At 72.3% G+C, this 48,410-nt stretch carries 49 protein-coding genes and 3 pseudogenes (1 of these 52 only partly in view); 30 read left to right on the top strand and 22 right to left on the bottom strand.

What is annotated here, in order from left to right; translation table 11 throughout:
• A partial coding sequence (locus ACXJMZ_RS20955; protein WP_457031585.1) for a hypothetical protein occupies window positions 1-1,008 on the top strand: 1,008 nt, incomplete at its 5' end.
• 2 nt (window positions 1,009-1,010) lie between these two features.
• On the opposite strand, the gene ACXJMZ_RS20950 is transcribed toward ACXJMZ_RS20955, so the two are convergent.
• Window positions 1,011-1,499, bottom strand: coding sequence for a cupin domain-containing protein (locus ACXJMZ_RS20950; protein WP_457031584.1), 489 nt, complete (start codon window positions 1,497-1,499; stop codon window positions 1,011-1,013).
• A gap of 136 nt (window positions 1,500-1,635) precedes the next feature.
• Here ACXJMZ_RS20950 and ACXJMZ_RS20945 point away from each other — a divergent pair, with 136 nt between their 5' ends.
• The 7 genes from ACXJMZ_RS20945 (at window position 1,636) to ACXJMZ_RS20915 (ending at window position 8,323) form a co-directional block, all read left to right on the top strand.
• Window positions 1,636-2,037, top strand: coding sequence for a PPOX class F420-dependent oxidoreductase (locus ACXJMZ_RS20945; RefSeq protein WP_457031583.1), 402 nt, complete (start codon window positions 1,636-1,638; stop codon window positions 2,035-2,037).
• A 153-nt stretch (window positions 2,038-2,190) separates the two neighbouring features.
• The gene (locus ACXJMZ_RS20940; RefSeq protein WP_457031582.1) at window positions 2,191-3,726 is read left to right on the top strand and encodes an alkaline phosphatase; all 1,536 of its coding nucleotides are present in this window, start codon (window positions 2,191-2,193) and stop codon (window positions 3,724-3,726) included.
• 76 nt (window positions 3,727-3,802) lie between these two features.
• Window positions 3,803-4,324 (top strand): hypothetical protein, encoded by a 522-nt coding sequence (locus ACXJMZ_RS20935; RefSeq protein WP_457031581.1) that lies wholly within the window; start codon window positions 3,803-3,805, stop codon window positions 4,322-4,324.
• Between the two features lie 27 nt (window positions 4,325-4,351).
• Window positions 4,352-5,137 carry an EI24 domain-containing protein gene (locus tag ACXJMZ_RS20930; RefSeq protein WP_457031580.1) on the top strand — a complete coding sequence of 262 codons (786 nt, stop codon included), beginning with the start codon at window positions 4,352-4,354 and terminating at the stop codon, window positions 5,135-5,137.
• A 62-nt stretch (window positions 5,138-5,199) separates the two neighbouring features.
• A complete protein-coding gene (locus ACXJMZ_RS20925) occupies window positions 5,200-6,471 on the top strand; it encodes a cytochrome P450 (RefSeq protein ID WP_457031579.1) in 1,272 nt (423 codons plus the stop codon).
• A gap of 23 nt (window positions 6,472-6,494) precedes the next feature.
• Window positions 6,495-6,962: a GNAT family N-acetyltransferase gene (locus ACXJMZ_RS20920; protein WP_457031578.1), complete on the top strand. Its 468-nt coding sequence runs from the start codon at window positions 6,495-6,497 to the stop codon at window positions 6,960-6,962.
• Window positions 6,963-7,057: 95 nt separating this feature from the next.
• Window positions 7,058-8,323: an ATP-binding protein gene (locus tag ACXJMZ_RS20915; protein ID WP_457031577.1), complete on the top strand. Its 1,266-nt coding sequence runs from the start codon at window positions 7,058-7,060 to the stop codon at window positions 8,321-8,323.
• On the opposite strand, the gene ACXJMZ_RS20910 is transcribed toward ACXJMZ_RS20915, so the two are convergent.
• On the bottom strand, window positions 8,301-8,579 hold the full coding sequence (locus tag ACXJMZ_RS20910) for a Prokaryotic metallothionein (protein ID WP_457031576.1): 279 nt from the start codon (window positions 8,577-8,579) through the stop codon (window positions 8,301-8,303). The genes ACXJMZ_RS20915 and ACXJMZ_RS20910 overlap by 23 nt on opposite strands.
• Window positions 8,580-8,731: 152 nt before the next feature.
• Between ACXJMZ_RS20910 and ACXJMZ_RS20905 the strand changes: the two genes are divergently transcribed.
• A complete protein-coding gene (locus ACXJMZ_RS20905; RefSeq protein ID WP_457031575.1) occupies window positions 8,732-9,034 on the top strand; it encodes an antibiotic biosynthesis monooxygenase family protein in 303 nt (100 codons plus the stop codon).
• 11 nt (window positions 9,035-9,045) lie between these two features.
• On the opposite strand, the gene ACXJMZ_RS20900 is transcribed toward ACXJMZ_RS20905, so the two are convergent.
• A complete protein-coding gene (locus tag ACXJMZ_RS20900; protein ID WP_057239419.1) occupies window positions 9,046-9,516 on the bottom strand; it encodes an Lrp/AsnC family transcriptional regulator in 471 nt (156 codons plus the stop codon).
• 119 nt (window positions 9,517-9,635) lie between these two features.
• Here ACXJMZ_RS20900 and ACXJMZ_RS20895 point away from each other — a divergent pair, with 119 nt between their 5' ends.
• On the top strand, window positions 9,636-10,259 hold the full coding sequence (locus ACXJMZ_RS20895) for a LysE family translocator (protein ID WP_457031574.1): 624 nt from the start codon (window positions 9,636-9,638) through the stop codon (window positions 10,257-10,259).
• Window positions 10,260-10,282: 23 nt separating this feature from the next.
• On the opposite strand, the gene ACXJMZ_RS20890 is transcribed toward ACXJMZ_RS20895, so the two are convergent.
• Window positions 10,283-10,897: an HdeD family acid-resistance protein gene (locus tag ACXJMZ_RS20890; protein WP_457031573.1), complete on the bottom strand. Its 615-nt coding sequence runs from the start codon at window positions 10,895-10,897 to the stop codon at window positions 10,283-10,285.
• Window positions 10,898-11,089: 192 nt separating this feature from the next.
• Here ACXJMZ_RS20890 and ACXJMZ_RS20885 point away from each other — a divergent pair, with 192 nt between their 5' ends.
• Window positions 11,090-12,826 carry an NAD-binding protein gene (locus ACXJMZ_RS20885; RefSeq protein ID WP_457031572.1) on the top strand — a complete coding sequence of 579 codons (1,737 nt, stop codon included), beginning with the start codon at window positions 11,090-11,092 and terminating at the stop codon, window positions 12,824-12,826.
• 71 nt (window positions 12,827-12,897) lie between these two features.
• Window positions 12,898-14,178 carry an amidase gene (locus ACXJMZ_RS20880; protein WP_457031571.1) on the top strand — a complete coding sequence of 427 codons (1,281 nt, stop codon included), beginning with the start codon at window positions 12,898-12,900 and terminating at the stop codon, window positions 14,176-14,178.
• 20 nt (window positions 14,179-14,198) lie between these two features.
• Here ACXJMZ_RS20880 and ACXJMZ_RS20875 read toward each other — a convergent pair whose 3' ends face one another.
• From ACXJMZ_RS20875 to ACXJMZ_RS20865, 3 genes are all read right to left on the bottom strand, one after another.
• Window positions 14,199-14,975: an enoyl-CoA hydratase gene (locus ACXJMZ_RS20875; RefSeq protein ID WP_057239427.1), complete on the bottom strand. Its 777-nt coding sequence runs from the start codon at window positions 14,973-14,975 to the stop codon at window positions 14,199-14,201.
• 94 nt (window positions 14,976-15,069) lie between these two features.
• Complete coding sequence (locus ACXJMZ_RS20870; protein WP_457031570.1) at window positions 15,070-15,909, bottom strand: hypothetical protein; 840 nt, start codon at window positions 15,907-15,909, stop codon at window positions 15,070-15,072.
• Window positions 15,910-15,999: 90 nt separating this feature from the next.
• On the bottom strand, window positions 16,000-16,569 hold the full coding sequence (locus ACXJMZ_RS20865) for a TetR/AcrR family transcriptional regulator (RefSeq protein WP_457031569.1): 570 nt from the start codon (window positions 16,567-16,569) through the stop codon (window positions 16,000-16,002).
• A 71-nt stretch (window positions 16,570-16,640) separates the two neighbouring features.
• Here ACXJMZ_RS20865 and ACXJMZ_RS20860 point away from each other — a divergent pair, with 71 nt between their 5' ends.
• Window positions 16,641-17,132, top strand: a complete 492-nt coding sequence (locus tag ACXJMZ_RS20860) for an FBP domain-containing protein (RefSeq protein ID WP_457031568.1) — start codon at window positions 16,641-16,643, stop codon at window positions 17,130-17,132.
• Window positions 17,133-17,139: 7 nt separating this feature from the next.
• Here ACXJMZ_RS20860 and ACXJMZ_RS20855 read toward each other — a convergent pair whose 3' ends face one another.
• The gene (locus ACXJMZ_RS20855) at window positions 17,140-18,177 is read right to left on the bottom strand and encodes an enoyl-CoA hydratase/isomerase family protein (RefSeq protein WP_457031567.1); all 1,038 of its coding nucleotides are present in this window, start codon (window positions 18,175-18,177) and stop codon (window positions 17,140-17,142) included.
• 168 nt (window positions 18,178-18,345) lie between these two features.
• Here ACXJMZ_RS20855 and ACXJMZ_RS20850 point away from each other — a divergent pair, with 168 nt between their 5' ends.
• Both ACXJMZ_RS20850 and ACXJMZ_RS20845 read left to right on the top strand, forming a co-directional pair.
• Window positions 18,346-18,885 carry an O-methyltransferase gene (locus ACXJMZ_RS20850; protein ID WP_457031566.1) on the top strand — a complete coding sequence of 180 codons (540 nt, stop codon included), beginning with the start codon at window positions 18,346-18,348 and terminating at the stop codon, window positions 18,883-18,885.
• 114 nt (window positions 18,886-18,999) lie between these two features.
• Window positions 19,000-20,751 carry a P-loop NTPase fold protein gene (locus tag ACXJMZ_RS20845; protein WP_457031565.1) on the top strand — a complete coding sequence of 584 codons (1,752 nt, stop codon included), beginning with the start codon at window positions 19,000-19,002 and terminating at the stop codon, window positions 20,749-20,751.
• A 72-nt stretch (window positions 20,752-20,823) separates the two neighbouring features.
• Here the strand turns inward: ACXJMZ_RS20845 and fahA are convergent, their stop codons facing one another.
• From fahA to ACXJMZ_RS20820, 5 genes and pseudogenes are all read right to left on the bottom strand, one after another.
• The gene (gene fahA, locus ACXJMZ_RS20840) at window positions 20,824-22,038 is read right to left on the bottom strand and encodes a fumarylacetoacetase (RefSeq protein ID WP_457031564.1); all 1,215 of its coding nucleotides are present in this window, start codon (window positions 22,036-22,038) and stop codon (window positions 20,824-20,826) included.
• On the bottom strand, window positions 22,035-22,793 hold the full coding sequence (locus ACXJMZ_RS20835; protein WP_457031563.1) for a hypothetical protein: 759 nt from the start codon (window positions 22,791-22,793) through the stop codon (window positions 22,035-22,037). Before ACXJMZ_RS20835 ends, fahA begins: the two co-directional genes overlap by 4 nt.
• Complete coding sequence (locus tag ACXJMZ_RS20830) at window positions 22,790-23,983, bottom strand: homogentisate 1,2-dioxygenase (protein ID WP_057239447.1); 1,194 nt, start codon at window positions 23,981-23,983, stop codon at window positions 22,790-22,792. The genes ACXJMZ_RS20835 and ACXJMZ_RS20830 overlap by 4 nt, the downstream gene beginning before the upstream one ends.
• Before the next feature lie 24 nt (window positions 23,984-24,007).
• Window positions 24,008-25,144: a 4-hydroxyphenylpyruvate dioxygenase gene (gene hppD / locus ACXJMZ_RS20825; protein WP_369824411.1), complete on the bottom strand. Its 1,137-nt coding sequence runs from the start codon at window positions 25,142-25,144 to the stop codon at window positions 24,008-24,010.
• 247 nt (window positions 25,145-25,391) lie between these two features.
• Window positions 25,392-26,003: pseudogene (locus tag ACXJMZ_RS20820) on the bottom strand (phosphoribosyltransferase); the annotation flags it as partial.
• Between the two features lie 133 nt (window positions 26,004-26,136).
• Between ACXJMZ_RS20820 and ACXJMZ_RS20815 the strand changes: the two are divergent.
• The 9 genes from ACXJMZ_RS20815 to ACXJMZ_RS20775 all read left to right on the top strand — a co-directional run bounded on the left by ACXJMZ_RS20815 (window position 26,137) and on the right by ACXJMZ_RS20775 (window position 33,686).
• Window positions 26,137-27,309 carry a sedoheptulose 7-phosphate cyclase gene (locus ACXJMZ_RS20815; protein ID WP_457031562.1) on the top strand — a complete coding sequence of 391 codons (1,173 nt, stop codon included), beginning with the start codon at window positions 26,137-26,139 and terminating at the stop codon, window positions 27,307-27,309.
• Window positions 27,294-28,004 carry a cupin domain-containing protein gene (locus ACXJMZ_RS20810; RefSeq protein WP_457031561.1) on the top strand — a complete coding sequence of 237 codons (711 nt, stop codon included), beginning with the start codon at window positions 27,294-27,296 and terminating at the stop codon, window positions 28,002-28,004. The genes ACXJMZ_RS20815 and ACXJMZ_RS20810 overlap by 16 nt, the downstream gene beginning before the upstream one ends.
• Window positions 28,001-28,462: a hypothetical protein gene (locus ACXJMZ_RS20805; protein ID WP_457031560.1), complete on the top strand. Its 462-nt coding sequence runs from the start codon at window positions 28,001-28,003 to the stop codon at window positions 28,460-28,462. The genes ACXJMZ_RS20810 and ACXJMZ_RS20805 overlap by 4 nt, the downstream gene beginning before the upstream one ends.
• Window positions 28,459-28,779 carry a hypothetical protein gene (locus tag ACXJMZ_RS20800; protein ID WP_457031559.1) on the top strand — a complete coding sequence of 107 codons (321 nt, stop codon included), beginning with the start codon at window positions 28,459-28,461 and terminating at the stop codon, window positions 28,777-28,779. The genes ACXJMZ_RS20805 and ACXJMZ_RS20800 overlap by 4 nt, the downstream gene beginning before the upstream one ends.
• A complete protein-coding gene (locus tag ACXJMZ_RS20795; RefSeq protein WP_457031558.1) occupies window positions 28,776-29,168 on the top strand; it encodes a hypothetical protein in 393 nt (130 codons plus the stop codon). The genes ACXJMZ_RS20800 and ACXJMZ_RS20795 overlap by 4 nt, the downstream gene beginning before the upstream one ends.
• Window positions 29,169-29,191: 23 nt before the next feature.
• Window positions 29,192-29,728 carry a VOC family protein gene (locus tag ACXJMZ_RS20790; protein ID WP_457031557.1) on the top strand — a complete coding sequence of 179 codons (537 nt, stop codon included), beginning with the start codon at window positions 29,192-29,194 and terminating at the stop codon, window positions 29,726-29,728.
• 5 nt (window positions 29,729-29,733) lie between these two features.
• Window positions 29,734-30,846 (top strand): NAD(P)-dependent alcohol dehydrogenase, encoded by a 1,113-nt coding sequence (locus ACXJMZ_RS20785; RefSeq protein ID WP_457031556.1) that lies wholly within the window; start codon window positions 29,734-29,736, stop codon window positions 30,844-30,846.
• A 53-nt stretch (window positions 30,847-30,899) separates the two neighbouring features.
• Window positions 30,900-31,571, top strand: coding sequence for a response regulator (locus ACXJMZ_RS20780; RefSeq protein WP_457031555.1), 672 nt, complete (start codon window positions 30,900-30,902; stop codon window positions 31,569-31,571).
• A gap of 93 nt (window positions 31,572-31,664) precedes the next feature.
• Complete coding sequence (locus ACXJMZ_RS20775; RefSeq protein ID WP_457031554.1) at window positions 31,665-33,686, top strand: histidine kinase; 2,022 nt, start codon at window positions 31,665-31,667, stop codon at window positions 33,684-33,686.
• Between the two features lie 247 nt (window positions 33,687-33,933).
• On the opposite strand, the gene ACXJMZ_RS20770 is transcribed toward ACXJMZ_RS20775, so the two are convergent.
• Window positions 33,934-35,712, bottom strand: a complete 1,779-nt coding sequence (locus ACXJMZ_RS20770; RefSeq protein WP_457031553.1) for a multicopper oxidase family protein — start codon at window positions 35,710-35,712, stop codon at window positions 33,934-33,936.
• A gap of 276 nt (window positions 35,713-35,988) precedes the next feature.
• Between ACXJMZ_RS20770 and ACXJMZ_RS20765 the strand changes: the two are divergent.
• A pseudogene (locus tag ACXJMZ_RS20765) lies at window positions 35,989-37,248 on the top strand (M20/M25/M40 family metallo-hydrolase); the annotation flags it as partial.
• A 47-nt stretch (window positions 37,249-37,295) separates the two neighbouring features.
• On the opposite strand, the gene ACXJMZ_RS20760 reads toward ACXJMZ_RS20765, so the two are convergent.
• From ACXJMZ_RS20760 to ACXJMZ_RS20750, 3 genes are all read right to left on the bottom strand, one after another.
• On the bottom strand, window positions 37,296-38,996 hold the full coding sequence (locus ACXJMZ_RS20760; RefSeq protein WP_457031552.1) for an acyl-CoA dehydrogenase family protein: 1,701 nt from the start codon (window positions 38,994-38,996) through the stop codon (window positions 37,296-37,298).
• Between the two features lie 22 nt (window positions 38,997-39,018).
• A complete protein-coding gene (locus ACXJMZ_RS20755; protein ID WP_457031551.1) occupies window positions 39,019-39,561 on the bottom strand; it encodes a PadR family transcriptional regulator in 543 nt (180 codons plus the stop codon).
• 64 nt (window positions 39,562-39,625) lie between these two features.
• Entirely contained in the window at window positions 39,626-40,936 is a 1,311-nt protein-coding gene (locus ACXJMZ_RS20750) for an outer membrane protein assembly factor BamB family protein (RefSeq protein ID WP_457031550.1), read from the bottom strand.
• 113 nt (window positions 40,937-41,049) lie between these two features.
• Here ACXJMZ_RS20750 and ACXJMZ_RS20745 point away from each other — a divergent pair, with 113 nt between their 5' ends.
• Window positions 41,050-41,985, top strand: a complete 936-nt coding sequence (locus ACXJMZ_RS20745) for a winged helix DNA-binding domain-containing protein (RefSeq protein ID WP_457031549.1) — start codon at window positions 41,050-41,052, stop codon at window positions 41,983-41,985.
• 86 nt (window positions 41,986-42,071) lie between these two features.
• The gene (locus tag ACXJMZ_RS20740; protein ID WP_457031548.1) at window positions 42,072-42,596 is read left to right on the top strand and encodes an SPW repeat protein; all 525 of its coding nucleotides are present in this window, start codon (window positions 42,072-42,074) and stop codon (window positions 42,594-42,596) included.
• Here the strand turns inward: ACXJMZ_RS20740 and ACXJMZ_RS20735 are convergent.
• The 5 genes and pseudogenes from ACXJMZ_RS20735 to ACXJMZ_RS20715 form a co-directional block, all read right to left on the bottom strand.
• Complete coding sequence (locus ACXJMZ_RS20735) at window positions 42,500-43,885, bottom strand: class II fumarate hydratase (protein ID WP_457031547.1); 1,386 nt, start codon at window positions 43,883-43,885, stop codon at window positions 42,500-42,502. The two genes, ACXJMZ_RS20740 and ACXJMZ_RS20735, sit on opposite strands and share 97 nt — an antisense overlap.
• Window positions 43,886-43,940: 55 nt before the next feature.
• Complete coding sequence (locus ACXJMZ_RS20730) at window positions 43,941-44,123, bottom strand: hypothetical protein (RefSeq protein WP_457031546.1); 183 nt, start codon at window positions 44,121-44,123, stop codon at window positions 43,941-43,943.
• Between the two features lie 69 nt (window positions 44,124-44,192).
• Window positions 44,193-44,675: pseudogene (locus ACXJMZ_RS20725) on the bottom strand (SigE family RNA polymerase sigma factor); the annotation flags it as partial.
• A 26-nt stretch (window positions 44,676-44,701) separates the two neighbouring features.
• Entirely contained in the window at window positions 44,702-45,553 is an 852-nt protein-coding gene (locus ACXJMZ_RS20720; protein WP_457031545.1) for a hypothetical protein, read from the bottom strand.
• A gap of 75 nt (window positions 45,554-45,628) precedes the next feature.
• Window positions 45,629-46,015 carry a DUF2809 domain-containing protein gene (locus ACXJMZ_RS20715; RefSeq protein ID WP_457031544.1) on the bottom strand — a complete coding sequence of 129 codons (387 nt, stop codon included), beginning with the start codon at window positions 46,013-46,015 and terminating at the stop codon, window positions 45,629-45,631.
• Between the two features lie 178 nt (window positions 46,016-46,193).
• Between ACXJMZ_RS20715 and ACXJMZ_RS20710 the strand changes: the two genes are divergently transcribed.
• From ACXJMZ_RS20710 to ACXJMZ_RS20700, 3 genes are all read left to right on the top strand, one after another.
• The gene (locus tag ACXJMZ_RS20710; protein WP_457031543.1) at window positions 46,194-47,369 is read left to right on the top strand and encodes an acyl-CoA dehydrogenase family protein; all 1,176 of its coding nucleotides are present in this window, start codon (window positions 46,194-46,196) and stop codon (window positions 47,367-47,369) included.
• A gap of 76 nt (window positions 47,370-47,445) precedes the next feature.
• A complete protein-coding gene (locus ACXJMZ_RS20705) occupies window positions 47,446-47,793 on the top strand; it encodes a hypothetical protein (protein ID WP_457031542.1) in 348 nt (115 codons plus the stop codon).
• 89 nt (window positions 47,794-47,882) lie between these two features.
• Window positions 47,883-48,410: the beginning of a multidrug effflux MFS transporter gene (locus ACXJMZ_RS20700; protein ID WP_457031541.1), read on the top strand. It continues 735 nt past the right edge of the window; 528 of the gene's 1,263 nt are visible here — the first part of the coding sequence; the start codon lies at window positions 47,883-47,885; its stop codon lies off the right edge, out of view.

Below are 48,410 nucleotides of genomic sequence, written 5' to 3'. Positions count from 1 at the left end.
GCCGCGACGCAGGCCGACTGGACCGCTGCCGCCGGTGCCGCGGCCCAGCCCGTGCCGGTGACCGACGCCGCCGGGCTGACCGCTGTCGCCCAGGCCGTCGAGGAGCTCGGCCAGGCAGTCCGGACGCTCTCCGCCCTGCTTCCCGGCCAGTCCCTGGACACCCTGCCGCTGACCGAACTCGCCGACCTGGTCGACCGCCTGGCCGCCGACGAGGGCACCCTCTACCGCCTCCCCACGCTCCGGGCGCTGCACACCGCTCTGACGGACGGTGGGCTCGGCGAGCTGCTGGCCGAGCTGGCGGAGCGTCAGGCCGACCGGGACGCCGCACTCGCGGCGTACGACCGGCTGAACGGCACCGCCACCGAGGAGGCGGCCATCCAGGCGCTGGCGGCAGGTCCGCGCGAGCCGGAGGCGGCGACTGTTGTCGAGCCCGAGCCCGTAGTTGAGCCCGAGCCTTTCGTTGAGCCTGAGCCCGTCGTCGAGCCCGAGGCCGTCGTTGAGCCTGAGCCCGTCGTCGAGCCCGAGCCTGTCGTTGAGCCTGAGGCCGAGGTCGAGCCTGAGGTTGAGCCCGAGGCTGTCGTCGAGCCTGAGCCTGAGGCCGTTGAGGTCGAGGCCGTTGTCGAGGCGGAGCCCGAGCCCGAGGTTCTGGAGACCGAGCCTGTCGTTGAGGCGGAGCCTGAGGCTGTTGTCGAGCCTGAGGTTGAGGTTGTGGCCGAGGTGACCCCCGAGCCCGAGGTCGAGCCGGTTGTCGAGCCCGAGGTCGCGGTGGTGGCCGAAATCGCCGTCGCCGAGCCCGAGTTGGTCGAGGTGGAGCCCGAGCCCGAGGTCCAGGAGCCGGTCGCCGAGGAGCCCAAGCAGGCCCGCCGCCCGAAGAAGCCGGCCATCACCGCCGGCCGTGCCGTGACCGCGTACGAGCCCGCCGAGCTGACCGCCCTGGTCCGCTGGATCGACAGCGACGGCACCGACCGCCCCGGACCGATCGGTCCGGGGCGCCTCGGCGTTCGGTGAGGTCAGCGGCCCGCGCGCCCGGCCCAGACCGGGCTCTCGAAGTAGTGGTTGTCGAAGTGCTGCCCGGACTCCCGGATCTCCTGCACGCTCGCCTCGCCCTTGTTCACCCGGTCGAGCAGGCGGTAGTAGTCGAAGCGGTCCATCCCGGGGGTGAAGACCACCAGCACGTCGGCGGTCGAGTCGGCGGCCGGGGCGAAGGCGTGCGGGGTGCCGGGTGGCACCGCGAGGAAGTCGCCGCGGCCGAGGGTCTCGATCCGGTCGCCGATCAGGACGTCCAACTGCCCCTCCAGGCCGAAGAAGAACTCGGTGGCCCGGGTGTGGAAGTGCGGGGGAGCGCCGATCGCGCCCTTCTCGAACGTCGCCCGGTTGCTGGTGACCTTGCCGCCGGTCTGCGCGGAGTCCGCCAGCAGGGTGATCAGGCTGCCCGGTGCGTCCGCCAGAACCTCGGCATCGGCGGCGCGGACCAGGACGACATCGTGAGCGTTGGACATGGTGCGTTCCCCTCGAACTGCTGCGCTTGTCTTGACATCTCCTAACCTACCGAGCCGACGGCCCATCAGTTCGGTGCATTTGAGCATCACTTCCTTGGGCCAATTGAGCACCGGCCGGAGCCCGTACACTTCCGCCATGGACGCCTCCCCCGAGCAGCTCGAACGTATCCGCAGCCTGGCCGCCGGGAGCTACCTGCTGGTGACCACGTACAAGAAGGACGGCACCCCCGTCCCCACCCCGGTCTGGGTGGTGCGCGACGGCAACGCCCTCGGCGTCTGGACGGTCACCGACTCCTGGAAGGTCAAGCGCATCCGCAACCGCGCTGACGTCCTGGTCGGCCCCTGCGACGCGCGCGGCAAGTCCACCGGCGACTCCGTCCCCGCCACCGCCGAACTCCTCACCCCCGAACAGACCGCCGCCTACCGGACGTTGCTGCGCCGCAAGTACGGCCTGCTCGGCGTGGTCACCGTGCTCGGCAGCAAGCTCCGCCGCGGCGACCACGGCACCATCGGCATCCGCATCACCTTGAAGGACTGAGACCGACCGGCCGTCGAAGTGTTCGACCAGGGGTCTCCCCGGCATGGGGTCGCGTTCACGTGCTGCCCCTAGCTTGGCGACGCCCGGGTGAACCGGGTCCGCGCATGGCGTGAAGGCCGCGCGCGTCAAGACGCTTCGAGGAGACATCGCTCCATGCGACGCAGCCTTTGGCAGACCTCCGCAGTACTGGTCGCGGTCGGCGCCCTGGTGGGCGGCACCGCCGCCACCGCCAGCTCCGAGACGTACGAGAGCCGGGATCAGGACCGGGACCAGGCCAAGATCCACAACGTGATCTACCTGCTCGGTGACGGCATGGGGCGTACCCACGTCACCGCCGGCCGGGAGCGCTACTACGGTGCGGCCGGGAAGCTGGCCATGGAGCGGATGCCGTACACCGGTGCCGTGTCCACCTACGCCGTGGAGAAGGGCGGTCAGCAGCCCGCGCTGGTCACCGACTCGGCCAGCTCGGCGACCGCCTGGTCCTCCGGTGTGAAGACGTACAACGCCGCGCTCGGGGTCGACAGCACCGAGAAGCGCGTCGTGACCCTGATGGAGCAGGCCCACGCGGCCGGCTTCGCCACGGGCAACGTCTCGACCGCCGAGATCACCGACGCCACCCCGGCCGGGCAGTTCAGCCACGCGCTGCTGCGCGGCTGCCAGGGCCCGGTCTACTCGGACGCCGCCTGCCTGCCGAAGAACGCCGACGGCAGCTACGAGGCCAAGCCCTCCGACGGCACGCTGATCACGCCGATCGCCGAGCAGATCGCGCGCAACGGCACGGCGGACGTGATCCTCGGTGGCGGCCTGGCCCGCTTCGAGCCGGACGACCAGAAGGCGCTGCAGGCGCAGGGCTACCAGGTGCTGGGCAGTTTCGGCGACCCGGCGCTGCCCGCGCAGACCGCCGCCAGCCAGCAGGTCGCCACCAAGGCCGACCTGGACGCTGCCAAGGGCAAGAAGGTCATCGGCCTGTTCAACCGGGGCAACCTGACGGTCGAGCGGGCGAAGACCGCGCTGCCCGCCGGTGCGCCGCAGAAGCTGGAGCCGACCCTCGCGGAGCTCACCAGCAAGTCGATCTCGCTGCTGAACGGCCGTCGGGACTCGAAGGGCTTCGTGCTCCAGGTCGAGGGCGCGCAGATCGACAAGCGCTCGCACGCCAACGACGCCGACCAGACGCTCGGTGAGATCAAGGCCTTCGACGACGCGGTGGCCGCTGCGGTCGACTTCGCCAAGAAGGACGGCCACACCCTGGTCATCGTCACCGCCGACCACGAGTGCGCCGGCTTCAACATCATCGAGAAGGGCAGCTTCACCAACGCCGAGGCTGCCGCCCCGCCGGCCAACAGCGACGCGGGCAACACCGCGAACAACAGCTCCCCGGCCCGCTCGGCCGGCGCCAACGTCAAGGACCCGGCCCGCTCCGGCGGCATCGTCAACGGGGCCGGTTCGCAGGACCCGAAGAACTTCGCCCCGGCCACCTTCCGCACCCCGGACGACGCGGCCGGCGTGGTCGACGGCAGCGCCCAGGCCAGCCTGTGGCTGACCTACCTGTCCGGCAACCACACCGGTGCCGACGTGCCGATCTTCGCGTACGGCCCCGGCGGCCAGGCGTTCGCGGCCAGCCAGGACAACACCGAGCTCTACACCAAGATGTACCGCGCGCTGTTCCGCAAGGCGCCCCACCAGCACTGACCCGCTGGGTAGTTGTCGTACGTACCGGGGCCGGGAGGATCTCCTCCCGGCCCCGCACCCGCCTCAGGAGTTGGCCATGATCCCCGTCACCCGCGGCGCTGCTGCCGCTGCGCTCGCCGCCCTGGCCCTGACCCTCGCGGTCGGCTGCTCGGGACCGTCGGAGGACGCTCCGGTGCAGACACCCTCGGTCTCCGCTGTCGCCCTGCCCGCCCCGCGCGAGGCGCCCGCCCCGGCCGCCGTTCTCGGCAGCCCGGCCGCCGCCGGTGAAGTCCGGCTGGAGGACGGCCCGTTCACCGACCGGATCAAGTTCACCGGCCTGCGCCTGGACCCGAAGAGCACCGCCGTGACCGGCCACCTCGCCATCACCTCGGACGTCAGCGACCTGCTCGTGCTGGAGGTCCGGGCTGCCTTCTACGACGCGAACGGCCGGCTGCTGGGCTCCGGCAGCTTCCAGTACCAGGAGGAGGAGACCGCAGGAGTCAGCCACGGCGACCGCCGGGCCGAGGGTGAGGGCATCGACTTCACCGTACCCGCCACCGGCCTCACCGGGACCCCGGCCGGTGCGGTGCTCACGGTGCCGGTCCTGGTCAACGAGTAGCCGACCCCGGATCGTAGGCTTCCCCGCATGCGAGATTTTGTGGCGGGGATCGGCTACCTGTTCAAGGGTCAGAAGTGGGTGGCGCGGCACGGGCGCTGGTGGGGCTTCGGGATGATCCCGGCGCTGATCGCCCTGGCCGGGTACGTGGCGGCGCTGGCCGCCCTGGTGGTCTGGTCGGGGGACGTGGTCGACTGGGCCACCCCGTTCGCCGACGACTGGGCTTCACCCTGGCAGGGCCTGGTCCGGGGCGCGGTGCTGGTGGCCCTGGTCGGAGCGGCGGTGGGGCTCTCGGCGGTGACCTTCACGGCGGTGACGTTGCTGATCGGGCAGCCGTTCTACGAGTCGCTCTGCGAGCAGGTGGACGAGACCGAGGGCGGCGCCCCGGCGAAGCCGGAACTGACGCTCTGGCAGGAGCTGGTGATCTCGGCCCGGGACAGCCTGTACGTGCTGGTCCGGGTGCTGGCGTTCGGGATCGTGCTCTTCCTCTGCGGGTTCATTCCGGTGGTCGGCCAGACCGTGGTGCCGGTGGTCGCGCTCGCCGTCTCCGGCTACTTCATGGCGGCCGAGCTGACCGCCGTCGGCCTCCAGCGGCGCGGTGTCCCGCAGCGGGAGCGGCTGCGGCTGCTGCGCGGGCGGCTCGGGCTGGCGCTCGGTTTCGGGATGCCGCTGATGCTGCTGATGCTGGTGCCGTTCGTCACCGTGCTGGCGATGCCCGGTGCGGTCGCGGGCGCCACCCTGCTGGCACGCGACCTGGCGCCGGTGGAGGAGCAGCCGGAGGACGACGAAGAAGAATCGGAATTGCCGTACCAGTAAGTAAATATGAGATACCGGTGGGAATTTGACATTCCGTCCGAACCTGCACGATAACTGCCGACATGAGTGCAACGGCGGATATCGGTTCGCGGCGGACGGACCTGGGAATTCCCACCGGCATCGACCTGGCGGACCCGGAGTTCTGGCGGCTCCCGCTGCCGGAGAGAGCCGCCGCCTTCGCCCGACTGCGTACCCTCGGCGGCCCGGTGTACTTCACCGACCTGCGCACCGGCAAGGGCTTCCACGCGCTGGTCCGGCACGCCGACGTGGTCGCCGCCAGCCGGACGCCCGAGGTGTTCATCAGCGGCCCCGGCGTCACCACGCCCGAACCGGCGCGCTGGGTACGGACGTTGTTCGGCGACTCGATGGTCAACCTGGACGACCCCCGGCACGCCGACCTGCGTCGGATCGTCTCCCGGGCCTTCACCCCGCGTCTGATCGCCAAGGTCGAGGACGACATCCGGGCGGTGGCCCGGGAGTTGGTGGACGAGGTGATCGCCCGCCGCCCCACCGACTTCGTCGGCGCGGTCGCCGCCGAACTGCCCTACCGGGTGATCTGCAACATGATGGGCATCCCCGAGCCGCAGCGGAACCGGATCCTGGCCCAGATCAACCACGCCTCGGAGAACACCGGCGTCGCCCGCAGCCGGATCCGCATCCCCGGCAAGGGCCTGCGGGCGCTGGCCCGGATGCAGGGCTCGATCGCCGCCCTCGGCCGGGAGCGCCGGCGCCGCCCGACCGACGACCTGATCTCCGCGCTGGTCACCGCCGACGTGGACGGCCGCCGGCTCAACTCCCGTGAGCTGGGCGCGTTCTTCTCCCTGCTGCTGGTGGCCGGGGTGGAGACCACCCGCAACGCGCTCGCCCACGGCCTGCACCTGCTCACCGAACACCCGGACCAGCGCGAGCTGTTGCTCACCGACCTGGACACCCACCTCGGCGGCGCGGTCGAGGAGATGGTCCGGCACTCGACCCCGATCATCCAGTTCCGCCGCACCGTCGCCGCCGACCACGAGCTGAACGGCACCCACCTCGCGAAGGGCGAGAAGGTGGTGCTGTTCTTCGGCTCCGCCAACCGGGACGAGGCGGTCTTCACCGACCCGGACGCCTTCGACATCACCCGCACGCCCAATCCGCACCTCGGCTTCGGCGGCGGCGGCCCGCACTTCTGCCTCGGCGCCTACCTGGCCCGCCAGGAGATGAAGGTGCTGTTCCGTGAACTCCTCACCCGCCTCCCCGACATCCACTCGATCGGCGAGCCCGAGCTGATCCACTCCAACTTCGACAACCGGGTCAGGGCCCTGCGCTTCGGATATCAGGTTCCGTCCAGCTGATCAGTTCGATTACGGTGCCCGGCATGACGACTTCACCCCGCCTCGTACCGGTCACCGCCGACAACCTGGACGCCGTACTCGGTGTGCAGGTGCACCTCGACCAGGAGTTCGCGGTCAGCCCGGTGGTCAAGTCGCTCGCCGAGGCGTACGTGCACCCGGGGGTGGCCTGGCCGCGCGCGATCGTCGACGGCGAGCGGGTGGTCGGCTTCGTGATGGCCTTCCTCGACATCGACTGGCTCGGGGACGGCCGGGGCACCGACATCCGCTCCGGCCTGTGGCGGCTCAACATCGCCGCCGGCGAACAGGGCCACGGCTACGGGAAGTTCGCGGTGCACGCGGTGGCCGAGGAGATCCGCCGCCGGGGCGGCACCCGGCTGACCGTCACCTGGCACCCGGGCGAGCACGGCCCCGAGGGCTTCTACCTCGGGCTCGGCTTCCGCCCCACCGGCGAGCAGAGCGGCGGCGAGACGGTGGCCGCGCTGGAGCTGTAGCCGAGCGGCAAGCGGCGGCGCGTACGGTTTCGCGGTGCCGCTTGTCCGTTCCGGCGGGGACCGGCCGCCGGGGAGTGGCCCTAGCGTTCCGGGGCATGAACGAGTGGCTGATTCACGACTACCGCGAGGACGACCTGGCCGCGGTGGTGCACCTGATCGACACCACGGCCGAGCTCGGCCAGGAGTCGGTGTACTCGCTGGCCGAGTGCATCACGGCGCTGACCTCCCGTCAGCCCGCCGTGGTGGCGGTCAGCCGGGGCGTGCCGATCGGGGCGGCGCTGGCGCACCTGGCGGGGGACCGGGCCTGGGTGATGCGGATCGCGATCGCCCCGGCCTGGCGCGGCCGTGGTCTGGCCAGCGGGCTGCTGCGGGAGCTGGAGCGGCGGCTGCTGGAGCGGCGGGTGCGCCGGATCGCGTACGTGCTGCCGGAGGAGGAGCAGCTCGGCGAAGGCCTGCGCAACGCCGGGTACACCCGGCGGCCGGCCGTCGCGTACTTCGAGAAGGCCGAGCCGACCGGGCCCGGCGGCAATGCGCTGGAGGAGCTGGGCGGCCGGCTGCTGCCCGGTGACCTGTGGGGCAAGGTGGCCGGGATGGCGGCCGAGAAGGACCTGATCGAGCGTCGGGTGGTGCAGCCGCTGGCCGAGCCGGAGCGGGCGGCCCGGCACGGGGTGCGGCCGCCCCGGGCGATCGCGCTGTTCGGTCCGCCCGGCACCGGCAAGACCACCTTCGCCCGGGCGGTGGCCTCCCGGCTGGGCTGGCCGTTCGTCGAACTGCTGCCGTCCCGGCTGGCCGACGAGGGCAATCTCGCGGCGGCGCTGCGGACGGCCTTCGGGCGGATCGCCGAGCTGGAGCGGGTGCTGGTCTTCATCGACGAGGTGGAGGAGATCGCGCCGGTCCGGGGCGAGGGGGTGCAGTCGGGGCTGCACGGGGTGACCAACGAACTGCTCAAGCTGATCCCCGGCTTCCGGGAGGGCGAGGAGCGGCTGCTGGTCTGCGCGACCAACTCGATCCGCTCGCTCGACCCGGCCTTCCTGCGGCACGGCCGGTTCGACTACCTGATCCCGATCGGCACGCCCGACCCGGTGGCCCGCGAGGCGATCTGGGCCCGGTACGCCGAGGGCCGGGCCGGGGTCGAGCTGGATCTGCTGGTGGAGCAGAGCGAGCTGTTCACCCCGGCCGACATCGAGCACGCCGCCCGGAGCGCGGCCCAGGCCGCCTTCGAACGCGACCTGGCGGGCGACGGTCCGGCGGGCGCCACCACCGGGGACTACCTGACGGCGATCGACCAGTGCCGCCCGACCGTCACACCCGCGATGATCGAGGACTTCACCGCCGACATCACTTCGCACGCCCGGACGTGACGCCCGGGTGGGTGCCGACCGCGTCCCGGATCTGCTCGCCCAGGCCGCCGTCGCGGCGGGCGCAGTTGGCGCAGCAGAAGAACTTGCCGGAGACCTCGACGCCGTGGCCGACGATCCGGACCTCGCAGTACTCGCAGCGCGGCGCCAGCTTCTCCATCGCGCACTCGAAGCTGTCGAAGGTGTAGGTGTCGCCGGTGACCGTCTTGATCTCGAAGGACAGCCAGTAGTCGTTGCCGCAGGCCGCGCAGACCGCCATGGGGAAGCTCCGTCTCTCAGCGGGGGGTGCCCGGCCGGGCTCGGCCGTGCTGTCTCCAATCTCCGGGTGGCGGCCGGGCCCGGCAATCGGCGTGCGGCCGAACGGATACCGCCGAACGGATACTGGAGGGAGTGGGCTCGGAGGTGGTCGAAATGATCGTCCGGATCTGGGAGGCGCAGGTGGCGCCCCGACGGGTGGACGAGTTCTGCGCAAAGCTGTGCGACGAGGTGCTGCCCGCGCTGCAGGAGACCGACGGATTCGAGGGCGCCGAACTGCTCAGGTCGGCGACCGAGCTGGACCACCGGGTGCTGCTGCTGACCCGCTGGCGGGACGAGACGGCGGTGCGGGCGTACGCCGGGCCGATGTGGCGGATCAGGCCGGTCTGGGCGGAGGGCGAGCTCGGCTACCTGGAGCACCCGCCGACCGTCTCGCACTTCGTGCCGACCCTGCTTTAGACCGACCGGTCTCAGCGGGACCGGACGATGCCCGTCGGCAGCCCCTGATCGGCCTTCACCTGCTTCATCGTCAGGTGCGAGTTCACCTGGGCGATCCCGGGCAGCCCGGAGAGCACGTCGGTGATGAACCGCTCGTACGCCGCGATGTCCGCCACCGCGATCCGCAGCAGATAGTCCGGGTCGCCGAACAGGCGGTGCGCCTCGACCACCTCGGGCAGCTCGGCGACCTGGCGCTCGAAGGCGGCCACCGTCGCCTTGTCCTCGTGCCGCATCACGATGGTCACGAAGGGCTGGAAGCCCCGGTCCAGCGCCGCCCCGTCGAGCAGGGCGCGGTAGCCGCGGATCACCCCGTCCTGCTCCAGCTGCCGGACCCGGCGCAGGCACGGGGACGGGGTCAGGTCCACCCGGGCGGCGAGCTCGGCGTTGGTCAGGCGGCCGTCCTGCTGGAGCTCGTGCAGGATTCTGCGGTCGATTCGGTCCATGGCGCAACATTGTGCCATTCCACCGCCATGGCGAGCACGAAGTTGCCATCGGCTGCCGGGGCGTTCCGCCTACCTTCGGAGATCGACAGCCCGATCCCACCGAGGAGCCCCACCGCACCATGGCACCGCACACCCTGCTGCTCTTCCTCGGCGTGGATCTGCTGCTCGTCCTCACCCCCGGGCCCGACTGGCTCTACATCGCCGCACGCGGCCTCGGCCAGGGCCGCCGGGCCGGCCTGCTCGCGGTGGCCGGGGTCTGCGCCGGGTACGCGGTGCACACCGCGCTCTCCTCCGCCGGTCTCGCCGCCGCGCTCCGGGCGGTGCCCGCCGTACTGCCCGCGCTGCGCTGGGCCGGCGCGGCGTACCTCGCGGTGCTGGCCGTCACCATGCTGATCGGCCTGCGCCGGACGGGGGGTCAGCTGTCGCCCGCACCCGCGCAGTCCACCGGCACCGTGCTGCGGCAGAGCATGCTGACCGCGCTGCTCAACCCGAAGGGGCTGCTGCTCTACCTGTCGCTGGTGCCGCAGTTCGTCGAGCCGGACAGCGGGATGCCGATCGGCGGGCAGGTGCTCGCGCTCGGCAGCCTGAACGTGCTCTGCTGTGCGGCCGTGTACGGCGCGGTCGCCGTGACGGCGGCCCGGTTCGGCGGTTCGCTGGCGGGTACGCCGACCGCCGCCCGGCGGCTGACGGCGGTCTCGGCGGTGCTGCTCCTGCTGGTGGCCGGGGCGACCGCGACGGCCTGACGGTAAGAGCCCCGCGCCCGGGTTCAGACCCCGATCGGGAGTTCCTTGGCCCGGTGGCGGACCTGCAGGGCGGTGGCGATCTCGATGAGGCCCATCACCAGCAGGCCGCAGCCGGCCAGGATGGTCAGCGCGGTGACCGAGTGGGCCGGCCAGACCATCAGCAGGACCCCGGCCAGGGTGCTGACCGCACCGCCGAAGAACTGCCAGCCCCGGGCGGGCATCGCCGGGTCGGAGGCGGCCGCCGCGATCTGGAGGATGCCCCGGAACAGCCAGCCGATGCCGATCCAGATCGCCAGCAGCAGCACCGACTGCGCGGCGCTGCGGAAGCAGAGCAGCCCCAGCAACACGCAGATCGCGCCGCTGATGAAGGCCAGCACCCGCATCGCGGTCGAGGCGTGGGTGCCGAACGAGGCGACCAGCTGGACGATGCCGATGATCAGCAGATAGAGACCGAACAGCACGCCGACCACCCACAGGGTCTGCTCCGGCCAGACGAGGACGATCACGCCGAGGATCAGCGAGGCGATGCCCGCCCCGAGCAGCACCTGCCAGGCGGCGTGCGCGAGCCGCTGGATCGGACCCTCCATCACCTGGCCCTCCAGCGGCGGCGGGACGTTGGGGTCGTGTGGGTTGGTCATGGTGGGTCTCCTGACGGGCCGTGGTGTTGATCATTCCCACTCTCCCGGTCCGGCGGCGGCCCCGCCGGGTGGGAGCGGCCGTTCGGGGGATACGAACTGATGGCCCCTCAGTCGCCCCACCGACACCCGTTGGACACCCCGCTCGATATGATCGAGGTCGGAGGACTGCGGAGCAGCATGGTCGGGGGGCCGGTGAGTCACTACGTCGTGTGCGGCGGCAACGCGCTCGCCCATCGGTTGATCCGGGAGCTGATCGAGCAGTACGAGGTCCCGGTGGTCGCCCTGGTGCCGGATCTGACCCAGGGTCACGGGCCGCAGATCAGCCAGATACCCGGCCTGTCCGCCGTGCACGAGTACCCCACCGTCTCGGCCGAGGCGCTCCGGGCCTGCGGGGTGGAGACGGCGGGCGGCATCGCGCTGGTGGACGGCACCGACGAGGGGAACATCCACGCCGCGCTGGCCGCCGCGAACCGCAACCCCGGGATCCGGATCGTGCTGCGGATGTTCAACCACCGCCTCGGCGAGCACCTGGAGCGGCTGCTGCCGAACTGCGCGGCGCTCTCCGGCTCGGCCACCGCCGCACCCGCCTTCGCCAACGGCGCGCTGGACCGGCCCAACTCGGTCCGGGTCGGCAGCCGGTACCTCTACGTCGCGTACGACGGTGAGATCCAGGACAACCAGCTCTGCGTGGTCGCCGACCGGATCGACCCACAGGACCTGGGCCGGATGCGGCTGCTGCCGCAGACCGCGGGGCGGGCGGCCGAGTTCATCGCGCTGGCCCGCCGGTTCGGGGACGAGGGGGAGATCGGGCCGAGGTCGCTGGAGGAGCACGAGCAGCGCGGCGGGATAGCCGCCCTGCAGGCGCTCACCGAGGAGCCGCCACTGCGGATCCCCTGGTGGAGCAGGATGCGCTGGTGGCTGCTGGACACCCTGCGGTTCTTCACCAGCGCCCGGTTACGGCTGCTGCTCACCATCGCGATGGTGGCGGTGCTGCTCAGCGGCGCGGTGATCTGGTACTCCACCGGGCACCTGGGCTGGGCGCTCTACTACACCCTGCTGGACATGGCGGGCGCGGCCAGCCCGGACCAGCCAGGGCAGACCATGCCCGGCGGCGGCTGGCAGCGGATCGCCCAGGTGGTGATCACCTTCTGCGGCATCACCTTCGTGCCGGTGGCCACCGCGATCGCGGTGGAGGCGCTGGCCAGCGGGCGGCGCGGCCTGCCCCGGGCACCCGGCGCGGGCACCCGGGACCACGTGGTGGTGGTCGGGCTGAACCACCTCGGCACCCGGGTGGCGGGCATGGTGCGGGAGTCCGGGGTGCCGGTGGTCTGCATCGAGCGCGACCCGCAGGCCAGGGGCGTGGCGGCGATGCGGGCGCTGGGCGTACCGGTGCTGGTCGGTGACGGCCCGTTGGCCGGGCAGCTGCTCCGGGCCAGGGCCCAGTACGCCCGCGCGGTGGTCTCGGTGACCCGGGACGACGCGGCCAACCTGGAGGTGGCGCTGGAGGCCAGGGTGCTGCAGCCCGAGGTCCGGATGATCCTGCGGCTGTTCGACGACGACTTCGCGCACCAGGTGTACGCGACGCTCGGCAACGTCGTCTCGCGCTCGATGTCGTACCTCTCCGCACCGGGCTTCGCCTCCGCCCTGATGGGCCGTGAGGTGCTCGGGACGCTCTCGGTGTACCGCCGGGTGCTGCTGGTCGCCGAGCTGACGGCGGAGCCGGGCTCCGGCCTGGTCGGGCGCAGCGTGCACGACCTGGAGGAGCCCGGCGGCGTCCGGGTGGTGGCCGTCCGGCTGGCCAGGCTCCCCGACGAGTACCAGTGGAACTACCCCGACCGGGCCCGGCCGCTGAGCGAGGGCGACCACATCCTGGTGGCCGCCACCCGCAGCGGCCTGGCCCGGCTGAACACCGACCAGGCGGCGGGCTGACGCAGGCGGGCCCGCAGGCCCTATGCTGCTGAGCTCGCGAGGCTACTGGCCGGTAGGACAGGGGAGTTCGGATGACGGGCGAGCGGGTGCACGCGTTCGGGGACGACGCGTTGGGCGAGCACGACGCGGTGGCGCTGGCGGCGGCGGTGCGGGCGGGTGAGGTCAGTGCCCGGGAGCTGGCGAGCGCCGCCGTCGAGCGGGCCCGCCTGGTGGACGGGCGGCTGGCGCCGGTGGCGTTCGAGGCGTACGGCAGCCCCCGGGCGGGGCGGGACGGCGCAGCTGCCGCGCTGGCCGGGGTGCCCACCTTCCTGAAGGACAACGTCGACCTGCGCGGCATGCCGACCGGGCAGGGCAGCGCGGCCTTCCGGGCCCGCCCCGCCCGCCGGACGGCGGGTTTCGCGGACCAGCTGCTCGGCACCGGGCTGACCGTGCTGGGCAAGACCCGGCTGCCCGAGTTCGGCCTGAACGCCTCCACCGAGTACGCCGCCGCCGAGCCGGTGCGCAACCCCTGGCGGACCTCGCACTCGCCGGGCGCCTCTTCCGGCGGCGCCGCCGCGCTGGTGGCCGCCGGGGTGGTGCCGATCGCGCACGCCAACGACGGCGGCGGCTCGATCCGGATCCCGGCGGCCTGCTGCGGACTGGTCGGCCTGAAGCCGACCCGGGGCCGGCTGGTGGCCAACGAGCAGAGCCGCCGGCTGCCGATCGACCTGATCACCGACGGCGTGCTGACCCGGACGGTCCGGGACACCGCCGCCTTCTTCGCGGCGGCCGAACAGCAGTACCGCAACCCGGCGTTGCCGCCGCTGGGCCTGGTGGCAGGCCCCGGCGGCCGGCCGCTGCGGATCGGACTGGTACTGGACTCGCCGCTCGCGGTCACCGACCAGCAGACCCGGCGCGCGGTGGAGCAGACGGCGGCCCGGCTGGAGGGTCTCGGGCACCGGGTCGAGCCGACCGTGCTGCCGTTCGGCGAGCAGTTCGCCCATGACTTCACCCTGTACTGGGGCTACCTCGCGTTCCTGATCGCCGCCACCGGCAAGCTGGTGCTCGACCGGGGCTTCCAGGCCCGCAGGCTGGACGGCCTCACGCTGGGCCTGCGGCGCAACTACCGGCGCGAGTTCCTGCGGACCCCGGGCGTGCTGCGCCGGCTGCGGCAGGCGGAGCGGACGTACGCCGGAATGTTCGAGGCGTACGACGCGATCCTCTGCCCGGTGCTCGGCCATGTCGCGCCGCCGATCGGCCACTTGAGCCCGAACGTGCCGTTCGAGGAGCTGATCGAACGGCTGCGCCGATACGTCGCCTTCACGCCGGTGAACAACGTGACCGGTGCGCCCGCCATCTCGCGGCTGACGTGACGTCAGCCGGGCCGGACAGGCTAGCGGTTTTCGAAGGACGGCTTGCGCTTCTCGGCGAAGGCGGCCATGCCCTCCTTCTGGTCGGCGGTGGCGAAGACGGCGTGGAACAGGCGGCGTTCGAACCGGACGCCCTCGGCGAGGGTGGTCTCGAAGGCCCGGTTGACGCTCTCCTTCATCATCACGGCCGCCGGGGCGGACATCGCCGCCACCGTCTCGGCGGTGGCCATCGCCTCGGTGAGGAGGTCGGCGGCGGGGACGATCCGGGAGACCAGGCCGGCCCGCTCGGCCTCCTCGGCGCCCATCATCCGCCCGGTCAGGCAGAGGTCCATCGCCTTGGCCTTGCCGACCGCCCGGGTCAGCCGCTGCGAGCCGCCGATGCCGGGGATCACCCCGAGCTTGATCTCCGGCTGGCCGAACTTCGCGGTGTCGGCGGCGATCAGGATGTCGCAGAGCATCGCCAACTCGCAGCCGCCGCCCAGCGCGAAGCCCGCGACCGCGGCGACCACCGGCTTGCGCAGCCGGCCCAGCTCGTCCCAGGGGCCGAGCCAGTCGTCCAGGTAGACCTGGGGGAAGGCGTTGCCCTGCATCTCCTTGATGTCGGCCCCGGCCGCGAACGCCTTCTCCGAGCCGGTGATCACCAGCGCACCGATCGAAGGATCGCGGTCGAAGGCGGTCGCCGCCGCCACCACCTCGCGCATCAGCTGGTTGTTCAGCGCGTTCAGCGCCTCCGGCCGGTTGAGCGTGATCAGCCCGACCCGGCCCTTCTGCTCCACCAGGATCGTCTGGTACTCGGTCATCGCCGTTGACTCCCTCGGTACTTGAGTTCCGTGACGAGGGACACCATCTCCGACCGACCCACCCGGGCGCCAGTCTCGCGATCCGAGACGATGATCACGTGTCGGCGCGCAGCAGAGTGGCCAGCGGGCGGGCCTGGACCTGGGGGGCGGGCCGGGAGACGTACAGCTCGGCGTGGAACCAGCCCTCGCTCTCCAGGCCGGCCGGGTCGAGGCCCGCGTCGAGCACCGCGCTCAGGGCGCCGGCCCGCTCCTCGAGGCCGGTGAAGCGGCGCTGCCGGAAGGTCCGGGCGAGCCGCTCGGTGACCAGTCCGTACTCGGCCAGCACCTCGGCGATCGGCCCGTACGGGACGGCGCGCAGCACGAAGGCGGCCACCCAGGGCGGGGTGTCGACGCAGGCCAGCAGGCGGTCGAAGCTCTGGGCCGAGACGTAGCCGACGCCGCCGGTGACGGTGACCAGTCCGGCGTCGGCGACGGTGGCCCGCAGAGCGGGGGAGGGGGCGGCGCGCTCCAGGTTCTCGGCGAACGCGGCGGCCAGCAGCCCGGCCCGGCGGGCGTACTCGACCGGTCCGCTCGCCACGTCCACGCCGACCACCGGGACCGCCTCCGGGCGGCGCCGGGCGGCGTAGAACTGCCGGTCGCGGAGCGAGAGTTCAGGGGTGGAGAGACCGTCCAGGGCCCGGTCGGTGTACCGGTGGTACAGCTCCGCCAGGGTCAACTGGTGGTTGAGCAGCGCCGCGTTGATCCCGTACGAGCAGCACAGGTCCACCACCGTGCGCGGCTCCCGGGCGGCGGTGAGCAGCCGGAACACCCGCTGGGCGTGGTGCGGCGTGACGTACTCGTACGGGCCCAGGGCGCGGAAGTACCCGCGCGGGTCGGGCTGCTCGTAGGCCTCGGCGAAGCTGGCCTTGCCCGGGACGGAGTGGCCGCTGGTCATGGTGCGCACTCCTCCGTGCGAAGTCGGTGCCGACACCTCCCAGTCAAACCCTCCGGGGCGCGCCGGGCAACGGCTGGTCGGGCGGGTCGGTCAGGCGGCCGGCCAGTTGCGCAGCAGGGCGTCGAGGGCGTCCAGGATCCTGGTCCAGCTGGTCTGCGAGTCGCGGGCGGTGTGGCCGAAGGCACCGGCCTGCTCCAGGGTGACGTAGCCGTGGAAGGTGCTGCCCAGCAGGCGGATCGCGTCGGTCTGGTCCGGCTCGGCCAGGTCGTAGCCGCGCAGGATGGCCCGGGTCATCGCCGAGTGCTTGCCGGCCGCGCTGGCCAGCGCGGTCTCGGCGTCGAGTTCGAGCTGGGCGGCGGCGTACCGGCCGGGGTGCTCCCGGGCGTAGTCGCGGTAGGCGTCGGCGAACGCGGCGAGCGCGTCCTTGCCGGACCGGCCGGCCAGTGCGGCGGCGACCCGGTCGGCGAGTTCGGCGAGGGCGAGCAGGGCGATCCGGGTCTTCAGGTCCTGGGAGTTCCTGACGTGCGAGTACAGGCTGGCGTCCTTGACCCCGAACCGGCGGGCGAGCGCCGAGACGGTCACCTTGTCGAAGCCGACCTCGTCCGCGAGCTCGGCTCCGGCCCGGGTCAGACGTTCCTTGGTCAGCCCGACTCTTGCCATGGTCACCGATCCATTTAGCTTGGTTGGTTAATTATTTGCCTAATACTCCTAGGTATCTTAGCGTCTCTCCCATGAAGCCGTTGACTGAGCAAGAGATCAGGGCCTCCTTCGTGAACTGCACCAAGGGCGAGGCCAAGCGCCTGAACGTGCCGCGCGGGCTGCCCGAGCTGCCCTGGGAGGACCTCGACTTCCTGGGCTGGCGTGACCCGCAGGCACCCGAACGGGCCTATGCGGTAGCCGAGTTGGACGGCCGGCTGACCGGAGTCGCGCTGCGCCTGTCGACCGGCGGAGTCGGGCAGGCCCGCCGGAGCATGTGCTCGCTGTGCCTGACCACGCACAGCGGGGGCGTCTCGCTGATGGTGGCCCCGCTGGCCGGCAAGGCCGGGCAGCAGGGCAACTCGGTGGGTGCCTACATGTGCACCGACCTGGCCTGCTCGCTGTACGTCCGCGGCAAGCGGGAGACCGGCCCAGGCGCGCGACTGCACGAGTCGCTCACGCTGGAGGAGAAGTCCGAACGGACCCTGGCGAACCTCGCGGCGTTCGTCGCGAAGGTGACGGCCTGACCACCGGTCAGCGGGACAGGCCGAGCTCCCGTTCGCCCAGGTCGGTGAAGAACGTTGCCACCTGGCGGTCCGTCACCTCGGCCAGGGTGGCGGGGGACCAGTGCGGGTTGCGGTCCTTGTCGACCACCTGCGCGCGGATGCCCTCGACCAGGTCGGGGGCGTCCAGCGCGGCGCAGGAGATCCGGAACTCCTGGTCCAGGGTGTCGGCCAGCGTGCGGTGCGTCCGGGCCCGGCGCAGCGCGGCCAGGGTGACCTTGAGCGAGGTCGGTGACTTGGCCCTGATCTGCTCGGCGGCCTCCTTGGCCGTAGTGAGCCCGGCCGCGTCCAGCCGGGCCAGGATCTCCTCCACCGTGTCGGCCGCGTAGCAGGTGTCGATCCACTCCCGCTGCTCCTCGAGCGCGGCCTCCGGCGCCTCGGCGGCGTACCGCGCCAGCGCCTCGGCCGGGGCCGACCCGGTCAGCGCGGCGGTGAAGTCGGCCAGCGCGGCCGTCGGGACGAAGTGGTCGGCGAAACCGCAGAGCAGCGCGTCGCCCGGGCCCATCGCCGCGGCGGTCAGACCCAGATGGGTCCCGAGCTCGCCCGGGGCGTGCGCCAGCAGCCGGCTGCCGCCGACGTCCGGCATCAGGCCGATCCGGGTCTCCGGCATCGCCACCGTGGAGCGTTCGGTGACCACCCGGACGCCGCCGTGCGCCGAGAGGCCGACCCCGCCGCCCATGGTGATCCCGTCCATCACCGCGACGTACGGCTTCGGGTAACGGGAGATCAGGTGGTTCAGCCGGTACTCGTCCCGGAAGAACTGCCGGGCGCCCGCACCGCCCAGCTTGGCGTCGTCGTGCAGCGCCCGGATGTCCGCCCCGGCGCAGAGCCCACGCTCCCCGGCGCCGGTCAGCAGCACGGCCGCCACGCTGTCGTCGGTCGTCCAGACGGTCAGCTGCGCCTCGATCGCCAGCAGCATCCCGTGGGTGAGCGCGTTGAGCGCCCGGGGCCGGTCCAGCGTGATCCGGCCGAGCCGGCCGACCTGCTCCAGCACCACATCCGTCGTCATCGGGGCCCCACTTCGTCCGCTTGCCGTCTGCCGGGAGAACCCCGCCACCGTACCCGTGCCGGACCTGTGGAAGTCCGTACGGACTCCTCGGCCGGCGGGTAGCGTCAAGGTTCGTCGTGCGCAGGGGGAGGGGTCTTGACTATGCCAGAACGGTCTGTTCCGCCACGCATGGCGGCCGCGGAGAGTATCGCTGCGAAGGCGGCTTTCAAGAACAGCTGCATTCCTGAAGTGGGCAGGTTGCTCAGGCTGGCTGCTGCTTCGAAACCCTCCGGAACCATTGCGGAGAGCGGCACCGGATCGGGAGTCGGAACCGCGTGGCTGCACGCCGGCCTCGGCGCCGATGCGCGTCTGGTCACGGTGGAACGTGATGAGGCCCTGGCCCGAAGCGCGGCCGAAGTCTTCGCGGATGACCAGCGGGTGAGCGTGCTCGCCGGGGACTGGCGACTGCTCGAGCAGTACGCCCCCTTCGACGTCTTCTTCTGCGACGGCGGAGGCAAGCGTGACGACCCCCAACGGGTCGTCGAACTGCTCGCCCCCGGTGGCCTGCTCATTCTCGACGACTTCACGCCCTCGCCCCACTGGCCGCCTCGCTTCGGCGGTGAGGTGGACGAGCTCCGGCTCTTCTACCTCACCCATCCCGCCCTGCATGCTGTCGAGGTGCTCACGACTCCCGCCAGCTCGGCGATCGTCGCCACGATGGCGGGCTGAGGGGGACAGAGCGGCCGTGGCGACCTGGGCCAGGCAGCACCCGTCAGGGGATCCGCACAGCGAGTTGGCTCCTGGTCAGCGCAGTAGGATGAGGCCGCTGATCACCATGGGGGGGTGTGCGCGTTGGTCTTCTCACTGCTCAACGACGAACCGGTGCACGGTGCCGGGGACGAGGACGTGCTCGGGACGGCGCGGGCGGCCCGGGACCTGGCGAGGCTGATCCAGCTCTCGCGGGCGGCGACGCCGTTCACCATCGCGATCGACGCGGACTGGGGGATGGGCAAGAGCAGTCTGATGCACCAGATCGAGGCGGAGCTCAGCGCGGACCGCAGCGTCGAGTGCGTCTGGTTCAACGCCTGGACGGCGGACGGCACCGACGCCCTGGAGGGGGTCATCAAGTCGGTGCTCCAGCGGTTCGACCGCAGCCTGCTGCGCCGGGTCTGGTACCGGACCGGCCGCCGGGGCCCGCTGCTGGCGGGGCTGCGGCTCGGGGTCACCCTGCTGGCGGGGGTGTTCCGCGTGGACCGGATGGTCGACGAGCTCTGGGAGCGGATGGCCGCCGACGCGGCGGCCCGGAACCAGATCCGTGAACTGATCTCGAAGTCGGCCACCGAGTGGGCTGCGGCGCCCGGCAGTTGGGACCAGCGGCGGCTGCTGGCGGTCTTCGTGGACGACCTCGACCGCTGCTCGGACGAGACCATCCTGGCGGTCTGCGAAGCGATCAAGGTCTACCTGGACGTGCCGGGCCTGGCCTTCGTGCTGGGCTGCGACCAGAGTCGGATCGCGGACGTGGCGGAGGCCTCGGGGCAGGCCCTCAGTGCGGACTACCTGCAGAAGATCGTCCAGGTCAACTACCGTATCCCGCCGATGGATCCGGCCCAGGCGGCCCGGCTGGTCCGGAGCTACGCCGAGCGGTCCGGGACGGCCGGGCTGCTGACACCGCCGCTGGAGGCGCTGCTGGCGGAGCGGATGGGCCGCAACCCCCGGCGGATCAAGCGGTTGATCAACAGTTTCGTGATGGAGTACCACCTCAACGTCGGGTGGCAGGAGTTCGGCGCGGAGGGACTGCTCAGGTCGGTGCTGCTCCAGCACCTGTACCCGGACTTCCACCGGGCGCTGGTCCAGCCCGGCGGTCCGGACCGGGTGACCGAGTTCGTCACCTACTACGAGGTGCGCGGGCTGGTCCGGCGGGGTGGCGGCGGTCTCGACCAGGAGCAGACGGCCCGGCTGGCGGTGCTGGCGGAGCGGCTGGACCTGCGGCTGCCGGAGGAGTGGCCGGCCACTCTGGAGCAGCTGGAACGCGCGCTGCCGCCGGAGTACCCGCTGCTGGCCGCCGACCGGGGGTTCGTCCGGCTGGTCCTGGACCTGGCCCAACTGCCGGACGCCGACGCCCTGCTGGGCTGGTTGCGGCGGACCGTAGCGCTGCGCCCGTCGATCAGCCAGGGCGGCCCGCCGCCGCTGCCGGTGGGGGCCTCGCCGCTGACCCTGAGCGGGGCTCCGCCGCTGAACCTCAGCGGGGCGCGGGTGCTCTGGGTGGACGACGTGCCGAGCAACAACGCCGAGCTGGCGGGGCAGCTGCGGAGATCCGGGGCGGAGGTCCGGCAGGTCGAGAGCACGCCCGAGGCGCTGGCCGGCCTGGGGTGGCAGCCGCACGTGGTGATCACCGACATGCGGCGGGGGAGCGAGAAGCGGGCCGGGATCGACGGCATCAGGGCCGTCCGGGCGCGGGGATTCACCGGGCCGGTGATCCTCTACTCGGAGACCCGGAACGTGATGCTGCTGGCCGAGGCCGAGCAGGTCGGGGCGACGTCCGTCCGCTCGCCGACCGCGATGGTGGACCTGATCGAGGAGGCGCTGGCCCGCTGACGCGGGACCGCCGCCCCGCTCGGACGGGAGCGGGGCGGCGGTTGACGGTGCGTCGGGTCAGGGTGTGCCAGGTCAGGGCACGATCCGCCCGGTGACCTCGCCGAACGAGATCAGCGTGCCGTCCGGGCCCGGGGCGGTGGCCGTGATGGTGACGGTGTCACCGTCCTCCAGGAAGGTGCGGGTGGTGCCGTCCGGGAGTTTGACCGGGTTCTCGCCGCCCCAGGTCAGCTCGATCAGCGCGCCCCGGGTCTCCACCTCCGGGCCGCTGACGGTGCCGGAGGCGTACAGGTCGCCGGGGCGCACCGAGGCGCCGTTGGCGGTCAGGTGGGCGAGCTGCTGGGCGGCCGTCCAGTACATCGAGGCGAACGGCGGCCGGGAGATCACGTGGCCGTTCAGCCGGACCGTCAGGGCGAGGTCCAGGCCCCACGGTTCGCCGTCCTGGTCGTCCAGGTAGGGCAGCAGCTCGACGTCGCGCGGCGGCGGGCTGACCCGGGCGTGCTCCAGCGCGTCCAGCGGGACCACCCAGGGCGACAGCGAGGTGGCGAAGGACTTGCCGAGGAACGGGCCGAGCGGCACGTACTCCCAGGCCTGGATGTCGCGGGCGGACCAGTCGTTGAGCAGGCAGACGCCGAAGACGTGCTCGCGGAAGTCGGCCAGTGCGACCGGCTTGCCGAGCTCGCTGCCGGCGCCGACCACGAAGGCCACCTCGGCCTCGATGTCGAGGCGTCGGCACGGGCCGAAGGAGGGCAGTGGCTCGCTCGGTGCCTTCCGCTGGCCGTGCGGGCGGACGATCTCGGTGCCGGAGGTGACGATCGTGCCGGACCGGCCGTGGTAACCGATCGGCAGGTGCTTCCAGTTGGGGGAGAGCGGTTCGGTGCCGGGGCGGAAGAGCTTGCCCAGGTTGGTGGCGTGGTGCTCGGAGGCGAAGAAGTCGACGTAGTCGGCCACCTCGAACGGCAGGTGCAGGGCGACCTCGCCGACCGGGTACAGGTGCGGGGAGACCGCGGCCCGGTGGGTGTCGTCGCTCAGCCAGCCGGTGAGGGCGGCCCGCACCGAGGTCCAGGTCGGACGGCCCGCCGCGAGCAGCGGGTTGAGGGTGTCGGCGTCCAGCAGGACGGAGGGTTCGCCGACCGCGCGGGCGGCGGCGCCCGCGTCCAGCACGAAGTCGCCGACGGCCACGCCGATCCGGCGCCGGTCCGGCTGGTCGGCGGTGCTGAAGACGCCGTACGGCAGGTTGTGCAGGCCGAACGGGGAGTCCTGCGCGGACTCGAGCCAGCTGGCGGTCAACGGTTCTCCTGGGTCAGTAGGCCGAGTTCGGCCAGGTCGGCGAGCGGCTCCGCGATGCTGCAGGTGCCGAAGGCGGTGAAGGATGCGCGGGCGGCCGCCACCTGGTGGTCGGTCAACTCCCGTGCGGCGGCGGCCAGTACGGCACCGGAGCGCTCGGCCAGCGCCTCGGCGGCCCGGTCGGGATCGGCGGCGGCGAGCAGCACGTTGAGGAAGCCGTGGTGCTCGAAGCCGGTCACCTGGTCGGTGTGCCGAACGGCGTTGTGCAGACCCGCCGTGCACTTGTACGGCACGCCGAGTTCCGCGCAGGCGGTCAGCGCGGCGGCCAGCTCGGCCACCGTCGGGAAGGCGTCTGCGGTCAGCCCGCCGGTGCGGAACTTGGCCCGGTGCGGTGTCCCGGCCAGCAGGTCGAGCTGCTTGAACAGCCCTTCACCGTAAGGGAGTTCAAGGGAACCTGGCACTCCGGCGGGCAGTCGGGGCACGACCGTGGCGGCCACCTCGACACCCACCACGTCCAGCCCGGGCACCGGGACGTACTCGCCGCCCGGCGCCAGCACCAGGGCGACCGGGAACTCCGGCCGCAGCGCGGCCAGTTCACCGGCCCGCCCGGCCCCGCAGAGGAACGGGCCGACCGCGTCGGCGTACCAGGCCGAGCGGTGCCCCAGGTGCGCGGGCACCGCCTCGGCCAGCGGCAGGTCGCCGGGCGGGAAGACCGCGGCGTCGTCGAACAGCCCCCGGAACAGTGGCGGTACGGTCATCGCCGACCGCCCGACCAGGTCCAGGCGTAGTTGTCGTCCTCGCTCGCGGCGGCGCCCTCGCCCAGCTCCAGCGGGCGGAAGGTGTCCACCATGACGGCGAGCTCGTCGAAGAACTCGGCGCCGATCGAGCGCTCGTACGCGCCCGGCTGCGGGCCGTGGGTGTGGCCGCCGGGGTGCAGTGAGATCGAGCCCTGGGCGATGCCGGAGCCCTTCCGGGCCTCGTAGTTGCCGCCGCAGTAGAACATCACCTCGTCGCTGTCCACGTTCGAGTGGTAGTACGGCACCGGGATCGAGAGCGGGTGGTAGTCCACCTTGCGCGGCACGAAGTTGCAGATCACGAAGTTGTTGCCCTCGAAGATCTGGTGGGCCGGCGGCGGCTGGTGGATCCGGCCGGTGAGCGGCTCGAAGTCGGCGATGTTCAGCGCGTACGGGTAGAGGCACCCGTCCCAGCCGACCACGTCGAACGGGTGGTGCGGCACCGTGTATCTGGTGCCGGCCACGCCGTTCGGGCCCCGGTGCTTGACCAGCACGTCCACGTCACCCTGCTCGACCAGCAGCGGGCCGACCGGCCCGCGCATGTCCCGCTCGCAGTACGGCGCGTGCTCCAGCAGCTGGCCGAACCGGGAGAGGTAGCGCTTGGGCGGGGTGATGTGGCTGTTCGCCTCGATGCAGTACGCGCGCAGCGGCGCGTCCGGGCCCGGGACCCAACGGTGCGTGGTGGCCCGGGGGATGATCACGTAGTCACCCTCGCCGACCGCCAGCGAGCCGAACACCGTCTCGAGGACGGCGCTGCCGGACTCGATGTAGACGCACTCGTCGCCGAGCCCGTTGCGGTACAGCTCGCTCGGCGCCCCGGCCACCACGTAGGACAGCCGGACGTCACCGTTGCCGAGCAGCAGCCGCCGCCCGGCGACCACGTCGGTGTCCTTCCACTCCTCGCCCTGGAACAGCTCGTGCAGCTTCAGGTGACGGGGGATCAGCGGATGGTTGGGGGTGGTGCGCTGATCGGGGAGCTCCCACGGCACGGCGGCCGTGATCGCCGACGGGATGCCCCGGTGGTAGAGCAGCGAGGAGTCCGAGGTGAAGCCCTCCTCGCCCATCAACTCCTCGTAGTACAGCCCGCCTTCGGGCGTGCGGTGCTGGGTGTGCCGCTTGGGCGGGATGCTGCCCAGCTGCCGGTAGTGCGCCATTGTCCTGATCCTCCCGAGCCGGTCTCAGAGGTTGCCGCGCTTGTCCTGCTCACGCTCCAGGGACTCGAACAGGGCCTTGAAGTTGCCCTTTCCGAAGCCCAGCGAACCATGCCGCTCGATGAACTCGAAGAACACCGTCGGCCGGTCGCCCTGCGGCTTGGTGAAGATCTGCAGCAGGTAGCCGTCCTCATCACGATCGACCAGGATGCCGCGCTTCTTGAGCTCCTCGACCGGAACCCTGACCTTGCCGATCCGCTCGCGCAGCAGCGGGTCGTCGTAGTACGAGTCCGGGGTGTTCAGGAACTCCACGCCGTTGGAGCGCAGGATGTCCACCGTGGTCAGGATGTCGTTGGTGGCCAGCGCCAGGTGCTGGCAGCCGGGGCCGCCGTAGAACTCCAGGTACTCGTCGATCTGCGACTTCTTCTTGGCGATGGCGGGCTCGTTCAGCGGGAACTTCACCCGGTGGTTGCCGCTGGCGACCACCTTGCTCATCAGCGCCGAGTACTCGGTGGCGATGTCGTCGCCGACGAACTCGGCCATGTTCTCGAAGCCCATGACCCGGTTGTAGAAGCCGACCCACTCGTCCATCTTGCCGAGCTCGACGTTGCCCACCGCGTGGTCCAGGGCCTGGAACAGGCGCTTGGGGTGGCCCTCCGGGCGCTGCACCCGGGTCTGCGCGGTGACGAAGCCGGGCAGGTAGGGGCCGTGGTAGCGGGAGCGGTCGACCAGGGTGTGCCGGGTCTCGCCGTAGGTGGCGATCGCCGCGCGGCGGACGGTGCCGTGCTCGTCGGTGACGTCGTTCGGCTCCTCCAGCACGGTGGCGCCGGTGGCCCGGGCGTGCGCGATGCACTTGTCCACGTCCGGCACCTCGAGCGCGAGGTCGACCACGCCGTCGCCGTGGCGGCGGTGGTGGTCCAGCAGCGGGCTGTCCGGGGAGACCCCGCCCTTGATCACGAAGCGGCAGGAGCCGGAGCGCAGCACGAAGGCCTTGCGGTCCCGGCGGCCGGTCTCGGGGCCGGAGTAGGCGACCAGCTCCATGCCGAAAACGGCCTGGTAGAACTGGGCCGCCTGGGTGGCGTTGCCCACCACGAAGACGATCGCGTCCTGGGCGATGACCGGGAACGGGTCACCGGCGGCGTCGTGCTCGACCAAGCCCACCAGGCGGCGCAGCTGCTCCGCGTCGAGGCCTGCCTCGAGCTCCTCGGGGGTCAGTTCAACGGCGTTGGCGGTCATGGGTTCCTCCACGTTGAGGCTTGCAGTGCGCTGAGCTTGCTCCCGCCCGGGTGATTGGGCAACAGATGGATGATCAGCTGCTCAATGTGTACAAGCTGAGCAGCACCGGGCCGCCTGGGGTGGTCAGATTGTCCAATGGCGATGCTGGCTCTTGTGTCGCGTCCGGTCAGCCGAGTAGGGCGTCCAGCACCTCCGCGTCCGTGGTCTGGTCGAAGTCCGCGTAGAACGCGCCGATGGCCATGAACGCCCTGGGCTCGTGCACGCAGACCAGCCGGTCGGCCTCGCCGCGCAGCGCGTCCCGCCAGTCGGCCGGGGCGACCGGGACGGCCAGCACCACCCGGGCGGCGCCCCGTTGCCGGACGATCCGGCAGGCGGCCTTGGCGGTGGAGCCGGTGGCGATCCCGTCGTCCACCACCACCACGGTCCGCCCACGCAGCTCGACCGGCGGGCGGCCGCCCCGGTAGCGCTCGGCCCGGCGGGCCAGCTCGGCCTGCTCGGAGCGCTCCACCGCGGCGAGCTGAGCGTTCGTCACATGGGCCGCCTGGCGGACGTACTCGTTCAGCACCCGGGCCCCGCCCTCGCCGATCGCGCCCATGCCCAGCTCCGGCTGGCGCGGCACCCCGAGCTTGCGCACCACGCAGATGTCCAGCGGGGCCCCGAGCGCCCTGGCCACCTCGGCGGCCACCGGTACGCCGCCGCGCGGCAGGCCCACCACCACCGCGTCGGGGATCGTGCCGAGCCGGGCGGCCAGCTGCCGCCCCGCGTCCTTCCGGTCGGTGAAGTACATCGCACTGCCTCCGCATCCCACCGTACGTCCCGGGCAGTCAGTCGGGACCGGGTGCGGGCGGTGCCCCCGTGTGTCCGGGACCTCGGGATCGCGAAGGTGGAGCTCCGAACCCAGAACGACAGAGGAGGCCACCGTGGCAGGCAGGACCAACACCCCCGCTCACGGCCTGTTCACCACCGGCGAGCCGGTCAACGCCTGGACGGTCAGCACCGCCCTTCCGGTCACCTACCAGGTCGGCTTCACCCCGCAGCTGCTGCACCCGGGCAACCCGGCACTCGCCACCGCCGGCGCCACCCCCGGGCGGCGTCTGGTGGTGGTGGAGGAGACCGTGCACGCGCTCTACGGCGAACGGATCCTGGCCTACTTCGAGGCCCGCGACCTGGAGGTCGAGCTCTGCGTGCTGGCGGCGCACGAGGAGGTCAAGACGATGGAGTCGGTGTTCCGGGTCGCCGACCGGATGGACCGCTTCGGGGTCTCCCGGCGGGCCGAGCCGGTGATCGCGATGGGCGGCGGCGTCCTGATGGACGTGGTCGGCCTGGCCTGCAGTCTCTACCGCCGCTCGACCCCGTTCGTCCGGGTGCCCACCACGCTGATCGGGCTGGTGGACGCGGGCGTCGGCGCGAAGACCGGGGTCAACTTCGGCCGGCACAAGAACCGGCTGGGCACCTACCACCCGGCGGTGGCCACGCTGCTGGACCCGGCCTTCCTGGCCACCCTGGACCAGCGGCACCTGAGCAACGGCCTGGCCGAGATCCTCAAGGTCGCCCTGATCAAGGACCGGCGGCTGTTCGAGCTGCTGGACCGGGCCGGCGAGGCGCTGATCGACCAGCGCTTCCAGGGCCCGGCCCCCGGCGGCGAGGTGCTGGTCCGGGCGGTGCACGGGATGCTCCAGGAGCTCCAACCCAACCTCTGGGAGCACCGGTTGGAGCGCTCGATGGACTACGGCCACTCGTTCAGCCCGACCGTGGAGATGCGGGCGCTGCCCGAACTGCTGCACGGCGAGGCGGTCTGCCTCGACATGGCGCTGACCACGGTGCTCGCCCAGCGGAGGGGACTGGTCGAGGCCGCCGAGCGGGACCGGATCCTCGGTCTGATGCGCCGGCTCCGACTCCCGGTCCGGCACCCGCTGCTGGAGCCGGAGACGCTGGCCGAGGCGCTCACCGACACGATCCGGCACCGGGACGGCCGGCAGCGCTTCCCGCTGCCGGTCGGGATCGGCGACGGCTGCTTCGCCGACGACCTGACCGCCGCCGAGATCGGCCGGGCGGCCACCGAACTGGAGGAACTGGCATGCGTGGCACCGTGATTGTCGCCGACACCCGCGGCCCCGCCGAGGTGCACGGCGTGCACGGCGCCGCGGGCCTGACCCGGTGGGCCTGCCTGGCCCGCAGGCCGGGACTGCTCGGCGGCTGGGAGGCGGTCGAGTGGGCCAGCCTCCCGCCCGGCGGTGTCAGCGGGGAGCACCTGCACACCCGCACCGAGGAGGCCTACGTGCTCCTCACCGGCCGAGGGGAGATCATCCTCGACGGCCGGCCCCAACCCGTCGAGGCCGGTGATGTCGTGCTCACCGGCCTCGGCACCACCCACGGTCTCCGCAACGCGGGTACCGAGGCGCTGGACTGGCTGGTGATCGAAATGCCCGTACTGCCGCTTTCCCGGCCCCCGATCCTGCGGCACGCCGTGGTGACCAACCTGCGCCGGGTCGGCCCGATCGACCCCGGCGCGGTGCTCACCGGGCCGCTGCGGCACCTCGAACTGGTCCGGCTGCGCGCTGGCCAGCGGGTCGAGCTGGCCGCCGACGCGACCGAGCACACCGTCTTCGTGACGGCCGGCCGCGGCCGGGCCGCCGCCGCGGACGTCCGGGTGCCGCTGGAGCCCGGCCGGTCCGTCACCCTCCCGCTCGGCAGCTCGGCGGCCTTCACCGCCGGGGGCGACGGGCTGGAGTACGTCCACGCGGTGCTCACCGTGCCGCCCTCCGTACGTCCTGGAGAGCTCCGATGATCGTCACCGACACGGCCCACGCGGCCGTGCACCTCGGCCCCGGCACCCAGCGGGTCCGCACCCGCTGCCTGGCCCGCCGGGGCATGCTGCACAGCGAGACCGAGGCCGTCGACCACGTCCGGCTCAGCCCCGGCGCCTGCTACGACCTGGCGGGCCGGGCGGGCACCGAGGCGGCCTGGTACGTGCTGCGCGGGCCGGTCGCGCTGCTGGACTGCCCCGAGCAGCCGCAGCACCTGCTGGCCGAGGGCGACCTGCTGCTCGCCCCCGAGGGCGGCCGGGTGCACCTGCACGGCGGCCCGCTCGGCGCGGAGCTGCTCTGCCTGACCGTGCTCCCGGACGCGGTCAGCCGCGAACTCCCGGACCGCAGGCCCGAGATCGGGACACCACGCCCTGTCGCCCGGGACAACGGGCGGGACACCGTCGAAGCATCAGGTCCGAACAAGGAGCGTCCGAGATGACCAGCACCGCGATCACCGCCCTCCGCCGGGGCCGCGCCGTGGACCCCGGCCGGGTGCTCACCGGTCCGCTGCGCGGGGTCGGCCTCAGCTGGCTCGACCCGCAGCAGAGCATCGAACTGACCGCCGACGGTGTCGAGCACACGCTCTACGTCACCGCCGGAGCCGGCCGGGCGAGCACCGAGGAGACCGACGTGCCGCTGGCCGAAGGCACCGCCGTCACGCTGCCGCTGGGCGGCGAACTCGTCCTCACCGCCGGGCAGTCGGGCCTGGAGTACTTCCACGCCGTCCTGGCCGTACCGGGAGAAGGCCCCCGATGATCGTCACCACCGCCTCCGCCGCCGCCATGACCGTGGTCGGCCCCGGCAGCGAGCGCACCCGGGTGAGCTGCCTGGCCCGCCGCGACCTGGTCACCGCCGACTGCGAGTCCTTCGAACACCTCCGGCTCAGCCCCGGCGGCACCCACCACCGCGCGGGCCGCCCGGAGACCGAGGCCGCCTGGTACGTGCTGCGCGGCCCGGTGGTCGCCGAGCAGCGGCCGGCACTGGCCCAGCACCTGGCCGACGCCGGTGACCTGCTGCTGATCCCGGCGGGCCAGGACCTGGACCTGGGGGCCGGCCCGCTCGGCGCCGAGCTGCTCTGCCTGACCCTCGGCGCCGCACCCGCCCCGCGCAGGCGGCCGCTGCCGCGCCGCCGCACCCGACCCTGACCCTGACCCGCTGGGAGTCCGTCATGAGCGCCATCCCCGGTGCCCTCGCCGTGCACCACGTCGCGTACACCGTGCCCGATCTGGACCAAGCGGTCGCCTTCTTCACCGAGGTGATCGGCGCCGAACTGCTCTACCGGACCGGTCCCGTGCACGATCCGGACGGGGACTGGATGACCCGTCAGCTCGGCGTCCACCACCGGGCCGCCGCGTACGTGGCGATGCTCCGGCTGGGCCCGGTGACCAATCTGGAGCTGTTCGAGTACAGCTCGCCGGACCAGCGCCGCGAGCTGCCCAGGAACAGCGACTGGGGCGGTCACCACCTGGCCATCGCGGTCACCGACGTGGACGCCGCCGCCGCGTACCTGCGGGAGCAGCCCGGCGTGCAGGTGCTCGGCCGGCCGGAGACGGTTGCCGACGGCGGCCCGATCGACGGCGACCGCTGGGTCTACTTCCGGACGCCGTGGGGCCTGCAGCTGGAGCTGATCGACCTGCCGCCCGGGCTGCCGTACGAGCGGCAGACCGAGGCCCGGCTCTACCGGCCGACGCAGAACTGGAGTTGAGCGAGATGCCGAACGCCACCGCCGCCGTGGTCCGGGGCCCGGGACAGCCGTTCACCCTGGAGCCGGTCCGGCTGGACGACCCGCGTCCCGACGAGGTGCTGGTGCGGATCGCCGCCGCCGGGATCTGCCACACCGACCTGAGCGTCCGGGCCGGGCACACCACGGGCCCGCTGCCCGCCGTGCTCGGCCACGAGGGGGTCGGGACGGTGGAGGCGGTCGGCAGTGCGGTTACCCGGCTGACGGTCGGTCAGACCGTGCTGCTCACCTTCGCCTCCTGCGGGGCCTGCGCCGCCTGCCGGGACGGGCAGCCGGTCCGGTGCGCGCACTGGCCCCGGCTCAACCTGTTCGGCGGCAGCCGGCTGGACGGCAGCGCCACGCTCGGCGGCGCCGACGGTTCGCCGCTGCACGGGCACTTCTTCGGCCAGTCCTCGTTCGCCACCCTGGCGTTGGCCACCGAGCGCAACGCGGTACCGGTGCCGGACGGGGTGCCACCGGAGCTGCTGGCACCGTTCGGCTGCGGCGTGCAGACCGGGGCGGGGGCGGTGCTGAACGTGCTGCGGCCCGGACCGGGCGACACGGTGGCGGTGTTCGGCGCCGGGGCGGTCGGGCTCTCGGCCCTGCTGGCCGCCCTGCTCACCCCGGCCGCCCGGCTGGTCGCGGTGGACGTCAGGCCCGACCGGCTGACGCTGGCGCACGAGCTGGGCGCCACCGACGTGGTGGACGCCACGGCCGAGGACCCGGTCGAGGCGATCATGGAACTGACCAAGGGCCGGGGCGCCGAGCACACCCTGGAGACCAGCGGGCAGCTCGGCGCCCTCGGCGCGGCGGTCCACGCGCTCGCGGTCGGCGGCACCTGCGCGGTGGTCGGGGCGCCGCCGACGGGCAGTCAACTCGCCCTGGACGTACCGGCGCTGCTGGACCGGGTGCCGAGGATCGTCGGCGTCAACCAGGGCGCGAGCCGGCCCGGGCGATTCCTGCCCGCGCTGGTGGACCTGCACCTGGCGGGCCGGCTGCCGGTCGACCGGCTGGTGCGGACCTTCCCGTTCGCCGCTGTGGAGCGGGCCGCGACGGCCGCGACGGCGGGTGAGGTGGTGAAGCCGGTCCTGGTGATGCCCTGACGGGCCGACAGGTGACACTCCGTCATATATCGCTCACTGGTAGTGTCGGCCGAGTGGACGAGCTGCAGCAGGACACCGGTTCGGTGCGGGTACTGATCGTGGACGACCATCCGCTCTTCCGGGAGGGTCTGAAGGCCGCCCTGCAGAGCGCCGACGGCATCGAGGTGGTCGGCGAGGCGGAGACCGTCGCGGCCGTCCCGGGCGCGGTGGCCGACTGCCTGCCGGACGTGGTGGTACTGGACCTCTCGCTGCCCGACGGCTCCGGCCTGGAGGCGGCCCGCAGGCTGGCCGAGCGGACCCCGGCCGTACCCGTCCTGATGCTCACCATGGCCGACGACGACGGCAGCCTGCTGGCCGCCCTGCAGGCCGGAGCACGCGGCTACCTGGTCAAGGGCGCCGGGCGGGACGAGGTGCTGCACGCGGTGCGCACCGTGGCGGCCGGCGGCGCCGTCTTCGGCTCCGAGATCGCGGTCCGGATCACCGCCCTGCTGGCCGGCACCAAGCTGCGCGAGGCGGGCCAGCTGTTCCCCTCGCTCACCGCCCGGGAGGCGGAGGTGCTCAACCTGGTGGCCCGGGGACTGGACAACCGCCGGATCGCCCGCGAGCTGGTGGTGGCCGAGAAGACCGTCCGCAACCACGTCACCCACATCTTCGAGAAGCTGCACGTCGCCACCCGGGCCGAGGCGGTGGCCCGGGCAAGAGACATGGGCCTGGGCGCTGACTGAGGATCAAGTTGGGACCGTGGCCCCGTGCGGTCGGGACAGCGGGCCGACCAGCATGGGCCGCCCACAGTCAGCCAGGGTCGAGGGAGTGCCTGTATGAGCGAGAACGAGATCACCAGCGCCAGTACGGCCCGGGCGCTCGCGGCCGCGGCCTTCGCCCTGCTCTGCGCCCTCGGCTGGTCGGTGCTCGCACTGACCCACCGCGACGCCGAGGGGATCAGCGAGTACTACCTCTTCGACGGCACCCTGGTCGCGCTCGGCCTGACCTTCGCGCTCTCCGGCCTGTTCCTGGTGATCAACCGGAACGGCCGGGGCCTGGGAGTGCTGCTGCTGGTCGCCGGTGGGCTGCAGTGCCTGCAGATGTTCCTGGGGCTCGCCGCCGAGCTGGCGGGAGCGGGGCCCGCCGTGATGAACGCCGTTCTGGCGGTGGTGATCGCCGCCGCGATCGCCAACGCCTTCATGATGCTGGCCTTCCCGCTCTGGCTCCCGGACGCCCGGCTGCCCGGCGGGTTCTGGCGGATCGTCACCGGGCTGGTCGCGGCGTGGTGCGTGGTGGTCGGCGTGCTCAACGCGGGCCTGCACACGGGGTTCTACACCCGGGCGAACCCGCTGGAGGGCACCGCGCTGCTCGACTGGCTGGAGGAGCACGTCGAGCCGTACTCCTACGACGTCTTCACCGTCGGCGTGGCCCTCACCCTGACCGTCGCCGCCGTCCGCTGGTGGCGCTCGCCGGGACCGCACCCGCACCTGCGGGAGGTGGCCGTGGCCTACCTGCTCTGGGTCACGCTGATCACCGTCCCGCACTATCTCGGCGACTACCCCGACTGGGTCCCGTACGCGGTGGTCTTCATCGGCGAGGCGGTCTGGCTGCTGGTGCCCGTCCTCGGCTTCCGCCGGGACCGCTCGCTCTCGCTGGACCGGGCCACCCGGCGCTATCTGGCCGCGTACGCCTTCTGCACGCTGCTGTTCATCGTCGTTCTGCTGCTCGCCTATCTGCTGGGCAGTCTGCTCCCCGMCGCCGGGCCCGGCGTCCGCTGGTGGCTGCTGCCGGCGGCGGCCCTGCTCGGCGCGCTGCTGCGCCCCGCCGCCCGGTTCGTGGTGCGCGCCGTGGACCGGTACTACTACGGCGAGCGGGCCCACCCGTACCAGGTGGTGCGCAAGCTGGCCGAGCGGATGAGCCAGGCCGTCGGCCCCGCCGAGGCGCCGTCGCTGCTCTGTCAGACCGTGGTGATCGCGCTCGGTCTGCCCGCCGCGTGTGTGCGGGTCCGCACCCGCAGCGGGCCGCGCGAACTGGCCGGGCTCGGTGACGCCGAGCTACCCGCCGAGAGCTTCCCGCTCAGCTACGAGGGCGCGGTGATCGGCGAGCTGTCCGTGCCGCCGCGCTCCGGGCAGCGCGAGCTGGACCGGCAGGACCGCGAGGTGCTCCAACTGCTCGCCGACCAGGCCTCGCCCGCGATCGCCTCCCTCCGGCTGTACGAGGACCTGCAGGCCAGCCGGAAGCGGATCGTGCTGGCTCGGGAGGAGGAGCGGCGGCGGCTCCGGCACGACCTGCACGACGGGCTCGGGCCCGCGCTCTCCGGCCTCCGCCTGCAGATCGACGCGGCCCGGACCGGCATCGCACCCGAGTCGGAGGCCGCGGTCTCGCTCGGCACCGCCTCCGCCGGGATCGGCCAGGCGATCACCGAACTGCGCCGGATCACCGACGGGCTGGCTCCGGCCGCCCTCGGCAGCGAAGGTCTCGCGGGGGCGCTGCGGCGGCTGGCCGACGGCCTCGGCCACCACACCCTCCGGGTCACCCTCGACCTCGACCCCGACCCGCTGCCCACCCTCCCCGCCGCCGTCGAGGTCGCCATCTACCGGATCAGTGGCGAGGCCCTCAACAACGTGGTCCGCCACTCCGGCGCCGCCGCCGCCCGGCTCACCCTCCGGGTCCGCCCCGACGAGGTCACCGTCGAGGCCACCGACGACGGCGCGGGCTTCCCCGCCCACGCCGGCGGTGCGGGCGTCGGCCTGCGCTCGATGGCCGAACGCGCCGAGGAGCTGGGCGGCACCTTCACCGCCGCCAACGACTCCGACGGCGCGGTCGTCCGGGCCGTCTTCCCCCGGGTTCCTGCGTAGCGGTCCGCCGGTCCCGGCCCAGGTGGGGACCAGGAGCTCATGTGGGTGGGACCGGGGCGGGGGGACAGTGGTGGAAAGCCCGCCGAGTGGAAGCGAGAGACCTGATGGCAGCGAACCTCGACCCCAGGCAGTCCGGCAAGGGCGGCAGCCCCTGCGGAGGACCGGGACAGCCGCCGTGCCCGAAGAAGAACGACGACGAACCCGACGGCGGGAATCCCTGGCCGGGCGGCGTGCTGTGCTGTGCGGGTCAGTGTTCGTGGTGCATGCCGCCGTGGCCCATGCCCGGGTCGAGGGCCATCACGGCAGCCGGCGAGACGGTGAAGGGGCGCATCATGCCGTCGTCCTCGTGGTCGAGGATGTGGCAGTGGTACATGAACTTGCCGGTGGCCCCGGTGAACTGGCCTGCCACCCGGACGAGTTCGCGCGGTGCGACGGTGACGGTGTCCTTCCAGCCCTGCTCGGCGGGGTCGATCGGGTTCTGGGCGCCCCAGCTGACCGGCTTGCCGATCGGGGTGCCGCCGCTCACCGGGTCGAAGCCGGTGACATCGACGGTGGCCCGGGTGAGGATCTGGAACTGGATCAGGTGGATGTGCACCGGGTGCAGCGCCAGCTGCGCCAGGTTGATGATGGTCCACTGCTCCCAGGCGTCCTCGTCGATCCGCCAGTTGAGGCGGTCGTTGAAGTCGGCGGAGATCCGCCGGTAGGTGTGCACGGCCTGGCCGGCCGCCTGGACCTGGACGATCCCGTCCTGGACGGTGCCGACGGGCGGCAGCTCCGCCGCCGGGACCTCTTCCATCTCCCAGAAGTGGAACATCCTGCCGCTGTCCTGAGTGATCATCAGGACCCGGTGGCCGTGGTGCGGGATGTCGTCGTGGGCCAGCCGTCGGAAGCTCGGCGAGAGCACGGCGGGCAGTGCGAACGGCTCGGGATCGGCACCGGCCGAGACCCGGAGCTCCATCACCTCGGGGTCGGGCAGCCGGTTGGCCGGGTCGGCGATGCCGACCGCGTCGTGCTCGCCGATCGGGGTGCCCTCGGCAGGCGCCGGGGCGGAGTTGACCAGCCGCAGGGTGCGGCCGGCCAGCGCGGTGAAGTCGATCAGCAGGTCGGCCCGTTCGGCCGGGGCCAGACTGAGGCCGCGCCCCGGCAGCGGGATCGGGGTGCCGAACAGACCGGCGTCACTGCCGATCTGCCAGGCCACCCCGTTCACCCGCTGCCCGTCCGGGTCGACCAGGTGCAGCCGGTACGGACGGGAGTTGGACGCGTTCAGCACCCGGAACCGGTACCAGCGCGGCTTCACCGCGTGGTACGGCCAGATCACGCCGTTCACCAGGGTGTACCGCCCGCAGTACGGCAGCGGGCCGACCGTCTTGTGCAGCAGCTGCCCGGTCGGCGCACCGTCCGGGCCGGTGGCCAGATTCCGGTCGCAGAGCACCAGCGGGACCTCGAACTCCCCGGCGGGCAGGTGCAGTCGGTCCTCCTCCTCGTCCCGGATCAGGTACGTCCCGACCAGCCCGGCGAGCACGTTGAGCCGGGTGACGCCCATCGCGTGGTCGTGGTACCAGAGCGGCATCGCGGCCTGGTCGTTCGGGTACTCGGAGAGCTGGGAGTGGCCGGTGTGGACCGCGTTGTCGGTCCAGCCGTCGTTGCCGCCATTGGTGACCGCGCCGTGCAGGTGCACCACCAGCCAGGGCGGCAGGGCGGGGCCCCTGGGGTCGATCAGGGCGGGGTCGATGCCCGGCACGTTCTCGGCCGGGGGCATCGTGATGTCGGGCAGATGGCCGATCTGGGCGGGGTACGGGGTGCTGATCCGGTTCTGCCAGTCGATCCGCAGCCGCTGCCCGCGCCGGACCTCGATGGTCGGGCCGGGGAAGCTGCCCTCGTACGTCCACATCGGGGTGGGGGGCAGCTGGGAGTGCAGCTGTACGTCGGCCGACAGTTGACGGATGGTCAACTCGGCCTCGGGGCGGAGCACCTGGGGGATGCGCAGCGGGTCGGCGAACTTGGTGAGGTCGGTGTTTTCGGGCACGGTGGCCTCCGGGGGTCGGTTCGGCTCCAGGGTGGGCCGTCCGTTGTCCCGATTTCATGAGGCAGTGGTCCCGGTATGTCCCGGGTGAGGCCGACTCCGGGGACCGGTCCGGGGGTTGGACCCCTTGACGGGATCTCGGTATTCACCCAATCATCATGGTCGCGTCAATACTCACCCGCCGCCCGGACACCGGGACCGGCAGCTTAAGCATGTTCCGTTCTGCCCCACCAGAATCTGGAGCCTCCCTTGTCTCAGCGTGCCTCGCGGCGATCCCGCGTGCTCCGCTCCGCCGTCGCCACCGGTGCCGCCGCCACCCTGGCCGCCGGCTTCCTCGCCACCACCGCCTCCGCCCAGGTGACCCAGGCCCGCCCGGCCGCCGTCACGGTGCAGGCGGTTCCGGACATCCCGGTCGCCAACGTGAAGGCGCACCTGGCCCAGTTCCAGTCGATAGCCAACGCCAACGGCGGCACCCGGGCGCACGGCCGCACCGGCTACAAGGCCTCGATCGACTACGTGAAGGCCAAGCTGGACGGTGCCGGGTTCACCACCACCCTGCAGACCTTCACCACCAGCGGCGCCACCGGCTACAACCTGATCGCGGACTGGCCGGGCGGCGACGCCAGCCACGTCGTCATGGTGGGCGCGCACCTGGACTCGGTGACGGCGGGCCCCGGCATCAACGACAACGGCTCAGGCTCGGCGGGCATCCTGGAGACCGCGCTGGCCGTCTCCCGGGCCGGGCTGCAGCCGACGAAGCACCTGCGGTTCGGCTGGTGGGGGGCGGAGGAGCTGGGCATGATCGGCTCCAAGTACTACGTCACCAACCTGCCCACCGCCGAGCGGGCGAAGATCGACGCGTACATGAACTTCGACATGATCGGCTCGCCGAACCCGGGCTACTTCGTCTACGACGACGACCCCAAGCTCGAGGGCGTGCTGAAGACCTACTTCTCCGGCGTCGGCGTCCCGACCGAGATCGAGACCAACGGTGACGGCCGCTCCGACCACGCCCCGTTCAAGAACGTCGGCATCAAGGTCGGCGGCCTGTACAGCGGCGGCGACGAGATCAAGACGGCCGCCCAGGCCACCAAGTGGGGCGGCACCGCAGGCCAGGACTTCGACGCCTGCTACCACGCCTCCTGCGACACCAGCGCGAACATCAACGACGTGGCGCTGGACCGGGGTGCCGACTCCATCGCGTACGCGGTCTGGACCCTGGGCACCGAGGCCCCGCCGCTGCCCGGCACGGTCTTCGAGAACACCGCCGACGTGCAGATCCCGGACAACGGCGCGGCGGTCACCTCCTCGGTCACCGTCAGCGGCGTCACCGGCAACGCGCCGGCCGCGCTCCAGGTCGGCGTGGACATCAAGCACACCTGGCGCGGTGACCTGGTGGTCGACCTGGTCGCCCCGGACGGCAGCACCTACCGGCTGAAGAGCTCCAGCTCCAACGACTCGGCCGACGACGTGGTGACCACCTACACGGTGAACGCCTCCAGCGAGGTCGCCAACGGCGTCTGGAAGCTCAAGGTGCAGCCGGCGGGGCCGGGCCCCGGCGGCCCCGGGGCCCGGCACCGTCATGCTCAGGGCCGCATCTCGTACGCGCCGGAGAGCGCCTCGACCCGGGCCCACAGCTTCGCGGTGCGCTCGGCGTCCGCCACCGGGCGGCGGACCTGGGAGAGCGCCCAGGCGGCCTGCGGCTCGCTGGTTGAGGTCTTGCCGTGCAGCTCGGTGGCGTGCGCGGAGAAGTCCCGGACCAGGAAGTCGAAGATGCCGTCCAGCAGATCGGGCTCGGTGCCGGTCAACTCGGCCTGCTCCAGCACCAGGTGGCCGTAGACCACGAGAGCGAAGAGCTGGCCGATCTCCAGCAGGAAGTCCAGGTCCTGCTGCTGCTCGGCGGTCGGCGCGTGCTCCAGCAGCAGCGCGCAGAGGCCGTCGGCCTGCTCGCGGAACCGGGCCACGTTCGGCAGGTGGGCGTGCGCGTCGTACGCGGTCCGCCAGTCGTGGAAGCGGATCGCGCCCAGGCCCCGGGCCGGGCCCTGCTGGAACAGGAACGCGTCGTCGGCCGGGTCGAGGCGGGTCGGCACCGGTGCGTAATCCGCCGGGGCGAACAGGTAGTTGGCCATGAACTTGAGGATCAGGGCCAGGTTGACGTGCACCGTGCCCTCCAGCTTCGGCAGGCCCCGGATGTCCTTGGCGGCCTTGTCGAAGTAGGTGTCCGCCTCGAAGCCCTTGGCCGCGATGACGTCCCACATCAGGTCGATGACCTTCTCGCCCTCGGTGGTGACCTTCATCTTGGTCATCGGGTTGAAGAGCAGGTAGCGGCGGTCCTCCGGGGAGGCGCTGCGGAAGTAGTCCACCGCCCGGTCGCTGAACAGCTTCATCGCGTTGAGCCGCAGGTAGGCATCGGTCAACTCCCGCCGCACGTGCGGGAAGTCGGTCACCTTGCGGCCGTACAGCACCCGGTTGTGGGCGTGCGTGACGGCCTCGTACATCGCGTGCTCGCAGATGCCGACGGATGCCGTGCAGAGGTTGAACTTGCCGACGTTCACGGTGTTCAGCGCGGCGTCGAAGGCGGCCTTGCCGGTGTGCAGCACGTCCTCGGCCCGGACGGGGTACTCCTCCAGCCGGAACTCGCTGACGTACATCTGGGCGTTCACCACGTTCTTGACCAGGTGGTACGCCTCGTGGCGGCTGTCCACCGCGAAGAAGACGTAGCCCTCCGGGCCCTCGACGTCCGAGCGGCGGCCGAAGACCGAGACCAGGCCGGCCACGTTGCCGTTGCCGATGTAGTACTTCGGGCCGGTGGCCGTGAAGCCGCCGTCGGCGGTCGGGGTGAGGATCATGTCGGTGGAGTAGATGTCGGCGCCGTGGCTGCGCTCGGACAGCCCGAAGGCCATCACGTGACCCTCCGTCAGCAGCTTGGCAGCACGCGCCCGGACGGCCTCGTTCTCGCTCTGCCAGACCGGGCCCAGGCCCAGGATGGTGACCTGCCAGGTGTACCAGTAGCCGAGGCCGTAGAAGCCCAGGATCTCGTTCAGCTCGGCGATCCGCGCGGTGTCCCAGCGCTTGTCGGCGTCGGCGGAGGACGGCGTCAGGAACTCCGCGAACAGCCCCTCCTTGGCGGCGAACTCGAGGAAGTCCCCGTACCAGGCGCGGTCGATGTAACTGTCGATCAGCGCCTGCTTGCCGCGCGACTCGAACCAGTCCACGGTGGCGCGCAGCAGCCGGCGGGTGGTGTCGTCGAACTGCTTCGGGTCATAGGTGCTCGGGTTGAAGAGCATGTGAAGTCCTGTGGGGTGAGGGTCAATTGGCGAGGCGGTGCAGGGTGGCGAGTACGTCGTCGAGCCAGGCGATGGTCATCCGCTCGTACTCGATGCCGCCGCGCAGCACCACGTGCTGGAGCTGCTGCTGCGGGTCGAGCTCGGTGCCGGGCGGGAAGTCGCGTTGCTCGCCGGTGCGGTAGCGCTCCAGCAGGGCGGCGTGGCTCTCCCGGTGGCGGGTCACCTCGGAGATCAGGGCGGCGGGGTCGTCGAAGGCGGCGGCCCGGATCTTGACGGCCAGTTCGTGCCGGACGGTCTCCGGCTCGACCGGTTCGCGCAGCCAGTCGGAGAGCACGGAGCGCCCGTCCCGGGCCACCGCGTACACCTTCTTGTCCGGCCGGCCGTCCTGGGCGACCTCCTGGGCGGCGATCCAGCCGTCCGCCTCCATCCGCCGCAGCACCCGGTAGATCTGCTGGTGGGTGGCGGTCCAGAACCGTCCGATCGAACGGTCGAACCGTCGCGCCAGCTCGTACCCGGAGCCGGGCTGCTCCAGCAGTGAGACGAGGATCGCGTGCTCCAGTGCCATGGTCGCCATCCTCCTATGCAACGAGTTTCATAGGCAACGGCGCCTCGCCGGGTTGAGACGCGAATCACCCCTCGACGGTGCCTCCGGTGTCGCCGTCGACCAGCAGCAGCCGGTCGTGCCGCCCGTCGCCCTCGACCAGCAGCACCTGGTCCCCGGTCGGCACCGGGCGGATGACGGTCGGCCGGGGGCGGCGCCAGAGCACGGTGCCGTGCCGCAGGGCGATCAGGTGATCGTCGAGCAGGGTGCCGCGTCGGAACGCGGACTCCTGGGCCCTGCGCGCGACCCCGGTCCGGGCGTACACGTGGTTGCGTCCGGCGGTGAAGCCGTCGAGGAACTCCATGCCGCGGTCGTGCCCCGGTACGGACTCCGGCCAGCGGAACGGCTTCAGCAGCTGCCGGCCGCCGGAGCCGATCGGCGCGGCGAGCAGGCGGTGGCCGCCGTCGATCGCGTAGAGCCAGCCGTCCACCGGTGCGATCGGGACGCTCGCCAAGGACAGCGGGTACCGCACCGAGTGAAAGGTGTGCGACGGCTCCTTGGCCGGGGTGCCAGGCCGGAAGCTGTGCACGGCGCCCGCCCGGGACGGGGCGGCCACCCAGACGGTGCGGCCGCCGTCGATGATCAGCGGCTTGTACTGCTGGTCCTTGTGGCTGATCGAGAAGTCGCCGACCGTGGCGCCGTCGGCGACGGCGACCGAGAGCAGCCGGGCCTCGGTCCAGCTCCAGACGAAGACCAGCGGCGGCCCGGTCCGGGCGCCGTTGTTCGGCACGCAGAGAATGCCGCTGGGCCCGCTCCGGCGCCACAGCTCGGCCCCGCTGCGGGCGTCGAAGGCCGCGACGGCGTAGCCCTGAGCGTCCTTCACCGAGGCGATCACCCGGCCGGCCACCAGCTGCATGGTCCCGACCGACTCGAAGGCGTGCTCCCAGAGCCGGCTGCCGGTGGTGAGGTCGAAGCCGGTGAGCCGGATCGGCCGACCGCCCACCCGGCCGTGCCAGACCACCAGCGTCTCCCGGTCGGCGCGGTACTCGGCCAGCTCGCCCGGGTCGAACTTCCAGAGCAGCGAGCCGGATTCGGCCTCCAGCACGCTCAGAGCGGCCGGCCTGGGGCTGAACCGGTCGGTCCGCGCGGTCGGCACCACCAGGTGGCCGCCGGTCGCGGTCAGCCCGGCCTCCCAGAAGTCCTGCTCACCGATGACCCGGTGCGGGCTCTGCCAGACAACCGTGCCGTCGGCCCGGTCGCAGGCCACCGGCCGCCCGTCCACCAGGACGAACACCCGATTCCCCCGGACCACCGGCCGGGACAACGTGTCGGGCGGCGCGGTGAGCGTCCAGAGACCGCCCTCCCGCCGCACCCGCACCGGTACGGCATCCGCGAACACGGCTCCCCCTTCGGCCGGACGACGCTCGTCCGGAGCAGAATACGGGGGTGACCGACGAGGACAGGCTACTTCGGTGGCGGATGCACAGTCAGTTTCCCTCCGGGACAACCAAGGTGGCCGAAATCGCCGCCCGGGCCCCCGGCATCCAGGCGCAGGACGCCGGGGCGGCCCGGCTCGGGCTGCGGGCCCGCGGGCTGGCCGAGGCGGCGGCGGTGCAGCGGGCGTACCGGGCGGGCGAGGTGGTGAGCAGCTGGCTCATGCGCGGCACGCTCCACCTGGTCCCGACGGGTGAACTCCGGCCGCTGCTGGCCCTGTTCGGTGAGCGCAACGTGGCGGCAGGGGCCCGCAGGCGGCGGGAGCTGGGGCTGACCGAGGCGGTGCTGGCCAGGGCGCTGGCGGTGCTGCCCGAGGTGCTGACCGAGCCGCTGTCCCGGGCCGAGCTGGTGGCGCGGCTGAACGAGCGCGGGGTCGGGGTGGAGCCGGCCGGGCAGGCTCCGGCGCACCTGACGGCGTACGCGGCCGGGCTCGGGGTGCTCTGCCGGGGTGCCGAGCTGGCGCCGCGCGAGCCCGGGTACCAGCTGCTGCCGCCGGGCGAGGAGGCCGACCAGGCCGAGGTGGCGGCGGAGCTGGCCGCCCGGTACGTGGCGGCGTTCGGCCCGGCGGGCCCGGCGGACTTCGCGGCCTGGTCGGGGCTGCCCCTGACGGTCGGCCGCCGGGCCTTCGCCGGATTGCCCGAGGTCGGGGACGGGCTGTTCGCGGCCGGCGGGCCGCCGGGGGACGGGGCGCCGCTGGTGCGGCTGCTCGGCGGGTTCGACAACTACCTGCTCGGCTACCGCGACCGGGGCCTGATGCTGGATCAGCGGTACGCGAAGCGGATCAACGCGGGCGGCGGGATGGTCCGGCCCGCGCTGGTGGTGGACGGCCGGGTGCTCGGCAGCTGGCGGCGGGACGGCGGCCGGGTGGTGGTCGAACCGTTCGAGGAGGTGCCCGAGGAGCTGTGGGCGGCGGAGGCGGCCGCGGTGGAGTCGTTCTGGGGTGGAGCTGGGTAGGGTCAAATTCGGACAAACTGTTATTTCTGCCGCAGACTGGGTAGTGAGCATGCGCGTGCCAAGTGCTGACTGAGGAGGTGGTCCTGGTGTCAACCCAGCTTCCGATGAGCATGGAGACCCATCCGGACATCGTGGCGATGCGTGATCACTACGAGCGGGTGGTGTCGACTCCCCGGGCGCAGGCAGTCGAGGCGCTGGCCATGCTCGCGGGTCTGTTCCTGGCGATCTCAGCCTGGGTGGTCGGGTTCTCCGGCACCTCCGGGCTGACGGTCAGCAACCTGATCCTCGGGTTGGCCTTTGCGGTACTGATGGCGGGCTACGGTTCGGCGTACGAGCGCACCCACGCGCGCGCCTGGGCCGCCACGCTGATCGGTGCGTGGACGATCCTCGCGCCCTGGGTGGTCTCCGGTCCGGACGCGGTCAGTCGGACCATCCTCACCAATGTGATCACCGGTGGACTGATGGTCCCCCCCCCCCCCCCCCCCCCCACCGGTGCGTCCGGCTCCCAGGCGCCTCAGGGCTTGGTCATCCGCAGGACGTCCAGGGCCTCGTTCAGCTGCGCCTCGGTCAGCTTCCCGGCCCCGACGTACCCGCGCTCCTGGACCACCTGACGGATCGTCTTGCGCTCGGCGACCGCCTGCTTGGCCACCTTGGCGGCCTCCTCGTAGCCGATGAACCGGTTCAACGGGGTGACCACGGAGGGGGAGGACTCGGCGAACTCGCGGGCCCGTTCGACATTGGCGGTCAGGCCGTCCACCGTCCGGTCGGCCAGCAGCCGGGCGCTGTTGGCGAGCAGCCGGACCGACTCCAGCACATTGCGGGCGATCACCGGCAGCATCACGTTCAGCTCGAAGTTGCCGCTCGCCCCGGCCACCGTGACGGTCGTGTCGTTGCCGATCACCTGGGCGGCCACCATCAGCACCACCTCGGGCAGCACCGGATTGACCTTGCCGGGCATGATCGAGGAACCGGGCTGCAGATCCGGCAGGTTGAGCTCACCCAGGCCGGTGCGCGGTCCTGAGCCCATCCAGCGCAGATCGTTCGCGATCTTGGTGAAGCCGACCGCGACGGTGCGCAGCTGGCCGCTCAGCTCGACCAGGCCGTCCCTGGCTCCCTGCGCCTCGAAGTGGTCCCGGGCCTCGGTCAGCGGCAGCCCGGTGGTCCTGGCGACCTCGGCGATCACGGCGGCCGAGAAGCCGGGCGGGGTGTTGATCCCGGTGCCCACGGCCGTGCCGCCGAGCGGCAGTTCGGCCACCCGGGGCAGCGTGGCGCGCAGCCGCTCGATCCCGTACCGGACCTGGGCCGCGTAGCCGCCGAACTCCTGGCCGAGGGTGACCGGGGTGGCGTCCATCAGGTGCGTCCGCCCCGACTTCACGACCGCGGCGAACTCGGCCGCCTTCCGCTCCAGCGCCGTCGCCAGGTGCTCAAGGGCGGGGATCAGCTCGCCCGTCACGGCGGCGGTGGCCGCGATGTGGATCGAGGACGGGAAGACGTCGTTGGAGGACTGGCTCGCGTTCACCTGGTCGTTCGGGTGCACCGGCCGGCCCAGCCGCTCGGCCGCCAGGGTGGCGATCACCTCGTTGGCGTTCATGTTGGACGAGGTGCCCGACCCGGTCTGGAACACGTCCACCGGGAACTGGTCGTCCCACCGCCCCTCGGCCACCTCCTCGGCGGCCGCCACGATCGCCCCCGCCGTCTCGGCGTCCAGCACACCCAGCTCGGCGTTCACCCGGGCCGCCGCCGCCTTGATCCGGGCCAGCGCCGCGATGTGCGCCCGCTCCAGCCGCTGGCCTGACACCGGGAAGTTCTGCACCGCCCGCTGGGTCTGCGCCTGCCACTTGGCGGACACGGGCACCCGCACCTCGCCCATCGAGTCGTGCTCGATCCGGTACTCCTGCATGACCTTGCACCTCCTGCCTCTGCCAGCCGCGCGGACGCCTCAGGTATTTCCGGAGCTACTGGCCGAGCAGAGTGGCGAAGTCGTAGCCCACGTCCGCGAGGGTCAGCACGCTGCCCAGGTCGCTGATGGCGCCCACGGGGATGCTGTGCCCGTCGGCGGACGGGACGGCCTGGGCGGGAACGGCGGCGGCCACCACGAGCAGGGCGGCGGTGGCGGCGATTCGGAGCACGGTACGCATGTCCGGCCCAACACCCGGGGCGCGTCCGGGGTTACGGCTCTGGACGCAGCGTCACACGTGCTGCCCAGCTCAGCCGAACAGCACCTCGCGGTCCGGGCCCAGGTGCGTGCGCAGCGCGGCCAGCGCGCGCATGCTCTGCGACTTCACCACGGCGATGCTCACCCCGAGGATCTCGGCGGTCTGCTCCACGCTCTGGTCGTCCCAGTAGCGCAGCAGCACGATCGCCCGGTCGCGCTTGGGCAGCAGCGCCAGCGCGTTCAGCAGGGTGAGCCGGTCGGCCGTCGGGTCGCTCGGGTCCGGACGGTCCGGCAGCTGGTCCACCGTCAGCTCGGTGCTGCTGCGCAGCCGCTTGTGGTCGAGCAGGGTGTTCAGCAGCACCTTGCGGGCGTAGCTGAACGGGTCGGCGCCCTGGCGGGTGAGCCGGTTCCAGACCACGTACATCTTGGTGAGGGTGCCCTGGGTCAGATCCTGGGCGAGGTGCCAGTCCCGGCACATCAGATAGGCGGTCTGCCGCAGGCGGGTGACGTTGGCCTCGGCGAAGGCTATGAACTCGGCTTCGGTGCGGGCGGTCGGTGGTGTTACTGCGCTTCCGGCAGTGCCGGGTACTTCGCGTTGGCAGCCGCGACGAAGGCGGACGGCATGGAGGTGCCGATCAGCGGGCTGCTGGCCAGCGCGACGGCCTGCTCCTGCGTCAGGGCCGGGACCGCGAGCTCGGTCGACTTGCCCAGGCAGCTGGAGATGTCGATCGAGACGGCCAGGTTCTGCGGGCGGTGTACCGCGACCCGGGTGGCCTGGATGCAGTTGCCCGAGTTGGTCTCGACCTCGACCACGTCACCCGCGGGCGAGGTGGAGCAGGTGGTGGAGGTGTCGCCATGGGTGCCGGCGAAGCAGAGGCGCTGCTGCTCGGGATCGGTCTGGTAGACCGAGACGCCGATCCGGCCGATGCCGGCCGGTGTGTGCACAAAGGCGAAGACCGAGGGGTAGCCGCGGTTGTCGACGATCGGGACCGTCGCCTGATTGGCCCGGAAGTTGTCGGCGGTCAGCCCGGCCGGCAGTGACTTCACCACGGCGTCGAGCAGGCTCGCCGCCGTGGTCGCGACCAGGGGGTCGGCCTGCGCCGTCGGGGTCGCCGAGGCGGAGCTCGACGCCGATGCGACGACCGCAGCCGGCCCGGCGGCGGGCCCGATGGCCGGGCCCGCCACGGTCGACTGCGCCGTCCCGGTGCCCAGCGACCCGACCAGCACTGCCAGTGCGGCCACGGCGGTCACCGACCCGAAGGCCGCACCGGCGGCGCGCAGGCGCCGCTTCCGACGACCGCCCCTGGCGGCCAGGCCGACCAGGTCACCCAGCGGCGGGGTGGTGAGGGCGGCCAGTTCGGTGTCGAGCGTGTGGTGGAACTCGTTGGGTCGGAACCCGTCTTCTTCGTTCATTTCGGTTGCTGTCCCTTGTTGGTGCCAACCGCACGCCGGCCATGCGGGCCCCACTCCTGCGCGGGGCTCTGCCATCTAGGACGGGTCGGACGGGCGGTTCGGTCGCAGCCGTCGGGCAGCGGTTCGGATCCGTGGGATCCGACGGTGCGTCAGCAGGCAGGCGCCGGCCCCGACGGCGTACCAGAGCAGGTCCGGCGGGTTGAAGGTGGAGCCGAGCACGATCCGCAGCGCGGGGGGTATCCGGGCGAGTTGGAGGAACTCGACCGCGAAGCTCAGTCCGAGCGCGAGCCCGGCCGCGGCGCCGGGCCTGGCCCGGGGGACGGCGAGCAGCACCAGCAGGTACAGCAAGGTGGTGTAGAGCGCGTCCCGCAGGACGTCGGCCACCGGGCCGGCGGCCACGGCGAGCACGCCGAGACCGGCGGCGACGGTGGCCGCGATGAGTGCCAGGATCCGGAAACGCACAGCCCACCCCCGTGCGACCAGAGGTTCTGAGCGCGTTCAAAAGGCTATCAAGGCTGATCCGCCGTCATGGGCACCGCGCTGTCCGAATGTGGCGGGCGTCTCGTGCCTTGCCATGTCCCTGTTGCCCGCGGGTTACGCGATACTCGTGCCACTCTCACCCCGCCCCGAGGAGCGCGACATGGCACGCACCAGCCCCGACCCGGCCGACCTGCTCGCGGTGGGCGAGCTGCTCACCGACGAGGAGCGGCTGATCCGGGACACCGTACGGAAGTTCGCGGACGAGAGGATCCGGCCGTACGTGGGGGACTGGTTCGACCGGGGGGTCTTCCCGGCGAAGGAGCTGGCGCCCGAACTGGGGAAGCTCGGGGTGCTCGGCATGCACCTGGACGGCTACGGCTGCGCCGGGTCGACCGCCGTCGAGTACGGCGTCGCCTGCATGGAGCTGGAGGCGGCCGACTCCGGGCTGCGCAGCTTCGTCTCGGTGCAGGGTTCGCTCGCCATGCGGTCCATCCACGCCTACGGCTCGGAGGAGCAGAAGCAGCGCTGGCTCCCGGAGTTGGCGGCCGGCCGGGCGATCGGCTGCTTCGGGCTGACCGAGCCGGACTTCGGCTCGGACCCCGCCAACATGCGTACCCGGGCCCGCCGCAAGGGCACCGACTGGGTGCTCTCCGGCACCAAGATGTGGATCACCAACGGCTCGATCTCGGACGTCGCGGTGATCTGGGCGCAGACCGAGGAGGGCGTCCGCGGCTTCCTGGTCGAGCGCGGCACCCCCGGCTTCTCCGCCACCGACGTGCACGGCAAGCTCTCGCTGCGCGCCTCGGTCACCAGCGAACTGGTGCTGGACGAGGTGGTGCTGCCCGCCGACGCGGTGCTGCCCGGGGTACGCGGCCTGCGCGGCCCGCTCTCCTCGCTGGGCGAGGCCAGGTACGGCATCCTCTGGGGCACCGTCGGTGCGGCCCGGGACTGCTACACCACCGCGCTCGAGTACGCGAAGACGCGCATTCAGTTCGAACGCCCGATCGCCGCCTTCCAGCTGACGCAGCAGAAGCTGGTCGAGATGATGCTCGAGGTGGAGAAGGCGTACCTGGTGGCCCACCGGATCGGCCGCCTCAAGGACGCCGGCCACTGCCACCCCGCGCACATCAGCTTCGGCAAGCTCAACAACGTCCGCACCGCGATCGAGGTGGCCCGCACCGCCCGCACCATCCTGGGCGCCAACGGCATCACGGTCGAGTACCCGGTGCTCCGGCACGCCAACAACCTGGAGTCGGTGCTCACCTACGAGGGCACCTCCGAGATCCACACCCTGGTCCTCGGCGAGACCATCACCGGCGAGTCCGCCTACCGCTGACCGGCGGAAATCCGGTGGGCGGCCGGTGGGTCTGCCGCTACGGTGGGGCGCTCGTCGACCGGCAGAGGAGAGGACCATGACCGCGACCACCACCCTGTGGCGCCCCACCGGGCCCGAGGAGCTCGCGTTGGTCGAGGCTTCCGGGTGGCGGGCCTGGCCGCCCAGGTTGCCGGACCAGCCGATCTTCTACCCGGTCATGAACGAGGACTACGCCGTTCGGATCGCCCGGGACTGGAACGTGCCCGCCTCCGGCGTCGGTTACGTGACCAGGTTCGAGGTGGAGACGGACTTCCTGACGCGCTATCCGGTCCAGCAGGCGGGTGGCCGGACCATCCTGGAGCTCTGGGTGCCGGCCGAGGAGTTGGCCGAGTTCAACGAGCACATCGTCGGGCTGATCGAGGTGGTCCGGGAGTTCCGTCCCTGAGGGGTGCGGCGCGCCAGGGCAGGGGTGGGGTGCGGAGGTGGGCGGGGCTGGGGTAGGACTTGAGGCACCGACCAGACCCGAGGAGCCCCATGGCAGGCCCGACCGCCGAGACCGCCGGCGCAATACCCGAGCGGACCACGGCCGCCGACGGCACGTCGGACGGTCCCCAGCCGGGCCGGGCCACCGTGATGGTGCTCGGCAGCCTGGTCGCGCTCGGACCGCTCACCACCGACCTCTACATGCCCGCGATCCCGGCGCTCGCCGGTGACCTGGGCTCGACCGCACCCGCCGTGCAGCTGACGCTGACCGCTTCGCTGTTCGGTCTGGCGATCGGTCAGCTGGTGTTCGGGCCGCTGAGCGACCGGCTCGGCCGCCGTCGGCCGCTGCTGGCCGGGATGGTGCTCTACACGCTGTCCACGCTGCTCTGCGCGTTCGCCGGGTCGGTGGCGGTGCTGGTGGGCGGACGGTTTCTGCAGGGCCTCTCCGGGGCGGCCGGTCTGGTGATCGCCCGGGCGGTCGCGCGGGACCGCTTCGAGGGCGTGGCGATGATCCGCTTCATGGCCTCGCTGGGCCTGATCAGCGGGCTGGCCCCGATCTTCGCCCCGGCGGTCGGCGCC

Source organism: Kitasatospora sp. P5_F3, from assembly GCF_054049135.1.
The sequence above is the reverse complement of the archived record's forward strand: the minus strand, read 5'-3'. Positions and strand labels throughout refer to the sequence as shown.

Coding starts and splice junctions, on each gene's coding strand:
- ACXJMZ_RS20730 (WP_457031546.1), bottom strand. CDS start 44,123: ATGCGTACCGTGCTCCGAATCGCCGCCACCGCCGCCCTGCTCGTGGTG.
- ACXJMZ_RS20855 (WP_457031567.1), bottom strand. CDS start 18,177: ATGACGACGGATGTGGTGCTGGAGCAGGTCGGCCGGCTCGGCCGGATC.
- ACXJMZ_RS20870 (WP_457031570.1), bottom strand. CDS start 15,909: ATGACCAGCGGCCACTCCGTCCCGGGCAAGGCCAGCTTCGCCGAGGCC.
- ACXJMZ_RS20900 (WP_057239419.1), bottom strand. CDS start 9,516: ATGGACCGAATCGACCGCAGAATCCTGCACGAGCTCCAGCAGGACGGC.
- ACXJMZ_RS20930 (WP_457031580.1), top strand. CDS start 4,352: ATGCGAGATTTTGTGGCGGGGATCGGCTACCTGTTCAAGGGTCAGAAG.
- ACXJMZ_RS20925 (WP_457031579.1), top strand. CDS start 5,200: ATGAGTGCAACGGCGGATATCGGTTCGCGGCGGACGGACCTGGGAATT.
- ACXJMZ_RS20950 (WP_457031584.1), bottom strand. CDS start 1,499: ATGTCCAACGCTCACGATGTCGTCCTGGTCCGCGCCGCCGATGCCGAG.
- ACXJMZ_RS20940 (WP_457031582.1), top strand. CDS start 2,191: ATGCGACGCAGCCTTTGGCAGACCTCCGCAGTACTGGTCGCGGTCGGC.
- ACXJMZ_RS20710 (WP_457031543.1), top strand. CDS start 46,194: ATGGCACGCACCAGCCCCGACCCGGCCGACCTGCTCGCGGTGGGCGAG.
- ACXJMZ_RS20890 (WP_457031573.1), bottom strand. CDS start 10,897: ATGACCAACCCACACGACCCCAACGTCCCGCCGCCGCTGGAGGGCCAG.
- ACXJMZ_RS20805 (WP_457031560.1), top strand. CDS start 28,001: ATGATCGTCACCGACACGGCCCACGCGGCCGTGCACCTCGGCCCCGGC.
- ACXJMZ_RS20720 (WP_457031545.1), bottom strand. CDS start 45,553: ATGAACGAAGAAGACGGGTTCCGACCCAACGAGTTCCACCACACGCTC.
- ACXJMZ_RS20810 (WP_457031561.1), top strand. CDS start 27,294: ATGCGTGGCACCGTGATTGTCGCCGACACCCGCGGCCCCGCCGAGGTG.
- ACXJMZ_RS20735 (WP_457031547.1), bottom strand. CDS start 43,885: ATGCAGGAGTACCGGATCGAGCACGACTCGATGGGCGAGGTGCGGGTG.
- ACXJMZ_RS20935 (WP_457031581.1), top strand. CDS start 3,803: ATGATCCCCGTCACCCGCGGCGCTGCTGCCGCTGCGCTCGCCGCCCTG.
- ACXJMZ_RS20835 (WP_457031563.1), bottom strand. CDS start 22,793: ATGACCGTACCGCCACTGTTCCGGGGGCTGTTCGACGACGCCGCGGTC.
- ACXJMZ_RS20850 (WP_457031566.1), top strand. CDS start 18,346: ATGGCGGCCGCGGAGAGTATCGCTGCGAAGGCGGCTTTCAAGAACAGC.
- ACXJMZ_RS20920 (WP_457031578.1), top strand. CDS start 6,495: ATGACGACTTCACCCCGCCTCGTACCGGTCACCGCCGACAACCTGGAC.
- ACXJMZ_RS20860 (WP_457031568.1), top strand. CDS start 16,641: ATGAAGCCGTTGACTGAGCAAGAGATCAGGGCCTCCTTCGTGAACTGC.
- ACXJMZ_RS20790 (WP_457031557.1), top strand. CDS start 29,192: ATGAGCGCCATCCCCGGTGCCCTCGCCGTGCACCACGTCGCGTACACC.
- ACXJMZ_RS20905 (WP_457031575.1), top strand. CDS start 8,732: ATGATCGTCCGGATCTGGGAGGCGCAGGTGGCGCCCCGACGGGTGGAC.
- ACXJMZ_RS20760 (WP_457031552.1), bottom strand. CDS start 38,996: ATGCTCTTCAACCCGAGCACCTATGACCCGAAGCAGTTCGACGACACC.
- ACXJMZ_RS20945 (WP_457031583.1), top strand. CDS start 1,636: ATGGACGCCTCCCCCGAGCAGCTCGAACGTATCCGCAGCCTGGCCGCC.
- ACXJMZ_RS20830 (WP_057239447.1), bottom strand. CDS start 23,983: ATGGCGCACTACCGGCAGCTGGGCAGCATCCCGCCCAAGCGGCACACC.
- ACXJMZ_RS20795 (WP_457031558.1), top strand. CDS start 28,776: ATGATCGTCACCACCGCCTCCGCCGCCGCCATGACCGTGGTCGGCCCC.
- ACXJMZ_RS20755 (WP_457031551.1), bottom strand. CDS start 39,561: ATGGCACTGGAGCACGCGATCCTCGTCTCACTGCTGGAGCAGCCCGGC.
- ACXJMZ_RS20915 (WP_457031577.1), top strand. CDS start 7,058: ATGAACGAGTGGCTGATTCACGACTACCGCGAGGACGACCTGGCCGCG.
- ACXJMZ_RS20895 (WP_457031574.1), top strand. CDS start 9,636: ATGGCACCGCACACCCTGCTGCTCTTCCTCGGCGTGGATCTGCTGCTC.
- ACXJMZ_RS20875 (WP_057239427.1), bottom strand. CDS start 14,975: ATGACCGAGTACCAGACGATCCTGGTGGAGCAGAAGGGCCGGGTCGGG.
- ACXJMZ_RS20800 (WP_457031559.1), top strand. CDS start 28,459: ATGACCAGCACCGCGATCACCGCCCTCCGCCGGGGCCGCGCCGTGGAC.
- ACXJMZ_RS20910 (WP_457031576.1), bottom strand. CDS start 8,579: ATGGCGGTCTGCGCGGCCTGCGGCAACGACTACTGGCTGTCCTTCGAG.
- ACXJMZ_RS20785 (WP_457031556.1), top strand. CDS start 29,734: ATGCCGAACGCCACCGCCGCCGTGGTCCGGGGCCCGGGACAGCCGTTC.
- ACXJMZ_RS20865 (WP_457031569.1), bottom strand. CDS start 16,569: ATGGCAAGAGTCGGGCTGACCAAGGAACGTCTGACCCGGGCCGGAGCC.
- ACXJMZ_RS20705 (WP_457031542.1), top strand. CDS start 47,446: ATGACCGCGACCACCACCCTGTGGCGCCCCACCGGGCCCGAGGAGCTC.
- ACXJMZ_RS20880 (WP_457031571.1), top strand. CDS start 12,898: ATGACGGGCGAGCGGGTGCACGCGTTCGGGGACGACGCGTTGGGCGAG.